The sequence below is a fragment of the Pseudoalteromonas phenolica genome (assembly GCF_001444405.1).
GTDB classification, from domain to species: Bacteria; Pseudomonadota; Gammaproteobacteria; order Enterobacterales; family Alteromonadaceae; genus Pseudoalteromonas; species Pseudoalteromonas phenolica.
This window is the reverse complement of sequence record NZ_CP013187.1, coordinates 2,537,546-2,595,216: the sequence shown is the minus strand read 5'-3', so window position 1 is coordinate 2,595,216 and position 57,671 is coordinate 2,537,546. Positions and strand designations below refer to the sequence as shown.

The window sequence follows — 57,671 nt, the reverse complement described above, 5'->3', positions numbered from 1 at the left end:
AAATTTCAATGATTCTGGCAGCGTTTGCTTCGCAGTCAGATGTTGCATTCCATATTTATGGCTGTAACGAAGATGGAAGAAGACCTGTTGTCGGTTTTATCTTAATGCGAAAGTAACGTATAACCAACGGCTCCAAGCGACAAGAAACCAGCCAGAGCCGGGCGTTATAAGCGGGCGGAGGCATCGTGAAAATTCTCCAATATGGAAATGAATATTTGGATTCTTTATTAGAAGGTAATCCCGAATCATTGGCGTATCTTTTCCATACGAGAATAGTCAAATGGAATGAACCACTTGTTTCCGAAGATGAGTGTACTTATGGTTTATTTAATGATGTAGAAGAATCAATTAAACCTTACATAGCATTTGATCTTATTCCAGCAGCTCTAGATATATTGCATAGCTGTAAGAAACCGAGTGAAATTGATTGCGCGCTGTGGTTGCTACTTGGATTAATTGAATCAACCCAAACAACGGAGATTCCGCCTGCCTTGAAGAGTTCAATTCAGCATATAAATGAATTAGCTAAATCAAGCGGTGAAAGCCAAATAAATACCGTAAAATCAATATCTGAATATTATCGAAATGGCTTATAACAAACGCATCACAAATGACGTCAAACGCCTGGCTGACGCTCATTTTTCGCTAATTTTAGCCAAGTATTATCCGCATTTTATGCGGGTGTGAGGTGCTCGTCATAATGTTCAGTCTCAGATTCAATTTAGCTATTCTAAGTTGTGTTATCTTTGTCATTTTTATTTCTACATATTTTCATTATGATTTCCCGCTGCCACAGTTATTAGCTGGACTTCACGATAATCAAAACGGTCTTATTTTTTCTCGTTCAATTTTAGGTGTAATAGCATCTTCAGTATTTATCTTGTTGGCATCATTATTGGGTACTTTAAGTTGTCTTTTATTAATGCTTTCTTCAAAGTCATCTTATAAAAAGCTATTCTTTCAAAACTTATTTATATTTTTCGCTTTTTTTATTATTGTTGGTGTTATTACAATAATTCAAGGGTTTAGCACCTAACAAGCGCTTTAACCACAAAGGAAGCAAAGCAGCAGGCTTGCGCTCCTTCGTCGCTAATTTTAGCCAAGCATTTCTGCTCCCATTAGTAAGGCGTTAGCTTAAAAGGAGATGTATGGAACATTTACTTAAAGATGAGTTAATGGCTCTGTTTGCCAAATATGACAAGCAAAAATTTGATCAAGTGAATGGTGACTATGATTCTAGTGAATATGAGTCATTCTTGGAGTACCAGTTGCTGGGTGTCTCAAAGTTTATTAAGTCCATTGCTTATAAAATGGAAGAAGTGGAACTTCTTGGAGTTGCAACCAAAATCGAACTTGATATTTTGCATGACATAGAAAAAGAAAATCAAGAACGAGATGAATATTATCAGTTCCAGTCTGATGAGCATGAGTACTATATGCAAGCAAGGAGCTTCTGCATACAACTATTCTATGAGGAATGTCGTTATCATGCTGATATGACAAAGTACCATGACATTGTTGAAGAGAATAGGTTCTCTCTTGAAAAAGCAGGCTTGCTAGACAAGCTAAAGCGATACATAGATGAGAAAAAAGTTCTGGATAAAATTTATAACGAGGTTAAACATTCATTAATGTACTGTACGGAAGGTGATCTTCCGGAAAAAACAGTCGTTGATGAAATGTTCAAAGCGGAGTTACAAGAGATTTATAGAAAAGCTGAAAATCACATTGCTAAACAGCTAAAAAAAGCAACAACAGTTTGAGTAGTTCAGCTAACAAGAGCATGAACGAGGGACGTTTACTCGTGGCTCATTTTTTCATCGAAACGTTGTGATTTGGGTATTTCAAACAGTTTGGGCTATTAAACGCCCGTTATGCTAATGTTATGTGCAAAGGAGTCCGATGCAATTTTCAAAGTTTGAGAGTTCACTATATTTTCAGCTAGCAAAAATAATGGAGTCTGAATGCTCACTTAGAGCATCTGAATATGAAACGGGAATTAGAGCTGGATATTTTGTGGTTGGTTCTGACGACGATCCTATAAACTTAGTCTTTTCCTTTCCCTTGAAGAATGACGATTGCTATTTTACTTTTACAGATGGCGATGTTTCGGAAATAACTAAAGAAATAGCGTCAATACAAGAGTTTAACGAAACTAAAGCTCATCTTTGTGATGGACATACGGTACCAACTAAAAATAAGTACTTTAATGATTCAGGTTGGGTATCACATTTAATAACTATTCCTGCTATTGCCTATGAAGACTTACCAAATACTCTGGAAATCGACGGCAGAACAATAAGGCTTCATTTAGTTATACCGCTTTCCGCGAATGAATATAACGTTAAATTGAAAAATGGTTATGATGAGTTACTTGATTATTTTGAAGAAAACCAAAGAGATATAGTTTGTTTTAATTACGCATAACAAAGTGCCTAAAAGGCGGACATAAAAAGCTTGTCTGTGTTTGTTCCTCGCAAATTGTAGCCAAGCACTTCGTACCGTTTAGCACGGCATTAGAAGGAGTTTAAAATGTCATTTGAACCTGACTACGATAGTTATTCATATGAGGACCTTTTGGATGTTTTTGAAAACATCGATCGAGAAAACTATCCAGAACGATTCAACAAAGTAGCAAGGTTGCTTGGAAAAGACATTAGCTCGGAGGCTTTAGCCGATGAAACTGGTGACGTCGGAGAAGAGAAAACGTCAGCTTGCTCCGAATTAGCTAAAGCAGCAAGAGCAAAATGTATAAATGATTACTTTGATTCGTTGAGCGACTCAGGCTCAGAGCTTAATACTGGGGATTATGATGCAGGGTCATATTCAGATGGTGGCTCCGGTGACTGATTCCTTCTAACAAAGCGCTTTAACCTAAAGACGCAAAACAGCAGGCTTGCGCTCATTCTTCGCTTAGTTTAGCCTGCTATTTTGTGGCGTTTACGGCAAGCGTTGGCAGTATCTATAGATTTGAGTATATGGAAATATTTGTTAAGTACCTTTTAGGTTATTTATTGCTTCGTTCAATCATATTCAATGTGGTTGGTATCCTTCGTAGCCTTTTTGTTTTTACGTGGGTTAAGGTTCCTGTATCTCTGACTTACACAAACATTGAAGAATCTCCCGCAGTAGAAGGTGTAAAGCTTTACGAAGTCGATATTTGGTATTCTTATAGTTACGAAACTGAAAATTTTATATCTAAACAGTTTGCTTTTAACTACTCAAATAGCCCATTACTCTTATTGCATAAAATCACTATGAAGCGCTTGAATAATAGAAAGCAAATTTTTGCTCGTGTTAATCCCAAAAATCCAAATCAAGCCGTACTTTTTTCAGGTGTTAACTTTTTTCACATTGTAAATTTATGCTTGCCAATTATTTCTGGTCCGTATCAATTTGTTGAAGTACAGGCTATAAAAAAATTAGTTAAGGGTTAGTGCTTCGGTCAATAATACTGCTAACAAATTACTCAAGTTCGTATGCTCACTGGGACAATTAATAGGTGGCTTGGCGCTTCGAGCAAGTTTAGCCAGCTGTTAATTGCCCCTTAGAAAAGCGCTAAATTCTTAGAAACACAAAGTCATCGACCAATGTATCGAGTTGAGAATTTCATTCTTGAACTTATTCAGTAATCCTCCAGCTTGGCCGTTTACTTTATCTGAACTAGAAGTGATACTTTTGGAAGGTGCTAGTTTGAATTTTTAGGTTCAAAAAATCTTGGTTATCTTCCTAAATATGGGGTTCATGATGCTTATTATGCTTTGCTCGGGTATGGGGCTACCGTGACCGAAGAGTTAAAACTTCAGGCTTTAATGTGAGGGAACAAGAATTCTACATTTGCTGGTAGAGTTCTATTTATTTTAGATGTTATTGTATTTCCAAATCATTAAAAGATCACCTTCTAACGAAAATGGTTCCAGAGAACATTTATAAGCCCAGAAAAGATTTATGCATAAATTAACAATAACATTATCCAGTTGCTTCTTTTTATTTATTATTTGGATTATCTATTTAGCTAATACTGGGCAACAAAGCATTTTCTTTGATCTTGTACGTTTAATCCCGTATGGAGATAAGGTTGGGCATTTTGGCTTATTTGGTATGCTTACTTTGCTTGCTAATTTTGCGAGTAAATTTAAGGTATTCAAGCTAGGTAAAGTAAATGTATTTTGGGGTACCGCTGCTGTTGTTGTCTTTGTTACCTTAGAAGAATTAAGTCAGCATTTTATGCCAACGAGAACACTAGATATATATGATTACACTGCTGATATGATTGGAATCTTACTATTTACCTGGCTATCCAGCACCTTAGCAAAGATAAATTTAACAAGGCGCTGCAACTGACCTCCAGCAGCTAAGCGCGGCGTTATACAACTATGGATAGCCCTGAATATGCCCAATCCTTTTATTCATGAATCTTTTGAAGCGCCAACGTTTTTTGAAAGTGAATACTTTCATTTTAGAGTTCTAGAAGATTCAGTTGCAGAATTAGACTTTGAAGCTGTGATGTCTAGCCAAAAAAGACTGCAGGGTATTTTTGGCCCCGAGTCTGATTGGCCTAAAATTGATATGACTCTAGAAGAAAACATAAAAAGTTTGAAGATTCATAAACGAGAGTTTGAATTACGAGAGGCATTCGCTTATTCAGTATTTCCGAACTCAAAAGATAAATGTCTTGGTTCTGTTTACATAGATCCAAGCCAATCACGCAACTATGACTGTGAAGTCTATTTGTGGGTTAGGGATGATAGTATTCGCTTGGATGAGACTCTTTACCAAACAGTTTCAAATTGGCTTCAGCAAGATTGGCCGTTTGCTAAAGTCGCATTCCCTGGCAGGTGTATTTCATGGAAAGATTGGGCAAATGCGTTAAAAGTTATATAAGCAGGCATTAAAGGCGAATTTGTAACAGTTAATTCAGTGCCGCTTTGCAGCACATTTAGCTAAACGTTTATCAGCCCATTAATAGGGCATTTCGGTATCTAATCTAGCAAGGAGGTAGAGTATTATTATGGATTACACGTTTCGTAAAGCAGAAGAAAGTGACTTTGATTATTTATTGCAATTACGCCGTTTAACTATGGACGATTATCTATTACAGAACGGCCTCGATATTAGTGATAAAGAGCATACTTTTCGCATCAAATACAACTTTCATGATGCCAAGATCATACTTGTAGATGGCGTTGAGGCGGGTTTATTTAAGGCAAGCTACACAGCCCATAATGCTCAATGGTACATCTATCAAATTCAGATACACCCTGATTACCAAGGCTTAGGTATTGGAAGAAAGTTAATAGTTAATCTGTGTGAACAAGCGCTAAAAGATAATTCATCTGTCGGCTTAAGTGTGTTAAAAAGTAATCCTGCAAAACGACTTTATGACCGACTAGGTTTTACTGTTAGAGATTCAAATAGCAGCGAATTTGAAATGGTATTTAATACCTAACAACCTCTTCAAACGGGACTAATAAAGCTTGGCTCAGTTCCGCTTTTCTACGCATTGTAGTTGAACATTGAAAGCTGTAGAGCATCATTGCAAAATCTTAACTATATGATTATCAATATTTGCCGATTACTAAGCATGTCGTATGATGAGAATGGAATTCTATGAAAATACACAACTCGCTCGGTATTAACTCACCTAATGTTGAAGGTCATTTCGGTAAAAAAAGCGCAAATGAAAGAAACAGTCATTTAGATACTAACCAAAAGGGTCAGGGTATCGAATCAAAGGCTTTAAGTTCAGTTGCTGGTGAATATGGAGCATTTGACCTTTCTGTGATTGAAGAAGTCAAGTATAAAGATCTTTTCAGTGAAAATGGTCATAACTTTTCTGAAATGAGCATTAATGAACTTTATGATCTTGTAAAGAAATTTAACGAACTTGATAGGGAATACTCGCAAGAGTTTACTGATAAAGAAGAGGTTAGATATGGGAAGTCTGGAAACCAGATAATCTCAGAGCAAAGATCTGATATGCTCGATTTAATGATAACACTAGAAATTCTTTCTTATGGTGAAGGGGATGTAGACCCAAATGAAAAGATTAACCTTTTAGAGTACTTTAATGAAAGATCAGATAAATTAGAAAAATCGGCAATAGCTCACCCTGAACGCGATACCTATCAAACTAGGTCGACACATTCGAAAAAGCTAATTGATACTTTTGAGAAATTTACATCTGATGAGAGTTTGAATACCTACAAAGAAAAAGCTTTTTCATTGCTAAATGCACAAAAGAAAGTAGATATTACAATTTAGAAGCGTAATTTCGACTAATTTAGGTCGGCTCTTTCTTGTTATTTCTATCATACCCTGAAGGCAGCTCAGTACTTTCAGAGCGTTTACTTTTCTCTGTGTGAGCCCCATAAAACATGCAAAATAATGACCTTTTAGAATAAGGTAAAATGCTATTTACTCCACAGAGTCTATCTCATAGTTTTGCTCAAGCATTAATTTAATCATAAATTTTCCCAAATTTGAGGTATTAAATTTTTGCGTTACCACGAGCTCTGTGTCCCAATTAGACATAGTTATGGGTAATGGGTAGATATCGCATCCAGCCCTTATAGCTATTTGAGCTAGCGCCTCTGGCACCGTGGCGATAAGGTCTGAGTTAGCAACAACTTCCACTAAAGGCAAAAAGTGTGCACACGTCATGGCAATTGTACGAGTGTGTCCAAGCTTTTTCAGCTCGTTATCAATTACACCCACTTGGTCGGCCTTCAATGTCATTAACACATGATGTTTTTCAGTAAACTCTTTCAGCGATAGTTTGTTATTTAGTTTTGAGTGTTGCGAGCTTGCTATACAAACAAACTTCTCTTTTTTAAGGAGCTTTCGGTTGTAACGTGCTGGTAACTCTTTGAAAGTACCGATTGCTATATCGTAGCTACCATCATCCAGCTTTTCAAAAACATTTGTTTTATCTAATGGCACAAAATTCAGTTTAATTTTAGGTGCCTTTTTTCTAAGAGCTGGCACTAAGATGGGAGCGAGTGTAGCGATTGCCAGATCGGAAGCTGCAATTACTAAATGATCGTTTGCGGTCACTGGATCGAAGCTCTTTGGCTCAATCATTAAAGTTATATGGGCTAAAACCTCTTGTATCTGAGGTGCTAATTCATCAGCTTTTTCTGTGGGAATAACACCACCAGCGCTTCTTTGAAATAAAGGATCGTTAAATTGAGCCCGCAGGCGGCTCAAAGCGTTACTCATCGATGACTGCGCTAAGCCAATGTTATTAGCCGCTTTGGTGACATTGCGAAATTTATATATCGCATGAAATACCTTAAGTAGATTTAAGTCTAAAGAATTAATATTGATCATATCAATGTTGTAAGTCCAAATAATCCATTTCTAATATATAACACGCTTCATTACATTTACAGCATAGCAATTATTGAGGAATTGATATGTCTGACCTATTAACGAAAAACATTAAAGATAAACATATTGTCATTGTTGGTGGTAGCAGTGGCATGGGTAAAGCAAGTGCGCATTTATTGGCAAAGTTAGGCGCTAAAGTCACTATTGCTAGCCGTAATGGTGCAAAGCTCGAAGCTGCGGCTCAAGGCACTGAAATCGACTTTGCTGAGTTAGACACAACAAATGAAGAGAAAGTAAAGCAATGGGCGAAAGCTTTGGGTCAAGTTGATCATTTAGTTATTTCGTCTTCTTCTGTTGCTCATGGCGCTTTTTCTGATTTAGCGACTGATGATTTACGCTCAATGTTAGAGGCTAAATTTATTGGCCCTTATGTTACTGCTCGAGAAGTCTTGCCCTTTTTAAATCCAAATGCGTCCATTACTTTTTTCTCAGGTGTGTTAAGTCGACGCTCATCAATTGGTGCTACAGCATTGGGTGCAGTTAATGCGGCTGTAGAAGCAATCACAAAGGGATTAGCACTAGAGCTTTCAGGCCGAGCTAGAGTGAACTGTATTTCACCTGGCATGGTAGACACCGAAGCCTACGCTCTAATGCCTGAAGCTGACAGAGTACAGATGTTGAACCATGTTGGTGAAAGTCTCCCAGTAGGCCGTGTCGGTCATGCAAATGAAATTGCGCTTGCCGTTGCCTCAATAATCTCAAACGACTTTATGACGGGCACAGTACTAGACGTAGACGGTGGACATCTAGTCCGTAGCTAAAGTGCATATATTCAATAATTTATAGAGGAGTACATAATGGCAGCATTAAGTGAAGATTTACCATTTGTGAAATCAGATGGTCACGACTCAAGAATTACATCTTTGACGACATACAGAACTCTGGGTAATACAGGGTTAAAAGTTTCTCCAATTGCATATGGTGCAGGCACATTTGGAGACGCATGGGGAGAGGCTTGGTCTAGTGGTAAAGAGCAAGCTGAGTCGATATTCCAGCATTATATTAATGCGGGTGGCAACTTTTTCGATACATCAGATATTTATCAAGCAGGCCAGAGTGAGCAGTGGCTTGGTGAATTCATGCAAAATGCCAAGAACCGAGACCGTTTGGTGATTTCAACAAAAGGCACACAAAACCAGTTTGAAAACGATCCAAATGGTGGTGGTAATGGTCGCAAACATATTATTAAAGCCGTGGAAGCGTCGTTAAAACGCTTAAAGACAGACTACATTGATTTATATTTTCTCCATCAGTGGGACATGTTCACGCCCGTAGAAGAAGTCATTTCAACATTTGAAACCTTAATTCAACAAGGCAAGATTAGACACTATGGTTTGTCTAACTTTCCATCTTGGTATACCACTAAATTACAAATGTTAGCACAGCAGAGTTTCCGTAACCCTGTGGCAGCCATTCAAAACCAATACAGTTTAGCGGCTAGACATTCGGACTATGAACATTTGCCGATGTGTGAGCAGTTAAATATTGGCTTTACTGCTTGGAGTCCTCTCGCTAATGGCCTATTAACAGGAAAATATCGTGTTGACGAAGATGGGCAACTTGTTGGCAAAGGCCGTCTTACAGATTCTTGGGCAACGGACCCTAGTGTTGCAAATCTGGCCACAGAGAAGAATATTAAGATCGTAAAAACATTAATCGAAGTCGCCAATGAGCTAGAACAAACACCATCACAGGTCGCGCTTAATTGGATGCTAAAGCATCGAGGTGTTACTTCAGCAATTATCGGTGCTCGTAAGCTTTCTCAACTTGAAGATAATTTAAAAGCACTAGAGTTCGATTTAACTTCCGAACACGTTATCAAACTCGATACTGCCAGTGAACCTGAGCAGCTATCTCCTTACAGCTATCACACAAAAGAAATGCAAGCGCTCATTCACACTGGTACTCAAATTGCCAAGATGTAAATAATACGGAGACATATCATGAAAAAAGTACTCGTCTTAGGTTCTACAGGCTTATTAGGCAGTAAGGTTATCAGCAAATTGGAAGGCAAAGCTCAGATTATTGGTGCTTCACTCAATGATGCTCAATACCTAGTTGATTTATCTAAGCCAGAATCATTAAAAGCTTTGTTTAAAAAAGTGGGTAAAGTCGATGCCATTGTTTGTACAGCTGGAATGGTTAACTTTATCCCATGGTCAAAAGCGTCAGATAGCGATTGGCAGTTTGGTATCGAAAATAAAATGATGGGACAAATTAATACCCTGCGTTTTGGTACTGAATACGTTAATGATGGTGGCGCGATTATTTTGACCACAGGAGTCTTAGCTCAACATCCTTTCCCTAGTAGTTCTATCGTATCAGCGGTTAATGCTGCAGTTGAATCTGCCTTGAAAGCGGCCAGTTTGGAAGTGGAAAATGTGCGTTTTAATGCGGTATCTCCAGGTTGGGTAAAAGAAACAATGGATTCTATGGGCATGGACTCAGAGCAAGGCACACCTGCGGCAGAGATTGCACAAATCTATATTGATTTAATTGAAACAAGCGTCACGGGCGACATTCACGTTGCAGCTAAATAATTGAGTAAAATGTACAACTTCAATGCCTAGTAGATGAAAGCGAGTTAACACTAACCGCTTTCGTCTTTTCTTATGCTTTCATGAGGTGAGTAAAATATGAATTTGAATGACCATGCAGTAGCACCTTATTTAAGAAAGTAAGGCTCACTTAAATCGAGAAAATAAATCGTTGTTTACCCTTGTTGATGTTCTGCTATGAGAATTAGTCATTCATTCGAATGGCCCAATTTGTCAAAGCAAGCATAGTTTTCATAACTCTCTATTCAGTACTTTACCTTAAATATAGTGATCCTTTTAAGTAGGTTCTATTTTCTGAATGATTTTCGAAATATCTTCTGTACTTATAAAGCCAGGTACTGTTTCTCCATTGGCAAATAAAATAGTAGGGGTAGCACTAAAACCAAATTTTTGTGCCAAAGCTTTTTGAATGTTGAGGTTGTTTATGCATTCTGAAGTGGCTTGATTGTTCGTCTCAAAATATCCCCTATGCATTGCAGAGTCCATCGCGGCTTGCGGATTTGTGGCGCAAAGCGCATTTACGGTTTTATTGAATGCTTTGCTACCAGCATTTCCTCTCGGCAACATGACATAATCGACACTGATACCTAGTTGGTTTAAGTCTTTTATTTGAGTGTGGAGTTTTCTGCAAAATGGGCAGTCAATATCGGTAAAAATAGTTATTTGATGTCGTTCTTCTTTTGCTGAGTAAGTGAGTAGTTTCTCTCGAGGAATAGATTTGAATAATGTTTGTCTATGTTGTTGGTTTGCTTGTTCAATTAGGTCTTCGCTTGTAGAGGTGTCGATCACTTTACCCCAAAACAAATGCTGCCCATCTTTGCTAGCAAGTAAGATTTGATTGTCGATTGTGACGCGCTCGAAATAGTCATTAAATGATGTGATTTCAAAGCTTGCCTTAGGACCAAGCAACCGATGTAGTTTTGCACTTAGAACTGAGTTTGAATAACTTGATGATTGATTAGCAAGTACCTCTTCAGATAGGGCGTTAGGGCTGATAAAGGATAAAGTGGCAATTGCTAAGATTGATAATTTATTAAATGCTTTCATTGGCTGCTCACAAGGTTAGATAAGTGAATACCTTTATAAAGTGAGCTGCGCATTTTATGTCAGTATAAATGCCTCTAAGTTTCTATAATTATATATATTAGCTTTATTATCATTAACTTATATCTAGGTTGCGAATTGTCTAAAGCCTATTAATTGGGCTGTATATTCAACATTTTCACACTCTCGTTTTGACGTCACAGAGTCTCTTAGTTCTTTACAAAGTTGCGCATGTTCGCTTTTTTCTATTGTGTTTTCTGAGCTATTTGAAAGTGCCTGTTCACTGTCGATTTGCAGACGTGCTTTTGAGTTAAGTGGTGTATCTTGTTGTTTATTGACTAAGGCTGCGATTTGCTGTTCGAACATGTGTGCACTGCAGCTTGCAAAACCAGCTTCTGCGGACTCTTTGCCTTGAATTGCAAAATCTAGCGCATCATTAAAGTTATTCTGAATTGCGGCGATCCTACTCAACAACGAAAACGCTTGTCCTCGATAATAGCTTTGTGATTCATTTTCCAGCACGAGTTCATGTGCTAATTGCTTAGCATGGGCTAGCTGTTGTTGACTGAATTTTATTTCAGCCAATAGCAGCTTGGCTTCATGAGAATATGGGTTTTCTTTTAGGCTGAATTCCAGCCATTTTTGAGCTGTCGCATAGTCTTGTGAACGATAAGCATCTACTGCATTTGTATAGCTGCTAAAAGTGAGTGGTAAAGCAGGCTCAAACGTATTGTTTTCTTTAATTAATAAGCTTGTTGCAGTGGTACAACTAATGGCTAAGCATGCAGCAATGGCATAGTGTGTCACTTTATTTGACTTTTTTACTGCTAATTTGTCAGTAGGAGCTAGCCAGTAATAGCCGCGGTTTGGCTGAGTGCGAATAAGGTCATTATTGGGCGCAAGCTTGCGTATTTCACTGATCACCTGAAAAAGGCGATAATCTTGGTGTTGTGGAGTGCCCCATAAAGCAGTGTGCAATTCATCTTTGGTGATTAGAGTCTGAGGGTTATTAACAAACAGCTCTATTGCTTGTGCAGTCTTAGGTCGGATATTAATGGGTTTACCTGAGTGGCGTAACTGGTAGCTTTGATCACAAAAGGTGAATTTTAAGAATTTAAAAGTAGCCACGGGTTATCCTTTTTTCGCAAGTGAGATGACCTTTATAATGCTTAATTTATGTGTGAGCAAGTTGGTAGAGCCTCTAAAAGTCATTTGAATTGGGCTTTGCATTTACCATATGTAATTATGCGCAGGCTTTCTTTTATGTATTTCAATTACAATGAAATAAATCTATTGTGTTTTGAGGTTTTCTGTTCAATTTAACGAACCCAACAGTAAGAATAATAACAGCATGAAAGATGTTTTAAATAAAGGGTTAGAAACGCTAAAGTCCGCCTCTGCAAAAATTTCAGATGACATAGCTTCAGGTTTTTCGATAGTTAAAGACAAAATTAATGGTCTGCCGATTTGGGTCTCATTAGAAAGAACAGACAGTGATGTTCATATTGATTACGACGAAAAGCACTATTTTGTTATTCCATTTAAATTGTCAGAGCATCAGTTTGCACTTCACACCATGAGATGCTTACCGAAGGGTGTGCCTGAAGTGAATAATTTACCAAAAAGGCGGGTATTTCACTTTCCAAATGAACATGCAGAGCATCAGTTACGCGAATATATGTTAAGCAGTGTAGGTGATATTGTTCGAGAGCGCAGCTTAGAAACGCCGCATTCCTTAGAGTCTCTTGCAAATGAAATTGATGCGTTAGACAAAAAGCTAACTTATGGCATGTTATTGGTTGGTGGGCTTGCTGCTTTAGTGAATCCACTTGTTGGCGCTGGTATTGCTGCCAAAGCAATGCTACCTAGCGTGACAGGGCTGCTAAGCAAATATGGATTACGTGTAACGGGTGAAAAATTATCGGCTTATCAACTCAATAAAGAGATTGAAGAAGCGCAAAAGAATGTGATTAAACAATTTGAAGAATCGAGTGCAATACAAGTTATTAACCCTATTTTGCAAGAGCTGGAACTTGCGCTTGAGACAACTGAAAGTGAGCATGATCCTCTTTTAGATTTTGATTTATCGACCTTATCGATCCCAGCTTTAAAAAATGAGCATTGGCGTGAGCTCACTCAAGTTGCCATTACGCACGTTTACAAAGAGGTTGTGACGGCACCACATTTACATAAACAAGCAGAGCTTGGACCTGAAGACATAAGATGGTTGAAGCTTATGTTTGAAGCAAGCCAAGATTAAGTAAGTTAGTGTTACAACAGAATATGATTAAGAATATAGATGGCTGATGCAAAGATAGAGATAGTTGAGTTTAGTCCACACTGGTTCGAGATGTTTGAAGCAGAAAAAGCGTTGTTACAATCAGTTATTTCACCTTGGCTACATGGCGCAATAGAGCATGTTGGTAGCACGTCTGTTGAAGGGTTAGCGGCTAAACCCATTATTGATATTATGGTTGGGGTAAAATCCTTAGATGCTTCGCAGCCGGCGATAAAAGAATTAGAGCAATCTGGTTATTGCTATTACCCTTATAAAGCTGATGTGATGCATTGGTTTTGCAAACCTACGCCCGAAGTGCGCACTCATCACTTACATTTGATCCCATTTCAAAGCCCTCTTTGGAAAGAGCGTATTCAATTTCGAGATAGTTTGCGAAATAACCCTGACATCGCAAAAGCCTACCAAGCGTTAAAGTTTAAACTCGCAGAAGCTCACCATGAAGACAGAGAAAGTTACACAAGAGAAAAGTGGCCGTTTATCAAAGAAGTATTGCAAAAATGCACTTAGCAAGCAGCTAAGTGCATTAATGTTTTAAAACTCGTCCCAATAAGGTTTTTCACCAAAAAACTCACTGAGTTCGTCAATAAAGACCCTTACTTTTGAAGAGAGCAGTTTACGGTGCGGATAAACCGCATATAACGCAATGGGCTCAGGTTCATAGTCTTCTAAGAATATTTGCAAATCTCCTTTTCTGAGCGCATGACCTGCAATGAATGTGGGCTGCACCAAATAGCCTTCTCCCGCGATGGCGGCGGCCATCAGCAGCTCACCGTTATTCGAGATAATAGTGGGGTGTTTATTTTGGCTTATTGATTTTAGGGTGTTCAACAGTAGGTTGTCGGTTTTGTCATAACTAGAATAACTGTAATGCAAAAAGTGCTTAGGGTTGAGCTCTCTCGGGTGCGAAGGCGTGCCATTATGTATTAAGTATTCAGGAGAAGCGCATAAGACCAAACGTACAGGCGCGATTTTTTTTGCAACCAAAGAAGAGCTTTGCAATTGACCAATTCGTAGCGCAACGTCAAAACCTTCTTCGATCACATCGACTTTACGGTCGTTAAGCTGAATGTTGAGCTCTATTTCAGGGTACTTTTTTCTAAATACACTGATGAACTTCGATAGATGTAATGTCGAAAATGAAACGGGTGCACTGATATTCAAAGTACCTGTGATCGTTGTTTGCAACTCACCAAATTGTGCTTCTAAGTTATCTACATTTTCTAGTATTTGTTTCGCGTGTTGGCGGCATTTTTCGCCCGCTTCCGTGAGGCTCACTTTACGGGTCGTGCGATTGAACAGGCGGGCATTTAGATGTGTTTCAAGCTGCGAAATATATTTGCTTACCAGTTGATTCGACATTTCTAATTTTTCAGCCGCTTTGGTAAAACTGCCTTCATCAGCAACGCTTAAAAACACTTTGAGCAATTCAATTTTAATCATTACCACAACCCTCAATTAACAACCTACTATCAACGTAATGTTGTAAATAATACAACATAGCTCTACTTAATCATAAAAAATCGTAATAGTAATATAGCGAGCATTGAAAGAGAGGTTTGTTGATTAAGTTAACAAACGAATGAGGTTTTTATGAAAAACACAACACAGAACTATGGCTGGGTGGCGAAAAGTCTGCACTGGGTGTCAGCAGTGGTCGTCATAGGCATGTTTGCGTCCGGCTGGTGGATGGTAGAGCTGAATTATTACAGTGATTGGTACAAAACCGCGCCATTTATTCATAAAAGTGTCGGTGTACTTTTACTGCTATTGACCCTTGCAAGGCTATGTTGGAAGGCAAATAACATGAGTCCAGATGCTGTGGGTAATGCATTTGAGCAATTCATGGCAAAAGCTGCGCATACCGTTTTATACCTGCTGATCGTTGTGATTTGTGTCAGTGGCTACTTAATCTCGACAGCAGATGGTCGCGGTATTGAAGTGTTTAACTGGTTTGTGTTGCCAAGCTTTGGGGAGCTTTTTTCACAACAAGCCGACACTGCAGGGCTCATTCATAAATACAGTGCTTATGGTTTGATGGGGTTAGTTCTATTACACGCATTAGCTGCACTGAAACATCATTTCATAGATAAAGACAATACATTAAAGCGCATGCTTTAAGACGCTTCACAAAGGTAAGTGTTTTAAAAACAAGCAGGCGCATTCATCTTCACTTATTAAATATTTTGGCTTCTAAACAGGAGATTACAATGAAAAAGCTTATTTTAACTGCAGCATTTCTGGGCGCGTTATCAACAACGGCAAGTGCTGCTGAATACGTGATTGATACCAAAGGAGCACATGCCTTTATTAACTTTAAAACATCGCATTTAGGTGTGTCTTGGTTAACGGGTCGTTTTAACACATTTGAAGGTTCTTTTAACTACGATGGTAAAAGTTATGACAACGCACAAATTGAAGTGAATATTGATACTACGAGTATCGATTCAAATCATGCAGAGCGTGATAAGCATCTTCGAGGTGGTGACTTTTTAAATGTTGGGAAATTCCCAACTGCGAAATTTGTAAGCAGCAAAATTATCGATAAAGGTAATGGCAAACTAGAAGTGAAGGGCGCATTCACACTGCATGGAACGACTAAGAATATTGTCATTGATGCGCAAAAAATTGGTGAAGGTAAAGATCCTTGGGGCGGTTACCGAGCTGGTTTCTCAGGTACCACTGAAATTCGTTTAGCAGACTATGGTATGAAAGAAGTGCTAGGTCCAACAACCGTGATGCTCGACTTGCACGTTGAAGGTATTCGAAAGTAAGACGCACTTTACTTTAAATGCTTAGTTATTAATCTCGGTGGTGTGCTATGACGACAAAACACAATGTATTTTTTATCTCTCACGGCGGGGGTCCGATGCCTTTATTGGGTGACGCCAGCCATACAGAAATGGTAAATGCACTAGAGAAATTGGCAAAAAGTATTGAAAAGCCAAGTGCTATTTTGTTGATAAGCGCCCACTGGGAAGAGGCTGTGCCGACAATTACCTCTTCAGAGTTACCAGAGCTCATTTATGACTATTATGGTTTTCCTGAAGCGGCATATAACATTCAGTATCCATGTGCTGGTTCGCCTAAGTTAGCATCTCAAGTGGCAACAGCGTTAGCGCAAGCGGGCATTGAACATCAACTCGATGCGCAGCGCAGCTTTGACCATGGTATGTTTATCCCATTGAAAATCATGTTCCCTGAGGCTGATATACCCTGTGTGCAGCTATCATTGGCGAAAAGTTTAGAGCCGAGCTTACACCTCAATATTGGTAAAGCCATACAGTCACTAGAGTATGACAATTTACTAGTGATTGGTTCTGGGTTCTCTTTTCATAATATGCGTGCTTTTTTTTCGCAAGGTGACAGAGAAGTTGATGAAAAAAATCTGGCATTTGAGACTTGGCTCAGAGACACAGTAAGTAATAAAGCACTTGATGAAAGTATGCGAGCAAGCCAACTCTTAGATTGGGCAAGTGCACCTCATGCAAGTTTTTGTCATCCTCGAGAAGAGCATTTGATGCCATTGCATGTGTGTTATGGGTTAGCTGATAGTGCTGCTGATGAGCAGTTAGACGTTAAAATTTTGAATCGATACTCAACCATGTTTGCATGGTACAAATGAACGCATTACCCGAATTGACTTTATATCGAGTAATGCGTTACCTAGACTTTTGACTAAGCCTTTTGATTAAGCATTAGTGAAAATTGGTATTAATGCCCAAATTGAATTCGTACACCGGCATTGACGGTAAAGCCATCATTTCGAGACCAAATATCGGTTGTCCAGCGTCCACTTGCTGATTGTTCAGGTAAAACCAGCGGGTCGTCTTTTGTTTGACGAACATTCAGCAGGTTCTCAGCATTTACAAACCAGCTTACATTGCCAAATGTAATCTGTCCTAATAGCCCCAAGTGCCAGTAGGCATCACTTTGAGTTCGATATGGGTTGTTTTCGAGTTGTTGCGTGCCAGTGTAGTAAGCTTCAAAACCGAGTAGATGACTACCATGTTCTTCCCACATGATCACTGCGCCCGCAGAATGTCTGGGTGTCAGCGCGATAGGTGAGATTGAACCGGTTGTATCATCTTGTGTACTCGCATCTGTGTATAAATAGCTGGTAGTGAATTTAATATCATGCCAACGGAAACGAAGGAGGAGTTCGGCACCTCTAATTTCACTTTGGCCAGCTGCGTTGACAATGCGTACTGTTTTGTCACAGCCGATACAGTTCATTTCTTCTAATTCAGTGACATTATCTATGTCAGACGCAAACAGTGTCAGGCTTGTTTCAATGCTATCGACGGTATAGCTAAAATCCACAGACGCGGTGGTGGCTGTTTCTTCTTCTAGGTTGTCTAGTGGTGCTAATCGTGACAGACCTGCGTCTTCAATGTCCTCGATGAAAGGTGTTGGCGCATAGTAACCTTTACCGAAAGAGCCACGCACGGACCAATTTTCTGGTTTATATAATGCTGAGACTCTCGGGCTAAATTGAGTACCATATTCGCTGTGCCAATCTGTTCTGGCGCTTAGAGACAACGCCAATTCGTCAGTCGCATCATAATCAAGCTGTGAGAATAAGCCGGGCACTTCGAATTCATAATCGAATTCATAGTACTGTTCTGACTCGAATTGCTCTTGTTGATATGCAAGACCTACGATCCAGGCTGTCTTGTTGGTGAAGCCTGTGACTGAAGATTCAACTAAGTAGCTGTTATGTTTGTCATCTTCTATTACACGTCCATATTGGTGTTCATGCTCTTGTTGCATCAATGAACCACGGACATTTAAGTTCAGAGTATCATTTAAAGGTTGTTCGAATATCAAACCGCCATCGAGACGTAATGAGTCCTGATTTTGCGCAAATGGTTGACCGTCTGGCATAAGTGCTCCTTCAACGGTACCTCCATTTCTGTGCTCTTTCATGGCGCCCATGGTCATATATAAATTAGCGCCATTTTCACCTGACCAATATATTCGTGGTCGCACTGTAGCCCTTTCGTAATAGGCCATATCGAGCCAGCCATCATCGTCTAAGTCTTGTTCTTCTTGATGGTGTGCACCAGCGGTAATTGAAGCGCCCATTGAGTCAGAAACTGGTGCGGCCAAATAAGCGGTGACATCTTGACCATTTTTTGATGTGGCATTCAGTAATACTTCGCCCTCGAATTCATCCGAAGGCGTACGAGAGATCAGGTTAATCACACCACCCAGTGCAGAGCCGCCATACATAGATGAGGCTGAACCTTTGATAATCTCAACACTGGCTAAGTCGGTGGGGGGGATCTGCAGCAATCCGATAGAAGCGGTTTGTCCGCCATACAGTGGCAGGCCATCACTCAGTAACTGAGTATAACGACCATATAAACCTTGTAAGCGAATGTTAGCACTGCCCAGTGCTGGAGAGGTATTTTGTACTCGTACACCACCGGTTTCAGCAACGAGCATAGAAATATTACCAGGGCGCATTAACGCCTTTTCTTGAACTTCTTCACCAATAATGACTTCGGTACGAGTTGCCGACTCTGTAACTATGCGACCTAGTCTTGATGCAGTGACCTGAATTTTTTCTATGGCTTTTTTTTCATGACCATGATGGTCGTGCTCATGTTCTTCATGCTCGCCAGCATATGAAGAAAGGGGGGCAAATAGAAATACAGACAAAGCCAGTTTAGAAAGTTTAAATTGCATTTTTACCTCAAAGTGTACACATGACAGTATGTTCGCTGTCATTGATAAATTGTTTTTTAATTTATTTTGAATAGGAGTGTTTTGGGCGGATCTGCCCTAAGAGGTAAAAATGGGGGGGCGGTATAACGACTCGACAATATTATTTGGCATATTTAAATGCGAGTTCACAATAGACTCTGTAAAACGCATCATTGGCTGAGAGTAGCCAAGGTTACTGACAAAGATAAAGGCAGCACAGGCATTTGCAGGGCAAATACATTCGGATTCGCAGCAGTCTACTTCGCAGCAATCATCTTCAGTATCACTGTTTGAGCTGGAAGATAAATTCGAGACGCTATCAATTGAATTACTTGATTGTGTTTGTGCTGAATGTGTTGATGAGATCTCAAATGAGGGCATAAAGCTATAAGCCGATGCTTGCCCAACAAAGGCAATCAAAATAACAAGTGTCATGAAGACTTTTGAAAGTGGCTTAAACATACAGTTCTCAATTATTAGACAGCGCTACTTTAATTGAATTTAATCTGGATGTGAATATTTAAGCGTTGAAGAATAGGGCACTTATATCGAAAGTAACCCATTAAATAGGGCCCTTATAAAAACTGATAGCCATGCTTGAGTTTTAAAACCCCAAAGTTGAGCGAAAACTATCGCGCTAACTTTGGAGCTTTAAAGTAATAAATTTACTTCACTATGCTCACTAGGCCAGTATTAGAGTCATAGTTTAGTTTAAGGCTGTCGTTGTCATTCAGAGTATAAGTACATACCCCTTTTTTGGCTTTAGATACCTTGAAAGCGCCATCTGCAGTAGAGTGATACCATTTAGTATCGCCATTAGATTTCTTACGACCTGCGCCAGAGCGGTTTAGAGTATATTTATGATCTAGCAAGTTATTCCAAAGTCTGGCACAGCGGTTTGAATTCGGCTTTTTGGTATTTTTGTTGTGCTTGTTTAGCTTATCTTTACTCTCAACTAAATAGCCGCTTTCGTTAAAGTTAAAAGAGCCGTCCTTAAATGAGGTGACGTTTGCAGCCGCACTGCCAATATTTTGCTCTTCCCAAAATGCTTTTGCTGCATCCACTTCTTGTTGAAACTCATCGGCAATAGTAAGCAGTGGGTTGCCGCATTCAGACACATAAGTTAGATCCGCAATATGCTCTGGTCCTTCCATAACAAACTCGGCTTCAGCAGTTTGCGGGTCTATTTTGTAGATTTTGGCGTTTTCACCGCTATTTCTTGCAGAAACATATAGTTGACCATCGTTTGCTGTCGCAATGCCTGATGGCCAATTTAAGTTATGTTCACCAATTTTATCTAGTTGCATGTTGCTTTCATCAAGGATGTAAAGTGACTTGGCATTTAGAACATAGACGGTATTACCATCAATTGAATAAGTAATGTCGCCATGGGCGAAATCATCCCAACTTGCATCGTTTGTTTGCATTTTACCTAGTACAGTTTTGTCACCCGTCTCTAAGTCAAATTGATACATATAAGTTTGGCTGGTGGCGAGTAAAAAACTACCATCAGGTGAAACAACAGAGCGCTTTATTGGATAGCTTGTTGTATCTGCGATTTCAGTCGTCTCGCCAGAAGATAAGTCGTACTGATAAATTTTTGACGCATTCGTTTCTTCACTTAATCGCTGCATCATAATCAATTGAGTGTTTGTTGCTGCCAGGTTGCTAGCAGGAAGAGAAGTACCTGACATTTTGCTATAAGATTTATTTGCTAAATCTATGTGATATAGCGCATTTTTTCCTTGTTCTGCGTATCTATCGACCGCAAATAGCCCTTCTAAACAAGCATCATTTGCACTAACGTAAGAGGAAGATAAAGTGACTGCTAAAGCAATAAGTTTATTGGTGCTGAACAAAGATCTTAAAGTCATAATGATTACCCTGATTAATTCATAATAACTTAAGCAAAAATCGCACCGGAATTTCAATTTTCTATTTTCAATACTTATAGCGGCTTAATCAACTTAGAAACTCCTAAATAACGTGGGTTTGCAAACTGCAATGCAATAGAGCACTAAAAGAGATAACCAACGAAGGCTTTGATGCTTCACTTTAATTATGAAATCCATAATGCAGCAGTCAAGCGACTCTAATTTAGATTGTTTTATAGCGTGTTATCATTTTAGATGTTGCCAATAACACATATTCATTTGGTTATAAGAAGTACACTTGTTGTGCTTATTTATTGTAAAAAGCTGTCTATTTTTTCTTCCTTTTTTAAACGTTCTTCGCTAAGTTGACATAACTTTAACCATAGCGCTTTGTTGCGTTTCGGTTAGTAAATTACTTTTACTTTAAACACATTATCTTTTTAATCGAGGGTAAGTATATGGATAGAGTAGAGAAACTAATGGTTCGAATGGTGTTAAGTGATGTAAGCCAACATTTTCCTGAACCGGTAGATTTACTGTCTGCTGATAGTATCAACACTTATGGTGATGGTTTATACCAAGTACTTAGTGAACTTGAAGCACAACAATTAGTAAAACGATTGGAAAGCGGTCATTTTACTGTGGGTGCTGCTTATAGCCACTTCAAAGGATAAATGCTGTTCAGTTGAACTATCTTTTTAATCTTCGCCAAGGAAGTGTCTGTTATGAGACTAATGGCGTCAATTCATTTAAACTCCTTCCTGTTTTAATCTAACTTCTTAATATTATGCTAAATAAAGGGCTTTTATATTTAACACTTTCTATCTGTGCTATGTCTTTGAGTGCAAATGAATTAAAGCCATTTAAAAGTGATGGATGTAGTTTATTTCCCGACGGTACCTTTAACCAGCAAAAATTATGGTTAGCTTGTTGTGTAGCCCATGACTTTGATTATTGGCAGGGTGGTACAGCAATGCAACGAGAACAATCTGACGCGCGATTAAAGCAATGTGTTAAAGAGGTTGGCGAGCCTATTATCGCTAGCATGATGTTGGCAGGAGTTAGAGTCGGCGGCAGTCCTTATTTACCAACACCTTTTCGCTGGGGCTATGGTTGGCCATATCCGCGAGGGTATAAAGTGTTGTCAGAAAGTGAGCGTCAACAAGTCGAGCATGCAGTTCGAAATGTAAAACTAGAGCAGTATTTTATGCCTAAAACAATAAAGCAGTAAGTTAATCTACTGCTTTATTGTTGCAAGTATCTATTCGACTAGAAAAACTTACTAAATAACAATCTCATACTTAAATTATTATCGCGATCAACTAACGGGCTGTCAGTGATACTGCTGTCATACATGGTGTAATCAATGGCTAGCTGCGTGAAACCGCCAAAGAATATTGGGGTCGACACTGAAAAGCCAATCGATTGGTTTATCGCGCTATCACCTTTATAAAATGCTCTGTTTTGAGTGACTTCGAAGTCTCTTACGCCATAGTAATAATCGACATGATTTTTATCTAAATGATTTATTGATAAATTTGGTTCAAAGAAGACAGGACCAAATCGATACGCTTTTCCAATTTTGGCTTTTACTTCATAGCCGTCAGATTTATTGAAGATATCGTGTAAAAAGCCAATGCTTAATTTCCAGTTATCTCGTTCATATTTAAAATTTGCGCCTAAATCCATTGAAAAGTCTCTTTCTTCCATGCCGATAAAGACATCACTGTCTGATTCGTCAAAGCCTTGAAAGCGAGGAGAGGCTTGCACTTCGAATTCGATATCACCTAACTCTAAAAGTTCGTAACTTACAAAAGGGCCATATACCGATAATTTGTCACCGCGATAACCTAAAATAGGCAAAGGCGTTACTCGATTACCATAACCTTTATAAATCTCTTGGCTTAAGCCAAGACCAATGCCATACAAGTAACCTTTTGGTTCAAGCTGAGCACGTACATCACCTCGTTCATCAGCAGACACATTTGAAGAAAAAATTATGGGCAATGAAGCAAGGGCTAAGGCTTTTGTTATTCTGAGCATTTTTAGGTCCTTTTGTTGTCAGACTATCAGTATGGATTAAAAATCATTTTAGATCAGTGTTATGACATTTTTTATGTTTGTACCTTTTTAGGTTTTATGTATTATCAGATTGGTATTAAGAGTTTATAAGGAAGTAACGTATGCAGTGTTACCAATGTAATGTAAAACTTGAATATGACTTAACCGAAATTCACACAGGTTATGGCTGCTCAGCATGTCATGGAGCTTGATTACCAGCGAAATTCTTAAAAGCAATTGGCACAGTAAAAGAGTTTGATTACATGGCATTTGTTGGTCAAGTAAAAAGCCAAGTGAAAGAAACAACAGAATTAACTTGTCCATCTGGCTGTGGTCAATTGCATCGTCACTTTTTCGAAAATAGTCACTTTAGTTACTGTCATACCTGCTTTGGTGCGTGGTTTAAGCAAGGTGAGTTAAAAGGCTTTTTATATAACTTCAGAGATGCGAAAGATATTCGAGTTCTAGATACCGCAGATAGAATTAATGGTCTCGATATATTGTTTGATATTTTAAAATAAAAGCGTAAAAAAAGGCCGCATAAATCGACCTTAGGTTACTTCTAGGGAGTTAATCAGAAAGCAATTGCGTTTGAGGGTTATTCCATCAACCACATTCTTGCTGTTCGCGCTGGTAGGTAAAACTTATGCCACTGACTCGAAATATTTTGCACATCGTTGCTTAATGTATCTCGGTAGTTACGGTGCCACCATAAATTATCGGCTTGCGTATCTACCCAGATATCTTGGCCAGTGCCACACTTATTGATACCAACCACGCCTTTGTGCTCGCGTTTGAATAATAAAATACAGCTATTGTGGCTTAGCACCTGCATGCTACTGCCTTGGGTGGCATTGTGGAATTTAAGCATGCCTTTAATGTCTTCACGACGATAGAGATCATTCCAGCGGTTATCACCACTTTCGTTATTATCCGAATACACAAGTGGTACACCACCATCTCTGCCCAAAACATATGCGTTCGCAAGTTTTTCATCGGTGGCATCCATAATTTGATATCTAAAGCCATCATTCAATGGGATATCATGAGTAACGCTAAACGTAATGGCTTTGTTACCGGCCAATGCTTGGCCATAGGCTGCAGGGTCAACAAGTTGACTCATTGAACCGCCAAAACTAAATGCGCCTCTGATCTGTGCAAACAGGGGAAAGTCATAAGCTGAGTGGCCTGTTTGTGCCAAGTAAGGCACTAAAAAGTTATCGTAATCACCGCTACCTGAACCACCTGTCGTTATAATTTCACCAAATACATGCGTATCTTTTTTAATGTTGGCATCAAACACGGCATTAATATGGTAGTTGGTCATATGTTTTGCGGCATCAACTCTAAAGCCCGTTACGCCAATTTGTTTTAACGCATTTAAATACGCTTTTTGTTGAGTGATAACCCAATTGTTAGGGTCTAAATCGGGGAGGCCAGGATCGGGGGCAGCGCCACATAGTCGGTTGTATTGTACATCGCCAACGTCATTGTAATTACTGATGCATTTTGGACCACCTTGGTCGTATGTACCGTGAAAATCACCCGCGCCGAATAAACCATCTTTAACATCACCGAATAGTGTAATGTCGTTGTAATAGTTAATATCAGCGGCGTAGTCGGCTAAAATTTCGCTTCCTGGATAGTTAAGATCAGCGCGTTTCCATTGCTCGTTTGCCATATGATTAAAAACTATGTCGGCATATGTCTCTACACCTTGCGCTTTAAGCGCTTGCACCATGGCCTTAAAATCATTGGTATCGCCCAATGGATTATCAATGACACGAAGATCCTGTGGCTGATAACGAGACCACCATGCATCTCCAGTCGATTTATAAGCGGGAGAGACGAGTACTTTTTTATACCCAAGTTCTGCAATCTCTTGAGCCTTGCTCGCAACGTCATCATAGCGCCAGTTAAATGCATGTAAAATAACATCTGCGCTGCTTTGGAAGCTAACAGCACCAAGTAAAAGCGCTGCAATTTTAAGTTGTTTATTTGATTTTATATGTGTTGTCATGTGTTTACCTTTTATCGCATTCCTTGCGTGTTGAAATAGGAAACATAAAACTCACATATAAACTAAGTTAATGAAATGTTATGCATACGTATTCATTAAAAGTCTTTTCTCAATAATTAAAACTTAAGAAGAGTTTGCACAGATTTTATTCAATAAAATCAATGTATATACAAAGTTTAAACTCGTTATTACAAAATGCAGGAGAGGCACACGTAATTGCGCTTTTTTCATGATCAATCCATTGAGAGCCTTTCATAAGTGCAATGTCACCATCTTGTAATTGAGAAATATGATGAGGCAAAGGCGCTTTAATTTCGGGCTTTAATTGGTTTGGCGCTAATGGTAAAAACTTAACTTCATCGGGAGCAATCCACCTCTCACCCAGGCCGCCTAATGTAGAAGCCATTCTTACAAGGTTTTGCGGTTGGTGGAAATGAGGGCTTAAAGAGGTATCGCAGGCAATCAGTCTTAATCCGATTTCTTTAGGCTCGAATAACACCTGAAACATTTCTAGCATGAGTTCAATATGTTGTGCTAGTAACGATGCATGCGTACTACCCTCAAGCTTAAATACAATCTCTTCAAGCAAGTCTTTATTAATCTCGCCCTGATATTGGATCACAGTACCTAAATTTTGCTTGGCAAATAACTGTGCTGCATGTGAAATCGCCCAACTGGATTTATTTGAGAAGCAAGTCAGGGTGACTTCCTTATTGTATATATTGCTTAAAACATTCGCACAGGGGCTTATTTGACAAGTAGCTGTTTTGTTTAGTTTAGAGTATTCAAGTGGGGCCGCAGTGTTATGACGCATGTTAACTTTATTTGATTGATACAATATAACAAAACTAACATTAAATAATTCTCATTTAAAGTTTTAGCAGTTAAAAAATGAGAATTGCTTTTATTAGACAATCGGTCTAATATCATTTCATGATCGAAAAAGCATCAAAACCTCGACGAGGTCGCCCACCTAAAGTGGCGCGTGAAAATCAAGATACAAGAGCCGAGCTAATTCGAGCTGGACTTGAGCAGTTAACAGAATCTGGCTTTGCCGCTTCAGGTATTGAACAAATATTAAAACGAGTGGGTGTACCAAAGGGCTCGTTTTACCATTATTTCAGTAGTAAAGAAGCCTTTGGTTTGGCCGTACTTGAAAGTTATGCAGCGTATTTTTTGAAAAAGCTAAGCAGGCATTTAGCGCAAAGTGATGAAACGCCTCTGTCAAGGCTGAGTAACTTCGTCGAAGATGCTAAGTCAGGTATGCAAAAGCATAATTTTAAACGCGGTTGCTTGGTCGGTAATTTGGGGCAAGAAATTGATTTATTGCCTATAAGTTTCAGAAAAGAGCTGGTGGCAATATTCGAAACTTGGCAATGTGAAGTCGCGGCGTGTTTAGAAGAGGCCAAAAAACAAGGGCAAGTGAGCCAAAACGCAGATTGCGCGCTGCTTGCTGAGTATTTTTGGATTGGTTGGGAAGGCGCTGTAAGCCGTGCTCGTTTAGAGGCTTCGGTCAAACCACTCGATAATTACTTTAAGTGTTTTGTTATGGGGATTTCGTAGTCCTCACATAAGTAAGTTAAGTAAGTTAAGTAAGTTAAGTAAGTCTAAGAAAAATTTTTTTTAATATTATTAGACGATCGGTCTAAATTAGGAGCGAACGATGTTTAAAGGTATTTTGATCAATAAAGATGAACAAGGTTATCAGGCGTCAGTTACTGATATTGATGACAAGGTTTTACCTGACGGTGATGTGACAGTAAGGGTGTCTCATAGTACGTTGAACTACAAAGATGCATTGGCAATAACAGGTAAAGCGCCCGTCGTTCGTACTTTTCCGATGATCCCTGGTATCGATTTAGTTGGTGAGGTTGAGCAGTCTGATTCTGATAAATTCAAAATCGGTGACAAAGTATTATTAAATGGCTTTGGTGTTGGTGAAGCACACTGCGGTGGGTTAGCTGAAAAAGCTCGACTAAAAAGTGAGTGGTTGATCCCTTTGCCTGAGTCTTTATCTGCGAAACAAGCCATGGCAATTGGCACAGCGGGTTATACCGCTATGTTATGTGTTTTGGCACTTGAAAAGCAGGGCATTACGCCTGAAAAAGGCGATATTCTTGTTACGGGAGCAAATGGTGGTGTAGGCAGTTTTGCCATCGCCATATTAGCTAAGTTGGGTTACAAAGTGGTTGCTTCAACGGGTCGCATGGACGAATCAGATTATTTGACCAAATTAGGCGCAAGTGACGTGATTGACCGTAATACATTATCTGAGCCGGGTAGGCCACTTGGTAAAGAGCGATGGGCTGCGGCAATTGATTCTGTGGGAGGTCATACTTTAGCGAATGTATGTGCAGGTATTAAATATGGTGGTGTTGTAGCTGCATGTGGTTTAGCGCAAAGCATGGAGTTTCCAGCAACCGTGGCGCCTTTCATTTTAAGAGGTGTGACGCTTGCAGGTATCGACAGTGTAATGCGCCCGCTTGAAGACAGAATAGAAGCTTGGTCACGTTTAGGCGATATCATTGAACCAGACATGTTTGAGGCCGTTGCGGCTGATATAGGTTTAAACGAAGTCGTTGAAACCGCTTCGAAACTATTAGAAGGCAAAGTGAGAGGGCGTGTTGTGGTGACGCTATAAACTCTTTAGATTATAGTTTTTATAGCTGCAAATGGTGCTGATATTTGCAGCTAATTAACCTGAGTTCTGGTTAATTAACTCCCTATAACGGCATCACAGCACGGTTTCGGCCATTTCTTTTAGCTTGATAGAGACAATTATCAGCGAGCTTAAATGCCGAATCTGAAGATTTCAATTCAGTGATAGTAGCAGGGTTACTGCATCCTAATGAAGCTGTCACATTGATTTGTTTATCTCCAATATCTATTGGGTGTGATGCAACCATGTCGACTAAAGAATTCATGTAGGCATCAAAATGATCTCTTTCTTTTAAGACCATCAGAAACTCTTCGCCACCCCATCGAACAAACAATTCGTCATTGTCTATTTTAGACATCAATACTTGAGCCGTGGCTTTCAAGACCTTATCTCCTTTATCATGCCCGTATAAGTCATTCACCTTTTTGAAATGATCTAGGTCTACAACGACTAATCTATAATGCAGTTGGGAATTTAAAATCCTAGGCGTATCAAGCTCCTGTTGATAATGACGTCTATTAGATGCTTTAGTGAGCGGATCTTTGTAGCTAAGTTGATATAATCTTTGGTTGTCTTCTTTCATCTTATAAAAGTGCCAAATAATCCAAGTCATTGCGAATGCAATTGCAATTAACCATAGCCACAGCATTTTTACTTTTTGGTCGTCAACTTGTTTTGTTAGTAAAGCCAATGTGTTTTGTGATGAAAGTAAATCTCGTTCTTGAGTCACTTTTTGAAGTTGAATGGCATTGCCCAGTAGTCTTAGGTCTTCAAATAAAAAAGCGCGTTCATTTGAATAATACTGCTTATAAAGCTTAAATGCTTTGTCGGTATCACCAGTAAATTCTTTAAGTTGTGCATTTAATAATAAGCTCTTAGTTAGGAATCGCTCGTGTTTAATTTCTTTGAACATCTCTATAGAAATGAGCAACGACTGCTCGGCTTTATCTATATGTTTTAACTGAAATAATGCTTTTGCTTGTTCAAAAGCACAAATAGCATGTTGCTTTTTATATTTATCAATAGACGTATGAGATATACATTGCTTTGCAGTTTCGGCGGCTTTTGTGAATTCTTTTTCAGCGAAATATAAACGAGTTAGATTTTTCAAAGAAACAATGCGTGTGTAATCGTCCCCGCCTTGCTCTAACAGTTGAATGGCACTTTGGTGTTTTTGCCAAGCTAATTGATGTTGCCTTGCTTGTGTATGTGCGAACGACTGGTTAAATAAAATGATAATAAAGAAATTCAAATCTTGAGTCTTTCTTTTTTCGAGCAAAGCTTCGGCTTTATCAAGGTGAGATAAAGCATTCTGCCATTGCTCTAGGTGAACATACAAAAGTCCGAGATTATTGTTATATAGGGATTTTAAGTAGTAATCATCTCGTTTGTTTGCAATAGCTAACCCCTGTATAAAAGCTTGTTGGGCTTTGCTCAATTGATTTGCAGCATTAAAAATAACACCAGCAGTTAGATAAAAGTCATACAATAAAAATTCGATATTATCTTGCTCGGCTATGTCGAGCGCTTTACTGATTAGTGCCATGGCATCATCTAAATTATTTTGTCTTATTTTTGATTTGGCTTCGATGTGAAGCAACCAGGCTTTTAACCACTTAGTGTGATGTTGGTTTGCTAATGACGCTAACTTTTGCTCAGCTTGTTTTTTTAAATCATCATCGAATGAATAAATGGCTATTCTTCGGGCGATCTTTTGTGAGTAAATCTGCTCAATGAATTCTGGTGAAGGCTTGTTTTCTTGCCAGCTTGAAAGAGAGAGTGATGCTTTGGTGGGGTCACTTTTAGCTAGAATATATATGTCTAGTAATGGGTGCTTCTTGTCTATTTTAGCAAGTTGCCTTTCCGGGGACTCGATAACAGAAAATTGCTTGTGATTTTCGGGGGTTGTCTGAGCGAGAAAGAAAACCTCTACGGTTGCATAAAGTAATACGGCGATAAGAGATAAAAACAGAGCAAAAAAATACTTTTTTAACATGCCAAAAATGAATAACTATTTTAATAAAGTATACACCAATCGATAGTTTATCGCTTGCTGAACAAAAAAGAGTTAGTTGAGTATTTTTCAACAATGAGTGAGGTGAAACTAAGATTAAAAATGCATATTTGGTTTATAAATGGTGATTGCATGCTTTCCTATATGCTTACTTTCATACATTGCAACATCAGCGTAAGAAATGAGCTTATTACTTGAAATTTCTTCGTCTTCACTACTCGCAATACCAATACTTACTGTAATTGGAGGGTGTTTTTTAAATTCGAGTAAGTCTAGCTTGTTGATGATCTTCAGGGCAATTTTTTTTAATACATGGTTAGGGTTATTGCCCTCTAATACGATCATAAATTCGTCGCCTCCAAATCTTGCAATAAGATCCTTATCTCTGATTGCAGACGCAATCGCATGGGCAACAGATATTAATACTGAGTCGCCATAATCATGTCCAAATTTGTCATTCAATTCTTTGAAGTTATCAATATCTATGAAGAAAACACTGGTCTTTGTATGATGTCTTTTAGCTTCTTTAAGTTTTTGATTCAGGTAGTCAATTGCAAAAGATCTATTATACAAGCCTGTTAGGGAGTCGTGATTTGCTTGGTGAATGATACTTGCTTGTTTGTGTTTTAATTCAGAAATGTCCCTGACAAACATAATGATTCGTTCATGGTTAGAGTATGAAATTCTTGCCTCAAACCATTTTAGTTGGTGCTGAACTTCTAATTCATACTCTGCTACTGCAATTTGTTTAGACTTTAAGCATTGACGTATAGCTTTCTTAACTTGTCTTGCAACTTTGAACGGGAGAACCTGACACATTGATTTCCCTAAAAACTGATTAGGCGGAAGATACAGGTCGCTGGTGTTACCTGCACGATATTCCAAAATTCTATCACTTTTATCAAGTACAAAAATAAGGTCAGGAATGACGCTAAAAATCTCATCTATTGTGAGAGGCATATCAGGTTTATCTGCTATGTTTTTTTGTCCATCTTCAGTCATTAATCATTACTTCAATAATTCGAACTAACTTAATAATTAAAGCAGAAAATAGCGGCAATGAAGGCTTTTGTGTCTAAGTTACCTAACAATAGTTCACTGTTAATAAAAAAATGGGCTAACAAATATTGTTAGCCCACTGTGGCTGGGGAAGCCGGAGTTGTTAAGTGGTTTTACGATAACTTAATCGATAAAACAGACTGTAAAACACAGGGACTGCTATCAAGGTCAAAATGGTTGCAAATGCTAAACCGCCCATGATGGTCACAGACATATCCGCAAAGAACGCATCGCTCAATAGTGGGGCCATACCTAAAATGGTGGTGATAGCAGCCAGTGCTACAGGGCGTAAACGCGAACTACTTGCTGAAACAATCGCTTCTCTAGGTTCGGTGCCTTCGGCAATTTGCAGGTCAATTTCTTCGAGTAAGACAATGGCATTCTTGATCAACATGCCAAATAGACTTAAAAATCCGAGCAGTGACATAAAGCCAAACGGCATATCAGTGACGAGCAGGCCTGTTACCACACCTACTGCGGCCATTGGCACCACAAGCCAGATAATAAGCGGCTGACGCACTCGACCAAATAGCAAAATAGACACGAGTAACATCACTAAGAAACCTGCTGGCAGACCTGTGCCTAGGGCTTCTTGCGCGTCTCTTGATGATTCGTACTCGCCACCCCATTCAATTTTATAGCCATCAGGTAATGGTAGGGCTTCAATTTGTGGCTTAATGCGGGCAAACGCTTTACCAGCGGTTTCGTTAAAGCCTGGCTCTGCCGAAATGGTAATAGTTCTAACACGATCTCGACGATGAATAAGAGTTTCTTCATTTTCTAATTCAACCCCCTTTGAAACCTGTTTAAAGGGAATATAAGTGCGCTGTGATGAACTCCAAACTTGGCTGTTCTCAATAGCTTCGATATCGTTTTGTTCAACTCCGGCCACTTTGGCTTTGATTGAGTAGCTGTAATCACCATTTTGTAATTTTCCTAACTCAAGTCCATTTGATGCATATTGAATAGCTTGTGCGAAATCGTTACGTGAGACTGCAGCAATACCTGCGCTGACAGAGTCATAATGGGCATTCAGTACAAGACCTTTTTCACGCCAGTTATGACGAATATCGCGAATTTGCCCGTCATTTATCATCAGCAACTCGGCTTGTTCGGCAAGTTCTCGCAGTACCTTGGCATCTGGACCTGAGAATCTAACCGCGAGTTTTGCACTTCCTCCTGGGCCAAATTGCATACGCTCAGTATAAAAATCGGCGTTTAAATCGAGCGCAGGCATACTGCTATTGAGCTTTTGGATCAGACCATCGATTTCATCCCGATTGTGCGTGCGTACCAAGAAGTAGCCATAGCTTTCATTTGGTTGCTGTGGCGCATAGGTTAGGGTGAATCTATCTGCCCCTCGACCAACAAAACTGGTGACAGACTCGACTTCTTCGTGCTCTAAAATCAGTGCTTCGGTAAGCGCAACTTTACGGGTGGTCTCGCGAATATCTTGGCCTTGCGGGCCCCAATAATGCACAAAGAACAATGGCGCATTTGATGGCGGAAAGAAACCTTGTTTGACTAAGCCAAAACTGCCGTATGCCACAACTGTGATTGCGAATAAGCCTGCAACGGTGATCCAGCGGAACTTAAGCGCACCACGAAGTACTTTTTCATAGCCACGGTAAAATGCACTATGCTGTTGTTGGTCAGCTTGGTTTTGTTCAACTTTGTAAAAGTACTTACCAAACAGCGGCACGACGGTGATGGCGAGAACCCAGCTCAGCATTAAAGACACTAAAACAACGGCGAATAAAGAATACAGAAATTCACCTGTTGCATCGTCAGATAAACCAATACCAGAAAAGGCCGCGATCCCTATAATGGTTGCACCCAGCAATGGCCATTGTGTTCTTTTGACGATAAAGCTTGCGGCTTCAGCAGCTTTTTTACCTTGCTTCATGCGCAGCATCATACCTTCGGCAACCACAATGGCATTGTCAACCAGCATACCCATCGCGATAACCATCGCGCCTAACGAAATACGCTCTAACTGTAATCCCATTAACCACATGATTAACACCGTGCCCATGACGGTTACTAATAGCACAGAACCAACCACCACGCCTGAGCGCCAGCCCATAAATAGCATCAAGGTTAATGTTACAACCACAACCGATAGCACCAAGTTATTGATAAAGCCTTTTACTGACTCATCGACAATGGCTGCTTGGTCATAAATAGGCGTGAGGGTGATCCCTGCGGGTAATTTTGTCAGTAATTCATTGGCCTTATCGTTTACACGTTGGCCAACTTCAACAATGTTCACATCATTAATGGCAGAAACAGCCAGAGTAATGGCATCGTGACCTTGATAACGAATAAGCACAGGTTGAATGTCGACTGGCTCAAACTTAAGAGTGGCGATGTCACGAACTTTAATTGACTGATTCGTCCCTGGTACGACTAAGGTGAGATTATAAATTTCTTCAATATGGTCAACCGGGTTCTCAACAACTAAACGAAGTTGACGACCTTCTACTTCAACACGACCGCCGTTAAAGGGCTGCAGGTTTTCTTGCAATAGTCTGGTTAGATCAGGAAAAGAGATCCCTAAGCCAGATAATTGATAGGGGTTGATATAAGCCACTAATTGCTCTTGCTGAACACCGCTCACTTGCACTTTTGCAACGCCTTCAGTTACTAACAGTTCGCGGCGAATAACGCGGGCAAATTCACGTAACTCATGTAGAGAAAAGTCAGGGGCACTGAGTGCGTAATACATGCCGTATACATCACCAAAGTCATCATAAACATTGGGTGCGTGGCTGCCGTTAGGCAATTGTTTTGCTGCATCTCTTAAGCGCTTTCTGAGTTCATCCCATATTTGGGGGAGTACATCAGAATCAAAATGTGATTGCACTTCAACTGAAATTTCAGAAATGCCTGGCTTAGAAATTGAGGTTAACCGCTTTAATTGCGGCATTTGCTGTAATGCGATTTCTAAAGGCTCGGTGATCTCGCGCTCTACTTTCTCGGCACTGGCACCGGGGAACTGCGTGACGACTTGCACTTGTTTAATGGTAAAAGCAGGATCTTCTAAGCGACCAATTTTACCAAGGGCAACGGCACCACCGACTAAAAATACGATCACCAGCAACCAGATGTTGACTGGATTTTTTATGGCATAACGTGCGATATCCATGGTTATAGCTCCGCTTTATACGGTTTTACCGCTAAACCTTCACGCATTTTCGGTGCGCCGGCTGCAACCACTAAATCATCTTTATTTAAACCTTGAGCAATGGCAGCCATATTGTTATCGACTTTAAGTACCTCGACGTTGCGTTTTTGCACGGTTGAATTGGTTTTGTCGTATGCCCAAACATGAAAGCCGTCAGCGTTACTACCTTGCAGTGCATTAAAAGGTATTAACATCACATCATCGTTTGCATTATCTTGTAGGCTGACTTTTACAATGGCGCGAGCACCGGGTGTTAAACTGTTGTCGCTGACCTGTGCAGCAAATACGACTTTGTATGTTTGTGTGATGGGATCAGGCTGCGTGGCATGCTCTATGTAAGTAAGTTCATACTTCTTTTCCGGAGCAGAAATAATATGGGCTTCAGTTTTGACTAAACTACCTTGTTGGTAGCTACTAAGCAGGCGCTCAGGCACATTCACGTTGAAGTAAAATAGCGAAACATCTTGCAACTTGGCGATGATGTCGCCAGCTTTTACATAGTTACCGTTTTCGACTAAGCGTTCAGATACTTGTGCATTAAATGGCGCTGAAAGTGAAGTGTAACTCAAGTCTTGCTCGGCTTTACTCAGGGCGATTTCTGCTAATTCAAAGTTCGTTTTCGCATTGTCTAATTGACTTTGTGAGGCCAAACCATTTTTAGCTGTCGCTTCAATACGTTTTAAATCTCTTGCGGCTTGCTTCAATCGCGTTTGGGCTTCTTGTACTCTTTGTTTGAAAAGAGTTGGGTCGATTTGCGCCAAAATCTCACCTTCATTCGCCACAGATCCAGTTTGCAGCTTGGTATTAATAAGACGACCTGACACTTCAAAACTTAAATCTATGGTTTTAACTGCCGCAACTTCAGCAGGAAAAGTGCGGGTATATTGCTTCGCGTTGGTCATGACAGGTGAAAGTTTTACCGTTTGAACAACTTGCGTGTCTGTTTGCTGCTCGTTTGCAGGCGCGCAAGCGGTGAGGGCAGACGACATAGCGATTGTCATAATAAATGCAGTCGTGACTTTGAGAGTCGTTAGATTAACTAAAGCATTAAGTTTCATACTGTATAGGCTCGCCAATAAGTTAAATTAATTTTCTCGACTTGCTTGTTGCTGGATCTCAAGCTGAAACAGCAAAGTTGCAAGTAAACTGTACGGTGTAGTTTACTGGTGAAATTTGAAAAGTAAACTAATTAGTGTAAAAATAACTCAATCAGATATCTGAGAGTGAGTTATGAGCGAAGTTAAAAAAACACGAAGTGAGCTTAAGCGCGAAGCCATAGTGAATGGCGCAGTTGAAGCGTTTCAAAAATATGGTGTGAGCGATACCAGCATGGATAAAGTGGCCGAAACTGCTGGCGTGTCGAAGCGTACCGTGTACAATCATTTCCAAAATAAAGAAACTTTAGTTACTGAAATAATTAAAGATATTTGGAGTCAAAACTTCGTAAACCACGACTTTCCTTACGATGCGACGACCCCTGTAAAAGCGCAACTTCATGAGCTGGTGGTGAAAGAAATTCAGTTCATGAATGACAAAAAGATGCATGAGCTTATTCGCGTTGCAATGGGGGTGTGTTTATTCAACCCAGACAAATTTGTCGATAACATTGGTGAGTTTTTCGAACAAGAAACGACAACAATCCGATGGTTAAAGTCGGCCATGCAGGATGGCAAGATCAAAGAGGCTGAGCCACGTTTAGCGCATGAGCAGTTGGTGAGCTTATTAAAAGGCCAAGCATTTTGGCCGCAAATTTTGCATCAAGCAGAGTCATTGACTGAGCAAGAGATCACTAAATTGGCTGAAGATACCATCGACTTCTTCTTGGCCTACTATCTTATAAAATAGTTCACATTGTGCTAGCCCTGAAAACAAACTCTCAGGGCTAGCTCATTTTAACGACTCAAAACATCAACAAGGTATTCATTGATGATCACGCTACCATCGATGATTTTGAGCTGCCATGTTTCATTTACAAGCACATTCACATGCTCACCTTGAAGATCTGAGTCTTCATATGACTGAGCGATTAAACGAATTCTGAGTGCGACCTCATACCCCTTATTAGTTTCTGTAATATCTATTTGTTCTACTTTATGGTCGCAGTTAGGCTTAAATGTCTTTCTTGCAATTGCGTACCAATCTCTAAAACCCTCATGACCGATGAACTCGCCTTCAGGCATCACCAGCCTAATTGAGTCTGATAAATGAGATGTGAAATATTCGTTTTGCTCTGGGAGTAAATCAAATGTGCTGAACCACTCAGAGACAAAGCTCGTTATCTTTTGCTCTGTCGATTCTGTCAGGGTACTGATTGCCTTAATCAGTGCTTGGCTATGAGTAATAGCACGGTTTTGAACATCTTCTAATTTGTTATAAACCCCTTCGATATAGACCATACGATGTGTAAAAACGGGTTTAACAAAATTCATTTTGGCCATATATGCCGTTTGCTGAAGCGGCTTTATGAGTTCTTCAATACTGAAATGGTTATAACCAAGAGGCGTATAAGACTCTTCTGGACCGCCAACAGTGAAAGATAAGAGCAGGGCTTTATCTTTTAATTTGTCACCTTGTGCACCATAGGCAAAATTATAGCTAAATACATCATCAAGCCATTTTTTCAGCAGGGCTGGTATCGAGTACCAGTAAAATGGAAATTGTAAAACAATAATGTCAGCATCAATGATCGCATCTTGTTCAGCCTGTACATCAATTTTGTAGTCAGGATATAAAGCATCCAGTCTACGAACAGTTAAATTACTCACAGAGGTTTCTAGTTGCTCTAAAATTACTGTGTTGGTGTAAGACTCTTTCAAGTTCGGATGGCCTGAAATTACAACAACTTTACTCATAATTAAACTCCCAAATCAGGTATATCGAAATTTGTATAAAACCAGTGTAAGCTGAAGCATTGATAAGTATTAGAGGGTTAATAGCTATAAGATTATAAGTTTTTAGCTATTAATTAAGAATTATGAAAGGCGCGACATTTAATCAATTAATGATGTTTCACACGATTGTGAAAGAGGGGAGCATCACTAAAGCAGCACAGAAACTTGAAATTGCTTCGCCATCAGTGAGCAATGCCTTAAAGGCGTTAGAATCTCAAGTTGGGCTCCCCCTGTTTATTCGAACGACCAGAAGAATTGAACTGACTGAAGCAGGCCGACAGTTATTTGAGCAGACAAAAACCTCGGTCGATGACTTACAAAGTGCCTTCGAAAGTGTCTCTGAGTTAGGTAAGGCACCTTCAGGTAAAGTACGTTTAACAACTCCTCGATTTGTATTTGATTATTTACTGCAGCCAATTTACGGTGAGTTTTGTGCGCGTTACCCCGATATTGATTTAGAAATATCAATATCAGATGCCGCAATAGATATTTTAAAAGAAGGGTATGACTTAGGTATTCGGTTTGGTGATAGAGTACAAGAAGGTATGGTTGCTAAGGCGCTGACAGAGCCTATGAAAGAAGCGCTGTTTGTATCTCCAAAGTATATTGAGCAATATGGTTTGCCTCAATCACCCAGCGACTTAAGCAGTCATAAACTGATCCAGTATAGGTTTATTACTTCAAACCAAATTGCGCCCTTGCTGTTGGACGAATCTGGCGTGACAAAAGCCTATGATGTGCCAAATGCGCTTATTGTGAATGATACAAATTTAATGGTTGATGCGGCTTTGCAAGGGTTAGGGATTGGCCGTATTGTTGAACCAGTTATAAAGCCTTATTTTGAAAAGCAAACATTGGTTCCTGTACTTGAAGCCTATTGGTGTCCCTATTCCGCACTTTATTTATACTTTTACAAAAATACTCAAAAGGCGAAACGTATCAGAGTGTTTATAGACTTCTTAATAGAAAAGTTAAGAGAGCAATAGTGCGGTGCTGGTTTGACCGCACTTAACCGGGTTTTAATTTCAGCATGGCTATTTAACTTGAGTAAAGGTTACTTATGCATGCCACGAATAGGGTAGTTATTGTCTGGGTTTCTGATCCACGCTAAGCCATTTACGAGTGCTTGTAGTTCAGGACGCACAAACGGGTTATTTGAAATGTCGACCACTTGAATATGACCTTCAGTGTTTATTACGAACAGGCCAGGTTCTGCAAATGGGTGATCAGTTTCTTGTTCTGAACGCGGATCAGAGATATACAAGCCAAGCGTTTTCATTTGCTCAATGCTCAAGCCATAACTTATGTCATAGCTTATCTCTAATTGCTCATTATGTGCCTCAAGCTGCGCTTTACTATCACCAGAGACGGCAATGATGTCGACGCCAATGTCGGCAAGGGCATCTTTAAACTGCTCTAGCTGGTTGAGATAGCGTGTACATAAAGGGCAATGTTTACCACGATATACCAGCACAAGTTTCCAATCAAAACCGGCCTTTGGCTTTGCAAGATTGACTGACTCGCCACTGAGTAAAGTCGCTGTGATGTCAGGAAAAACAGTGCCAGCATGAAGTTTGGTTGTGTAATCTGAGTTCATTTAATTTCCTTAGGGTGAATTCTAAAAATGTGCGTTTAAATGTGCTTCAAAGCGTTTTAAGTCGTTCTCAATATCGGCGTTTTTCATCACATCAAAGCAGGCAAATGTGGCCATAGGTTGCATATCGAAAAACTTAAAATTCATATGCATAGGTAACATTAAGTCATCAACTGACTTACCTTCAAAAAAGTCATTAGAATCGTTAAATGATTCTTCAGGTGCATTGAATGTCAGCGAAAGCATGTATTTAGTGCCTGTCATTGTGCCGCCTTTGCCATAGTTGGCTTTAGGTGCTTGTTCATTTCGACCGTCACCTAAGCACAGTGCGCCGCCCATACCAGCTGTGTAGACTTCATCCATATACTTTTTGAAAGACCAAGTGACGCCCATCCAATTGACCGGAGTTTGTAAGAATACATAGTCAGCCCATTGGTGATTTTCAAGCTCTTTTTCGACGTCGATGTTGTCTTGCATCGTCACAACGCGAGTTGAATGACCCTTGCTTTGAAAAATGCTGACAGCTTTGTCTACCAAGGTTGCGTTTAACTTACCTTCAGAGAACGGGTAATACTGATGGCCGTTAATGATTAAAATATTGCTCATGGTTTGCTCCAGTGTGTTTGCAATTAACTTGTGGTATATTTTAGGAACCTATTCACCTTAATCAATTAGTATACTTTTAGTAACCTAATAAAAGTGAGCGTCAAAAAATGAAAAGTCGAGTAGAAACAGATAGTAAAGGGCGAAAAAAAGTTTTAGATTCCTGTACTGAACCCTGTGCCATAGAAAAAGGCATGCGTTTAATTGGTGGTAAGTGGAAGGGCTCGATTATTTATCACTTAAAAGATGAGCCTGTGAGATTTAATGATTTGTCGCGTATGTTAGGCGGCGCCACCAAGAAAATGGTCGACCAACGGCTCAAAGAGTTAGAGCAAGAAGGCATGGTGTTGCGTAAAGTCATCAGTGAACGCCCTGTTGCCGTGACCTATGAGCTCACAAAATTTGGGCGCTCAGCCTTGAGTATTTTAGAAGCATTGCGGCAGTGGTCAGAATCGCATGACATTGAATTGAATTAGCGACTAGCTTCTCGAGCTCTTATTTAGGTCAAACTAGAATTAGGTTGCCGCATTTTCGGGATCATAAAGCGCGCTCACTTGTTTTCTTATCCAGCGGTTTAATGGATCTTGGTCTGAACGTTGGTGCCAAGCTGTGATGACATCAAAAGTGGGCAGGTTTAGCTGGCAGTTTAAAACTTTTAAATTATCGTTGGGTAATAGCTTACTCGGTAGCAGTGCTATCACATCTGTTGATGCGATACATTCTGCGGCAGCCGCAAAGAAAGGCACTGTCATGACAATGTTTCTTTTTAAGCCATGAGATTTAAAAAACGTATCTGCTGAGCCAACCAAATTTGCACGTTTTGGTGAAATGATAAGTTGTGGGTGAGAAGCGATTTCTTCCATTGTCCAGCGGTGCTCTGCTTTTGGGTGTGTTTTACTGACAACACATTGGTGTGTTTCGGTATATAAAACGTGTTTAGGATACTTACTAGGCACAAAGCTTGGAAATGACAATACTAGGTCAATTTCAGCACTATCTAGTAACTGACTTAAGTTATCTATTTCAATATCTCGCACAATCACTTTCAAGTTAGGTGCTTGGCTTCTTAGTTTTGCCAGCAGATTGGGTAAGATGACTGATTGAGCATAATCAGTTGCACATATGGTAAATACCTCACTGATTGAGCCGGGGTCAAATTCTTTGGGTGCTACTAGTTTTTCAACTTGAGCAATAATGTTGGCAACGTCATTTTGGAGTGATAATGCGTAGGGGGTTGGGATGAGCCCATTGCTTTTTCTGACAAATAGCCTGTCGTTGAAAGTGTGCCGTAGCTTTTTTAATTGATCGCTCACGGCTTGCTGACTTATGCCCATTTGAGCCGCGACTTTTGAGACATTGTGTTCAATGAGCAAGAAGTGCAACACTCTCAGCTGTTTGATGTCTAGATTTGCTATACCGCTCATGCTTGTATCTCATACGCATTATTCTTGTTTCTAATTGTATCACCTATGTCTTAACATGAAATCATTATTTGAAAAGATAGCATTCGTTAGGTGAGACATGACATTGATTTCGTATGACCCAAGTAATGGCCTTGTATTAGGTGAAGTGTCAGTAGCAGATCAAGATAAGATAAATGCAACGATAGCCCATGCAAAGTTACAACAGTTAAGTTGGCGGCAAACGCCTATACATGAAAGAAGTCGCATTATTAGTCAGGCGTTTAAAGCCTTGATCCCATTTCAAGATGAGCTGGCAGAATTACTCTGCAAAGAGATGGGAAAAAGTCTGGATAGAGGAACTGGCGAGGTACGAGGGGCGCTATTTTCGGGAAGCTATTATGCGGCTGAAGCAGCAAAAGCATTAGCCCCTCAGACTGATGGCAGTGGTGTGCAATATCGACCTCTGGGCGTTTGCGCAGTGATCTCACCTTGGAATTATCCACTAGCAATGGCAGTGAATTTATTCGTACCAGCTCTAGTCGCTGGTAATACGGTGGTGTTTAAGCCCTCAGAAGAAACCCCATTAATTGCAGAGCGTTTTACTCGTCTACTAAATCAATATTTGCCTGAGGGTATTTTAAACATTCTGCATGGCGATGGAGAGGTGGGAAGTACGATAGTTGCTCACGAAAGTATTGATCTCATTGCCTTCACAGGTTCACAAGCCGTTGGTAAGCAGATTATGGCATCAGCTGCGTCTTCACTTAAGCGATTGATCATGGAGCTCGGAGGTAATGATCCCATGATAGTGCTTGAAGATGCCAATATCAAAGCTGCAGCGCAATTTGCTGTTGCGAGCAGTTTTGAAAATGCGGGTCAAATGTGCACATCGACAGAGCGTATCTATGTGGCAGAATCAATCTCAAGTGAATTTATTCAAGAAGTCACTGCGTTGGCTTCGCAATATAGGCTTGGCAGTTGGAATGAAACACATGCTGATATTGGACCGATAATCAATGCCAAGCAAGTTAGAAAGATTCAGTCGCATATTGATGATGCATTAAGAAAAGGCGCGCATTTATTACTCGGCGGCCATGCAATTCAAGAACGATATATCGAACCGACTGTGATCAGCGGGATCACTCATGAAATGGTCATGGAGCAACAAGAGACATTTGGTCCTGTTGTCGCAATATCTACTTTTCAAACAGTGAGAGAGGCGATAGCACGAGCCAATGATTCTACCTATGGCTTAGGGGCCGTGGTGTTTGGTAATCAGGACGCGCAACATGTTGCTGCACAATTAGAAGCGGGCATGATTGGCATTAACAAAGGGCCTGGTGGGAATGGCGATAGCCCTTGGATTGGTGCAAAACAAAGCGGTTTTGGTTTTCATGGCAGTGTGCAAGGGCATCGCCAATTTGCACAGATGACAGTGGTGAGTTAAGTAATGAACTATGATGATTTTTATGTTGTTGCACGAGAACAAGGTGCTGAACGCAGCGATATTCCACTTTGGGCAAATAGAGGGGAAAACCCTGCTCAGTTGGCGCTTACGCATGAAAGACAAGTTGAATTAAACCCAATTGAAGAGGTGCCAGGCGCATTTCAGTTATTGAATGTTTTGTCTCAAGCCGAATGCCAAAGACTTATTGAGATTGCAGAATCGCTGAGTTTCAATCTAGATGCCGCTGTGTCTCTTCCTCGCTCAGTGAGACATAACTCAAGCCTCACTTGGGTCATCGACGAACAAACTGAATCATTAATCTGGGAGCGATGCGCACCTCTATTATCTCAGGGCATTGAAGCCATTTCAGGCCAAGTACCTGTTGGGATCAATGCTAGATGCCGTTTTTATAAATATGGAGAAGGGGACTTCTTTAAACCACATATTGATGGCGCTTGGCCGGGCAGCAAGATCATTAATGAACAAAATATTATGAATGCATACGATGACAGATGGAGTCAGATGACATTTTTGATTTTGTTGTCAGATGACTTTAAAGGCGGTCACACTCAATTTTGGGTGAATGCACAAGATGACTCAAGGCCTGCAAAAAATGGAGAGCCTGCAAAAATCATAAATGTCAGAACACCCGCAGGTGGCGTGTTATGTTTTCCGCATGGCACACACCCTTTACATTGCTTACATAGCTCAGAGGCAATTACTCAAGGCGTAAAATACATTATCCGGACAGACCTGTTATTCCCTGTAGATTAACAGGGCATACCCAAACCACCTCAAGATACGAGATTCAGCGAGAATTGATTGGCTGTCAGACAAGGCATCGATTTGAAGATCTAGTGGTTCTAAATCGAAAATTGATAACGCAGTATGAAAGCCAATCAAACTCGCCCAAGGGAGCGTGCTTTCAGTCCTATTTCATCGTCAAAGAACTTGGAAAGGACTCGTCATTACGCTGCGTCCTTTTCCTTGAACTCGAACAGAAGGCAGTGCTCTGAATCATGTATCTTGAGGTAGTTTGGGTATTAGTACATTCTCCACCAAAGCTCGTCGTCAAGCCGAGCTTTTTTCTTTAATGGTGAATATTAATCTAAGTCTACAGGCAAGGCAGAAGTGTGTTTAACCTGATCGAGTACAAACAGGGTTTGTGCTTCTTTAATTTCAGGAAAGCTTCTTAATTCTTTGAGTATAAAACGAGAGAGCTCTTTATTTGACCGCGCAACGACTTTCATTAAGTGGTCATAGGCACCAGAGAGCGAATAGCATTCTAAAATAAGTGGGTGCTCAATTACAGCCAGTTTGAATTTATCAAATGCCGCTTCATTTTTCTGGTCAATGCTCACCTGCACAAAGGCTAATACCCCAAACCCTGCTTCTTCGGCATCGAGTACGGCACTGTAGCCTTTAATGACGCCTTTCTCTTCAAGTGATTTAGTGCGACGTAAACAAGTCGATTCAGACATATGGGTTTCTTTGGCCAAATCAACCATAGACATGCGGCCGTTACTCTGTAGCTGTGAAAGGATATTTTTGTCTTGCTTCTCAAGCATGGTGGTTTCCGTCATATTTTGCCTTTAAGGTGAAGAATAGCACCAAACTGGATTCAATTTTAGGCTATTTTGACGGCACCCTGCAGACAAAATGGCATAAGCTATTTTTAAACAAAAGCACGTTTAAAGAGAGCATCATGACAGAACAAAAGTTTTATCACGTAGGTGAGAGAAGCACTGAGCAACCTGCAACAACTCAATACCAACCTTCAAAATTTGCTAAAGCAAAGCACCCAGAGCCGTACCGCTTTGAAGTCAATTTAAGTGCAGAAGCAGGCAATATGCAGAGTAAAACTGGTGTGGTTTCGGTGAATATTCCGGGCTTTAGCCCAGTGAAATTATACTGTGACGAACAGCCGCCTGTGGGGGAAGATACTGCGCCGCCGCCACTGGCATTTTTCTCGGCAGGCATTGGTTTTTGCTTGATGACGCATTTAACCGATATTTTGACGGCACGAAAAATTCAAGTAGATAGTTTAAAGCTAGAGCAGCGTATCGTATTTCGTACTAACTTGGGCCACATGCGTGAGCATGGTTATATGACAGATGGCGGCTGTGATGTAGTTGAGACTCATGTGATCATCGAAAGCCCTGAGCCTGAAGAGAAAATCAAAGATCTATTGGATGAAGCTGAAAATGGTTGTATGGCGCACTTTGCGCTTCGCAATCCTATTCCTTGGTCGACACGCTTAGTTTATAACGGTAAAGAGGCGATCAGTCGTTCAGGCGAATAAATCTGGGCATTTATACCAACCCTCTTGATTAAGTGATCTATGGTGAGGCAAGAAAAGCTTATTGATAAAAAAGCAAAAGTTTTGCTGTTTAGTTATTTAGAATGAGAGATTTTTAACGTGGTTAGCGGCAGCTTTAGTCCCTCAAAATGATTAAGTATTATTTAGGATTGGTATTATTTTTATCAGAAAAGAAAAAGCGCACTGTAGAGTAGTGCGCTTAATTTCTGCGAATGGTGAAGGGGTTTACTAAATGCAAGGACTAGTTATTGGTGAATGCAACACCGTTTCGACCCTTCAGTATGTTAAACGCAGCTGCTATTAGAAAAGATCAGTTAATTTAAAAAAATCTTTAAGATTCTTGCTTAGTACTATGCTTTACCATTTTTACAGCTTAGGTGCGACGCGCCCTTGAGTTAACTGCTCAAGCTGCTTTGCGATTTCAAGCACTTTCATATCTTGGTCTAAGTCACCAATAATACTTACAGCAAACGGCATCCCGTCTTTTAATCCCATAGGGACAGTGATGCTTGGTGAGCCTGTTACGGCGGCAAGTGTTGAGCTGCTACCTGTAAATTTGTCTCCATTGATCGGGTCTATTTTCCATGCAGAGCCAACGCTCGGTGCAATGATGGCATCGAGTTTATGTTGTTTGAATATTTCCTTTAATTGTTGCTTAGCGTATTTGTTTATCGCAGCGACAGCTTGTGTGTATTTAGCTTCATCATTCGCTTGAAGTGAGGCAAGTAAGAGCCCTTGTTGTTGATCGTTCAATTTTTTGTTGTATTCAATTAGTTCAGGCAGTGATTTAACACTGACACCATCACCGGTATTTGCTAAATAAGCTGTGACACCATGATTAAACTCGAACAACAGTACATCAAATTCAGCAGGAAATATTTTGTCCATATTGTTGAACTGGATATCGTTAACGATAGTTACACCCGCTGATCCCAAGCGTTTTAAGGTGTCTTCAAATTCAGCTTTATAAGTTTGATTAAACTTGTTTATACCCGGGATAACTCCAATGCGTTTACCTTGCAAGGAATGAGTTGAAGGTGACTCTTTACGAGCATACTCCGAGATTGCTAAATAAGTAAGCTGAGCATCAGTCACAGTTCTTGTAATAGGGCCTGCTGTATCTTGAGAATGCGCAATCGGAATGATCCCTGCTTGGGAGATATGATGAATACTTGGCTTAAAACCAACAACGCCATTGAGCGCGCTTGGGCAGTGAATTGAACCATCGGTTTCTGTACCAATACTGACTAGTGCTAGGTTACTAGAAACTGCTACAGCAGAACCAGAGCTAGAGCCGCAAGGAGTCATGGTCAGATCGTAAGGGTTTTTTACTTGACCACCAACATGGCTATAACCACTCGAGCTAGGTGAAGATTTAAAGTTTGCCCATTCACTTAAATTTGCCTTTCCTAAAATGATTGCACCTTCTGAAAGCAATTTTTCAACAATAGGGGCATTTTTGCTTGGGTAATGATTTTGCAATGCGAGCGCCCCGGCAGTGGTTGCCATTAATTTGGTATCTATGTTGTCTTTAATTAAAACGGGTACACCAAATAAAATGCCTTGTTTACCACTTTCTTTGTAGCGTTTGTCTTTGTTCAAAGCTTGTTGGTAGGCGTCGGGATTGACAGTGATCACTGCGTTTAGTTGAGGATTATGTTTTTGTATGTTGCTTAAGTAATACTGGGTAACTTCAGCAAAAGTAAATTGACCTGCTTTTACCCCTTGATGAAGCTGGTTAATTGTCAACTCAGAAAAGTCTTTTGGTTGTGATAGCGCTGAGGATGAAATTAATAAAGACAGCACGACCATGCAGTTTTTTATCATGAATGTATTCCTTTTAGGTATTTAATCGATGGTATCTGATGGATTTTTAAACTGCAATTATTCAGAAAAATAAAATAGCCTATTAGCTAGTGAGAGCGCCGATTAGTTTGCTTGAAAAATAAATGGCTTTTTTAAAGTTCTCGCTCCCACTTGATAGGCTAAAACCATTCATTCACTTGGTTTCTTTAAAGTAACTTTATCGTTTAAGTTTTAGGCTTTTCATATGTTAAAAACAATATCTACCCGATTTTAAAATAAAGCATTTTGTTTCTTTTAAAGGTAAATCAATTAATTTTGATGTTTATGCATACGTATTCATTGAGATTTTAAACTTATATCTAATTTCACTTGGTTATTTCAAACCCTTAATTAGGTACGTTTTAGATTAATTGTTCTAAACCGATTAAGAATGATATATAGTTTTGCTATTGATTTGGATTCTCATTTGTATTTGAGTGTTCAGATGGGTGCGTTAGGTAATAAGGAACTTGCTTTTAACCCTTATAAAACACTTTGTATTGAGAAACTTGTTCTGCGTTTATTATTTTATCGGACCTACCTAATGAAAAAATCACTTGTTAACTTGGCTGTAGTTGCAAACTTAAGCTTTATTTTATCTGCATGTGGCGGCAGTAGCGGCTCTTCAGGCAATCAAGCCCCTGTATTCAATCAATCAACTTTTACCTATGAATTGTTGGAAGATCAGAGTATGCAGGGTGAAGTAGCCGCCACTGATGCTGATGGCGATCAACTAGCATATAGTGTTGGTAAATCGGCCGATAATGGCGTAATCACTGTTAACAGAGATGGTAGTTTCATTTATACGCCTGTAGCTAATTTTTTTGGTGAAGATACTGCAACGATAGTAGTCTCTGATAGCATCGCCAGTGCAACAATTTCACTCTCATTCCAAGTCACAAATGTGAATGATTTGCCTGTAATCTCTACTAGTCAAGTTGTTGTGAGTAGCACAGGTCAAACAAAAGGTCAGGTAACTGCGCAAGACCTAGATGGTGACACATTGACTTTCAGCATTGTTCAAGCGCCTTCAGTCGGTAAATTATTTTTAGATTCTGAAACAGGACATTTCACTTACGATGCAGAAGCATTAAATGAAGTAAAAGGGAGTTTTATTGTCTCTGTAAGCGATGGTAATGCTGAACCTGTTGAAGCTGAAGTGTCTTTGAGCCCATCGTTTGTCACTAATCAAGATAAGTTAGGTTTTTACTACGCTTCAGATGTGTCACATCTTTCAAAAGCTAAGCAACTTGTAGAATTAAATCAGGCGGATGATCCGGTCGCTATTAAGAATGCATTACTTGCGGAGCAAGCATATGCTGAGATTGCACTTGGGTATGCGCAATCAGGTTTCGCTGATGAAGCGATTAAATTGGTATCAAACCAAATTGCAGGTAGAAAAGTTAAAGCACAAGCCTACAAAGCAATTGCGGTGGCATTTGATAAACAGGGTCAAATAGAACTTGCAAATCAGCAGCGTCAACATGCTACCGTTGAATATAATACTTACTTGGCAGAGCTTGGTTTAGAAAATATAGGGTCATCTGATGCACATTTTTACTTTCAAGTAATCCGAGATTATTTAAATGTCGAGCAAAATGATTTAGCGACAGAACTCCTAAAAAATACTAATTTGTATGCAAATTCACTCATTGCGCTCGATGAAGAGTCAAAGAGTGCACACCGTGCATTTGTAACGGCACATCAAACACACTCTCAAAACATGGTTGAAGACTTTGTTAATGATGAGCCTAACGTAAACTTTGATAAAACATACAATGCGATTAAAGCGTTCTCTGATATTACTTCAACAGTGTCTTATCAAGAAACAAGCCGAGGTATTTATCATCAATATCGAGCAAATTTCTTTAGACAAGCCGCTCAGCTTGCACACATTCTTAGCTTGAAGTCGTCAGGAACAGACAAAGAAAAGGCACTCCAATTAGCCAAATATAATTTAGCTCAAGGTTTAGCGCTTTACTCAGATATTAATTATGACAGTCAATATGCGCTTAAAGCAGAGGAATATGCAGCCAATACGCTTGCTAGGTTTGATACACCTTTACAGCTGTTCAGTGGTCTATTTGAATCACTGTACCCTGAGTATATTGCAGCACATAAATCTGAGGATAATTCGGGTAATGTTGCCTATGAGTTATTAAAGTCTGTAGGTAGCTCGACAGATTTGAGAATGGGCCATCGTCATTTATATGCGCACAAACTTTTGACTGATGCCTTATCAGGTCGCCCAATGACCGAGACTTTGGCAAACATCAGTAGCACCTTTTCCGGTGGTGATGAAGCTGAGATTTTCCATACATTAGTTGAAGCGGGCACGGTTAACTTCGCAGAAAGATATGGCGCTTGGTTGTTACATTATGCCGGTTTAGACGAACAAGCTTTAATTTTATTGTCAGAAGCTGAAAAACTCATCCAAACAGAAGCTTATCTAACAGATGTAAGATTTGTTGTTGACCAAGTGCTCGAAAGTGATGGTTGTATGCGACTTGCTGAACTGAACCATGTATTTGGTGGCAATAGTGAGCAATCAAATTCGGTTGTTACAACGTGCGACACATTGGCGAAAACATATTATCAAGGCAGTGAGACCATTTCTGCAGATAAACAAGTACAGGCTTTTAATGCATTATCAGTTGCTTGGACAAGAGAGCAACAATCAGAAAAAGCATTGGCCGCAAGTACTACCGCGCAAGAAGTGGCGTTAACTTTCAGCGCTGTTGATGACTTCATAGAAGAGCATTTTGCAGTTGCGAATGCGCAAGCATCAAATGGTTTTTTAACGCAAAGTTTGGCAACCATTCAAATAGCATTCAGTAAATTTTCTCAGGCAATGGATGAAACAGTCACCGTAGAAGAAAAGGTCGAACTTATTGAAGATACTTTAAGTCAGCTAGAAAGCCTCACCGAACGTGAAGTCAATATTAAGTATCTCGCGGTTAATAATCTGCAGTTTGGTGTACAGCATCATGCTGGTTTAAATGATGACTATGCGCAAGTTGTTACTGAAACGAAAACGCTCATAGAAGACATGTTAGATGAGCTGGCAAGTGCAACATCAGCGCTTTCAGACAAAGACAAGCAAGATATCTATAAAGATATATCTGTGCAATATGCTGCTATTAATGCATATGACAAAGCAGTTAGTTTGGTACTTGATCCAGTGTATACAGAAGCTGATAAAGAGTTACTGCTATTAGACATTGTTAAGCTTCAAGCAACACAAGATGATTTACCTTCCACCGCGGTTGCTAATGTAGATACAGATAAGGACGGCCTTGTTAACTTCTTTTTACCTGATGCAAGTGAACAGCAAATAACGGCGTCAAATCTGAAAATGGATGAAGACAGCGATAACGATGGGTTGTCAGACCTTGAAGATCTATCACCTTTAAAAGCAGACTAAGAGAAACATAATTCATGAAAACGTCACCGATTTTATATGTTTCTCTCGTATTACTGCCGGGCCTAAGCCTGGCAGACACTGCAACTGAGTTAGCTCCTGAACTAAAAAGCTTTTCAAAAACACTGATAGCTGAATGTGTAGGAAAGACAGCATTAGAGAAAAAAAACAAACAACAGTTACTTGAATGTCTCGAGTCAAAAAAACGAGCGCAAAACATTGAGCGTATTGATGTTAAAGGACAATATATTGGCTTACAGGTGCCTGAAGTTAGCGGAAGATATACGCTTGACCGAGACTTTCTAGAGAAAACACCACATACTGCAGGCGATATTTCTGAGTTACTCGGCTTATTGCCAGGCGTGCTTCTCGGCAGTGATGCGTTTGATGCTGACCAACAAGCAGAGATTGGTGCTAAAAGGGTATCAATTTCAGGTGCTCAGCCATGGCAAACTGGCTTCTTTATTGATGGGGTGAATTTTAATAGCCGCCAAGATCCCAGCGCATATGATAGGAGTAAATCGACACCGAACGATGTACAAGGGGCCGTACAAGCATTTAATGTCAATCAACAAATTGTTGAATCGCTAGAAGTGTATACCAATAATATTCCTGCAAACTATGGTGGCTTTAGTGGCGGTGTAGTAGAGGTAAATACGCGAGAAGCAGAGCAAAATGAACGCCATTTAGGGTTTAGTTACCGTACATCTCAAAGTGATTGGAATCAGTACCACGTTATTATTGACGAAGAAACAGGCCAAGAAGTAGAAGAGCTTCCACTTTCACCTGTTTTTGAAAAAAATGTATATAACTTTGATTTAAGTTTGGGGTTAGGGGAGCACCATAGTTTGCTAGTTGCAACCAGCTTCACTGAAAGTAAGATTTCAGAAGTATCACTTAATCAAACCGCAGTAACGAGCCGAGAGAATACTAATTTTTTAGTAAAACTTACCCAAAAAGACTTATTTTTAGACAAAGTTGATCTGACATTTAATTACTCTCCTTATGAAAGCCAAGACATTATAAAGGATGTCCTAAATAGTGAATTCAACAATGATGGTGGTGGCTACAGTACAACCCTCAAGCTAGAGCAGGATGTAGCTGGTATTGGTCTGTCGAGTAAATTCTCTTATACCTTTAGTGAAAATTCTCGACAAGCACCTGCGCATTTTTATCCTTGGAGAAAAGCAAAAGGTAAGGACTGGGGAGTCGGTGATGCAGCCGAAGACATAAGTCATTCTCGAGAAGGGGGGTATGGCACACTCGATAAAGAACAAGAAACGCTGTTTTGGGAGTTAAATGCTGACTTTGATGAGGTCAGTTTATTTAATATTGGGCACTACTTCAAAGCAGGTATTCAAGTACAAAAAGAAACCCTAAATAGACAACGCTATGATGCAAGTTATAGGTATAACTCGCCAAATGCACAACTGAGTAATTTAAATTGTGCAGGCGCATTATTTGATTGTGTTGAGCTGCAAACCTCAATGTCAATTGAGGAGCTAGAGGCGAAGCTTGGAGAGCCGCTTGATTTATCAAAACCGGAGCATGTTTTACATTATTCGAATATTGTAACCGTGACGCCACAGTTCTTTACTTTACGCACTGTTTATCAAGCTGAGCAAATAGAAGTTGATGTGCAGAACCTCAGTGCCTATTTCACAGATGAATTTGAGTGGCATAATCTCACCTTAAGATTGGGACTAAGATATGATCATGACGACGTATTAGAGCATCACAATCTGGCACCTCGTATCAGCGGTGGGTATCGACTAGGTGAAGACGAGGAAACGATGGTCGTGTTTGGTGCAAACCGATATTACGACAGTAACCTACTCAACTATAAAATTCGAGAGCAGCAACTGCCGAGTATTTTACAACAACGTTATGCCGCTCTAGGTGGTGTGCAAGGTTGGCAAGATCAAAGCACACAAACAGATTACCGCTATCGATATAATGAAGTAGATACTCCATTTAGTGACGAACTAGTATTAGGTTGGAAGCAAGCCACTCAATTTGGTAATTATTCTATTGAATATGTAAAGCGGTGGGGTAAAAAGCAATTATCTAGCACCCAAGCACCACAATATAACTCAGATGATGGCTATTATTATCGCCAACTTTCTAATCTGGGCTACACACAAAATGAGCGAGTCTCACTATCTTGGGCGCTTTACTTGAACGCACATAGCTTCTGGGCAAATTCCACATATCAGTTAGCACAATACTCAAATACAGATTCATATGAAAACGTCGATACAGCGGCTTTGAACGAGCTAGTATTTTTAAGAACAGGTGATGTGAACAGCGGCTATGAATTTACTGAAACAACCAAAAATAATATTGAGCTAAGATCGGAAGAGTTTGGTGAGCCTCTGACAGTTAATTTGGGTTGGACAGCAAAATGGACCCCCACTTTTACAACGAGCTTAAACGCAAGTTACCGTCAAAGTTATCAGGCAATTCTACCTTTAAATACATCGCGCGAAAGTGAACAGCTTTCCAGGGCGTGTCCTCAATGTGCAGCTGACGACAGTTTATTGATTGATGTATATCAAGAGGTGCAATTACCAAGTCGAGTACTCGCTAATTTATCACTTAATTGGGAACCTAAACTTTTAAAAGACCATAACCTCAAATTTGGCTTAGACATTAAAAACCTATTCGATAGCAGAACTTATACAGCTTATGGAGAATCAGTGGGTATCGAGACGGGCCGCTCAATTTGGTTATCAGTTGGGGTGAAATTATAATGATGAAGTTAATATTAACCTTGTTATTGTCTCTAAGTTTGATGGCTCTGAATGCGCAAGCAGAACAAGTTGTAGAAGATTCAAACCGTTTAGAAACCTTAACCCAGCTTTATCAACAACACCCAAGTAAATGGCCTGCAATTGAAACAATGGACGGTAGAAAGGTAAGTGACCTAGCGCCTTTGACAAATTTGAAAGCAGAGCCTAGTAAACAGCAAGTCGAATTGGGAAAACGGTTGTTTAACGATCCGATTCTATCTCGTGATAAAACGGTGAGTTGTGCAAGTTGTCATATGGAAGATAAAGTTTTTGCAGATGGCAGGCCTCAAGGTCAGGGCATTGATAACCTTGTTGGCAACAGAAATACACCAGCCATCATAGGTGTTGATCATTGGCGAAGTTTCTTTTGGGATGGTCGCGCAGACAGTGCTCTAGCACAAGCATTGATGCCGATAGAAAACCCGATTGAAATGGATTTAAAAGTCACTGATGCTTTAAAGCGATTAAATAACGATAAGCAGTATGTTGAATCATTTAAACGAGTATTTGAGACTTCAACGATTGAAGCCAAACATTTAGCGCAAGCATTGGTTGCGTTTGAAAGAACCATTGATAAACCAGACACCCTGTTTCAGCGTTTCATTCATAAGGCGTATTCAGCGCCTAAGCAAGCATTAAGTATGCTTAATGAACGTCAGCTCTCGGGTATGCATTTGTTTAGAACAAAAGCCAAGTGTATGACATGCCATGAAGGACCTTTACTATCTGATAATTTGTTTCATGTTACCGGTTTTCATAACTATGGTAGGCCTTTTCAAGACCTCGGTCGTTATGAACATACAAAAGATATCGCAGATGTTGGCAAATTCAGAACGCCAACTTTATTGGCTATCTCCAAAACCGCACCTTGGATGCACAATGGTTTCTTTACTGAATTTCGACCTATGATAGATCAATATAATCGTGGCGGCTTTAAGCCAAAACCTAGAGGACGTTTCATTGGCGATAAGATGTTTCCTACAACCACAGATTTAATACAACCAACATATATGTCTGCGCAGGAAGTCGATGACTTGGTTGAATTTTTGAAGATTTTATAAAGCGATTAGTATGCTCTGTTAGATTACACTGAATGTTATATGTAATCTAATAGAGCTCATTGTACAAATTAAGCATGCGTTCGAACACCTTCTTTATAATTTAAATACACGCTGAGACTTAATACTTTTAAAGCCTTGCTGTTCATAAAAAAGGTGGCTTTCTAGTCGAGTTTCATTGCACCGAACACGAACTTCCTCAGTGACTTGAGATGTCGCAAACTTAACTAAGCTTTTACCAATGCCCAGACCTCTATACTCAGGATTTACGACCAATCCACCAATTTCATAAAAGTCATTTGATGCCAGTCGGCGTGCATAGAATAGATGTATCCAACCGATTATTTTACCTTTTAGTTCGGCGACAAAAATCTGATCAGCTTCAGACTCCAATAGTGACTGCAACTTTTCTGAGGCCTGATTTCCAGATAATCTTTGATAACCTAGGTGTATAGATACAGAGTTTATCTCTTCGGCATCATCAATTACTGCAAGTCTGAAAATGGCTTTGTTCATATATTAAACTCTTCGCTAAGGTGCTGGCTGCTTTTGGCAAACTCACGGCAAAGTTGATCAGCACGTTTCAATAACGTTGGAATTCGATGTTTACCATGCATATGTAAAATATGCTGTTTTGCAACCTGTGTTGATTCAGTGCTGGTCACATAGAGGGGTTTAATACTTTCTCCTCGATATATCGCATGTTCATCACCAATATCTAAAAAGGGCTTTTTCGCGACTCCTACAACAGACGATTCACCATGAAGGGCATCAAACACATGCTTACCTAAGCCGGGCTTTTGATGAGCATCTAAATATACATACCCGTCAACAACAATGGTATCTGGTTTAAGAGCATGGTCAGACAGCACTTTTAGGATGCAGGGCAACTCTCTTTTGTAAAAAGCACCGGGTTCGTACTCTTCGATTTGGTTTACAACCGTTGTGTATTCTTTGAATGGAGACTCAGCTTGCCAATTATTAAAGGCCACACAAGCTACAAATGCTTTATCGTTAGTGTATTGCACGTCAATGGCGACGATCATCGACTACTCCTAAGTGATCAAAACACTGATTTGGGTATGACCTGATTATTTTCAATAGCTTAATAAGTTAAATGACATTTTTTGAGACTAGGGAATAGAAAAACATGCCAAATTTTTTATTATTTTGAGTAGTTGAATGGGAGCTGGCAAAGTTCCACCATGGTTGGGCTCTCATATCTGACATGATTCGACCCCAAGCTTCATTCTCTAGCTCAAACCCTCGAATTTCGCAAATAGTCTGCTTACAAGTAATAGCATCTAGTGCCACTTTATCGGCTAAGTCATGAGTAACAAAGAAGTCAGAGATATGTTGCTCTGTAACAATAGACCACTCTTGATCTTGTGGCTCTTCATGAAGCTGCCTAAATTTATCAACCATGGAACCTCTTGCTTTGAGAACCACTGAGTCAAAGGGTGCTGATAAGTGTTGGCTCACTTCTTCTTCAGTCGCTTGTGATGGCTGATCCTCTCTAGGCATGTTTGGCTTTGATGCGTTTAAAGATTCCAGCTGAGATTCAGCGTCTGCAAGTTGCCTTTTCACGTCAGCTAGTTCGTTTATAAGGGTCTGCTTATCGTGCGTATGGCTATTTTGAGCTGTTTGATTTTTGTTTGTTAGTCCAGATGAAGGAAGCGAACTTTTGCTTAATTCAGCCGCCGATTGACATTCTTTTTTGTCAAAAGATTCAAGCTTAGTAGGGTTACTCTCAATATTTTGAATGGCATCAAATTGTGCTTCTTTTGCTATTGAAACATCCCCAGCCCCCATGTTCTTACCAATAAAAAACATAATGAGTAAGGAGATCAACCAAAATAATGTTAGCAAGAGTTTGTTCACGGAGAGTCCTGTATTTTTCTTATAATTTGATGTTGCTATCTGATCAAGCGGCTATTTATAACGCACATTAAACTAGCATATTCATTCATGAAAATGCACATTACTTGCTGGTCTTTTGAGTTTTAACTCTAAAATTTAACATTTGCCGTTGCGATATTTGCTCGGCATTTGTAAGCTGTTCAAAACGGACTACTAAGTTGCAAATCATATGTCTAAAGTTAACTGTAAAGAAGTAACCATAATCTGCGAAGATGGGTATAAGCTTGCGGGTTCAATATTTTCGCCTTCAGGTCAAATTAAAGGCGCCGTATTAATTGGGCCTGCAACAGGGATTAAGCGTCAATTCTACAAGCCATTTGCAGAGTTTTTAGCTGAGAATGATTTTGCTGTTCTTAGTTATGATAATCGTGGAATTGGAGGGTCATTGCATGGAGACATTAAAAAGCACTCTGCTAGTTTGCAATGTTGGGGGTTACTTGATCAACCTGCTGCGATTGCTGAACTCATGGCGCAATTCCCAAATACAAGTTATCACTTAGTCGGTCATAGCGCTGGTGGACAGCTATTTGGACTCGCGCACAACGCCAAAGCGTTAACATCCATGTTTAATTTTGCGAGTTCATCAGGGCGATTATTAAATATGAAAATAAGAGATCAATTTAAGTCTCACTTTTTTATGAACCTTTTTATTCCGATCTCTAATAGCGTGTTTGGTCATACTAAATCACATTGGCTAGGCATGGGAGAGCCATTACCAAAAGCAGTGGCAAAGCAATGGCAAACATGGTGTAACGGCGGTGGTTATGTAAAAACAGCATTTGGCAAAACCATTGACAAGCATTATTTCGATGAGCTTACATTTCCTACAATGTGGGTTAACGCTGTGGATGACTTCATTGCAAATGATAAAAATGTGCAAGACATGATGTCTGTGAGCCCAAATATTCAGGCGAAAACACTGACTCTAGACCCCAAAGATCATGGTTTAAAAGAGATTGGACATATGAAATTCTTCAGTCGCAAAGCCAGTGTTTTATGGGATATCCCGTTAGAATGGTTAAATAGCCACGCTTAATGATAGCTAAAACTGACTTATGACCGTAACCCCAGGCGTATTGTTTTTATCTAAGCCAGTAAGTACATCGATTGATTCAGTTAAAGAAATGGTCTTTCCTAATAACTTTTCAGGCTGTAGCTGACCTGAGAGGATCATCGCTAACATTGCGTCATATCTGTGTGCTTGCATGCCATGGCTTCCAATGATTTCGAGTTCGTTAGCAATTACAGCATCCATAGGAATGTTTGGTGTTGAATGTTCAGCTAACAATAAGCCAACCTGTATGTGCTTGCCCAGTTTTCTCAAGCTCTTGATTGAATTTATACAGGTGACAGGATGACCTAACGCGTCAAGAGACACATGAACTCCGCCTTTTGTGAGTGTTTTAATTGCTTCGGGCACGCTAGTCACTTGATTGGCATTAATGGTAGTAACAGCCCCGAGGTTACTTGCTAGCTTAAGCGCGCTGTCATCAATATCAATAGCAATCACATTTGCCCCGATGGCCTTGGCTATCATGATGGCAGATAAGCCAACTCCACCGCAGCCATGAACGGCAACCCATTGACCTGCTGTGATATTTCCTTGGTCAACCACAGCTCTAAACGAAGTCACGAAGCGACAGCCCAAGCTGGCGGCGGTCACAAAGTCCATTTCATCAGGCAGTTTTACTAGGTTGATGTTGGCATGATCAACAGACACATATTCAGCAAAAGACCCCCAATGAGTAAAGCCAGGCTGAGTTTGGCTTCCGCATACTTGATGGTTTCCAGAATGGCAATCAGGGCAACTGCCACAAGCATTTATAAAAGGCACCGTCACTCTATCACCGACTTTAAAGCCTCTGACATCTTTGCCTAAGGCTGCAATTGTGCCTGCAAACTCGTGCCCAGGTACGTGAGGAAGTTCAATACCATCGTCATGGCCCATCCAACCATGCCAGTCGCTGCGACACACGCCTGTCGCTTTAACATTAACGATGACCCCATGAGGTTCTGGAATAGGGTCGCATACATGCATAATTTTAGGTGCTGATTTAAAGTTTTCGTAAACAAGGGCTTTCATGGCGTTTATCCTATCGATGATTGATGCTTTTAATTTACGCTTGCTGGTAGAAATTACCTTGCTATGTTTACTTGAATAAAGGTGCTTTCTGAAATAGTCTTTTTCCTTAAGGTTGTATATTGAAGGATTCTTTTAAATGACTGAGTTAGATAAGACAGATATGCTTATTTTGGCACGTTTACAACGTAATGGCCGTCAGTCTAGTGCCAAGCTTGCAAATGAGTTGGCATTGAGTGAAACCCCATGTTGGCGTCGTATTAAGCGTTTAGAAGAGCAGGGCTACATTGAAGATTACCAAGCAAATTTAAACAGAAAAAAACTGGGGTATGGTGTGATGGCATTTGTGCAATTGACTTACGTCGAGCATGATGAAAAAACCACTCAGGATTTTGTAGCCATGATCAATGATTGTGATAAT

Annotated in this window: 58 protein-coding genes (2 of these 58 running past the window's edge); 34 read left to right on the top strand and 24 right to left on the bottom strand. The window is 39.9% G+C overall.

What is annotated here, in order from left to right; translation table 11 throughout:
* The 10 genes from PP2015_RS11370 to PP2015_RS11320 all read left to right on the top strand — a co-directional run.
* Positions 1-116, top strand: partial view of a hypothetical protein gene (locus PP2015_RS11370; protein ID WP_058030456.1) — the end only. 244 nt of this gene lie to the left of the window's left edge; the window shows 116 of its 360 coding nt (coding positions 245-360); its start codon lies beyond the left edge, outside the window; it ends in the stop codon at positions 114-116.
* A gap of 69 nt (positions 117-185) precedes the next feature.
* Complete coding sequence (locus tag PP2015_RS11365; protein ID WP_058030455.1) at positions 186-596, top strand: hypothetical protein; 411 nt, start codon at positions 186-188, stop codon at positions 594-596.
* Positions 597-1,148: 552 nt separating this feature from the next.
* The gene (locus PP2015_RS11355) at positions 1,149-1,763 is read left to right on the top strand and encodes a hypothetical protein (RefSeq protein WP_058030453.1); all 615 of its coding nucleotides are present in this window, start codon (positions 1,149-1,151) and stop codon (positions 1,761-1,763) included.
* A gap of 139 nt (positions 1,764-1,902) precedes the next feature.
* The gene (locus PP2015_RS11350) at positions 1,903-2,427 is read left to right on the top strand and encodes a suppressor of fused domain protein (protein WP_058030452.1); all 525 of its coding nucleotides are present in this window, start codon (positions 1,903-1,905) and stop codon (positions 2,425-2,427) included.
* Between the two features lie 105 nt (positions 2,428-2,532).
* Positions 2,533-2,850 carry a hypothetical protein gene (locus tag PP2015_RS11345; protein WP_058030451.1) on the top strand — a complete coding sequence of 106 codons (318 nt, stop codon included), beginning with the start codon at positions 2,533-2,535 and terminating at the stop codon, positions 2,848-2,850.
* A gap of 128 nt (positions 2,851-2,978) precedes the next feature.
* A complete protein-coding gene (locus PP2015_RS11340; RefSeq protein WP_058030450.1) occupies positions 2,979-3,437 on the top strand; it encodes a DUF3592 domain-containing protein in 459 nt (152 codons plus the stop codon).
* 511 nt (positions 3,438-3,948) lie between these two features.
* Positions 3,949-4,344 (top strand): VanZ family protein, encoded by a 396-nt coding sequence (locus PP2015_RS11335; RefSeq protein ID WP_058030449.1) that lies wholly within the window; start codon positions 3,949-3,951, stop codon positions 4,342-4,344.
* A gap of 48 nt (positions 4,345-4,392) precedes the next feature.
* Positions 4,393-4,884, top strand: coding sequence for a hypothetical protein (locus PP2015_RS11330; protein WP_058030448.1), 492 nt, complete (start codon positions 4,393-4,395; stop codon positions 4,882-4,884).
* Between the two features lie 127 nt (positions 4,885-5,011).
* Positions 5,012-5,449, top strand: a complete 438-nt coding sequence (locus PP2015_RS11325) for a GNAT family N-acetyltransferase (RefSeq protein ID WP_058030447.1) — start codon at positions 5,012-5,014, stop codon at positions 5,447-5,449.
* Positions 5,450-5,610: 161 nt separating this feature from the next.
* A complete protein-coding gene (locus tag PP2015_RS11320; protein WP_058030446.1) occupies positions 5,611-6,264 on the top strand; it encodes a hypothetical protein in 654 nt (217 codons plus the stop codon).
* Between the two features lie 153 nt (positions 6,265-6,417).
* Here PP2015_RS11320 and PP2015_RS11315 read toward each other — a convergent pair whose 3' ends face one another.
* A complete protein-coding gene (locus PP2015_RS11315; protein WP_058030445.1) occupies positions 6,418-7,332 on the bottom strand; it encodes a LysR family transcriptional regulator in 915 nt (304 codons plus the stop codon).
* Between the two features lie 86 nt (positions 7,333-7,418).
* On the opposite strand from PP2015_RS11315, the gene PP2015_RS11310 reads away from it, so the two are divergent.
* Genes PP2015_RS11310 through PP2015_RS11300 form a run of 3 tightly spaced genes read left to right on the top strand, consistent with a single transcriptional unit; the run spans position 7,419 to position 9,932 of the window.
* Positions 7,419-8,153, top strand: a complete 735-nt coding sequence (locus PP2015_RS11310; RefSeq protein WP_058030444.1) for an SDR family oxidoreductase — start codon at positions 7,419-7,421, stop codon at positions 8,151-8,153.
* A 36-nt stretch (positions 8,154-8,189) separates the two neighbouring features.
* Positions 8,190-9,317, top strand: a complete 1,128-nt coding sequence (locus tag PP2015_RS11305; RefSeq protein ID WP_083496576.1) for an aldo/keto reductase — start codon at positions 8,190-8,192, stop codon at positions 9,315-9,317.
* An 18-nt stretch (positions 9,318-9,335) separates the two neighbouring features.
* Positions 9,336-9,932: a short chain dehydrogenase gene (locus PP2015_RS11300; RefSeq protein WP_058030443.1), complete on the top strand. Its 597-nt coding sequence runs from the start codon at positions 9,336-9,338 to the stop codon at positions 9,930-9,932.
* Positions 9,933-10,226: 294 nt separating this feature from the next.
* Here PP2015_RS11300 and PP2015_RS11295 read toward each other — a convergent pair whose 3' ends face one another.
* Positions 10,227-10,997, bottom strand: coding sequence for a DsbC family protein (locus PP2015_RS11295; protein WP_058030442.1), 771 nt, complete (start codon positions 10,995-10,997; stop codon positions 10,227-10,229).
* Positions 10,998-11,120: 123 nt separating this feature from the next.
* The gene (locus PP2015_RS11290) at positions 11,121-12,122 is read right to left on the bottom strand and encodes a winged helix-turn-helix domain-containing protein (RefSeq protein WP_058030441.1); all 1,002 of its coding nucleotides are present in this window, start codon (positions 12,120-12,122) and stop codon (positions 11,121-11,123) included.
* Positions 12,123-12,345: 223 nt separating this feature from the next.
* Between PP2015_RS11290 and PP2015_RS22075 the strand changes: the two genes are divergently transcribed.
* Together PP2015_RS22075 and PP2015_RS11280 are read left to right on the top strand one after the other, a co-directional pair.
* Positions 12,346-13,254, top strand: a complete 909-nt coding sequence (locus tag PP2015_RS22075; protein ID WP_227009236.1) for a hypothetical protein — start codon at positions 12,346-12,348, stop codon at positions 13,252-13,254.
* Positions 13,255-13,293: 39 nt separating this feature from the next.
* On the top strand, positions 13,294-13,800 hold the full coding sequence (locus PP2015_RS11280) for a GrpB family protein (RefSeq protein WP_083496575.1): 507 nt from the start codon (positions 13,294-13,296) through the stop codon (positions 13,798-13,800).
* A 24-nt stretch (positions 13,801-13,824) separates the two neighbouring features.
* Here the strand turns inward: PP2015_RS11280 and PP2015_RS11275 are convergent, their stop codons facing one another.
* Positions 13,825-14,733, bottom strand: coding sequence for a LysR family transcriptional regulator (locus PP2015_RS11275; RefSeq protein WP_058030440.1), 909 nt, complete (start codon positions 14,731-14,733; stop codon positions 13,825-13,827).
* 150 nt (positions 14,734-14,883) lie between these two features.
* Here PP2015_RS11275 and PP2015_RS11270 point away from each other — a divergent pair, with 150 nt between their 5' ends.
* From PP2015_RS11270 to PP2015_RS11260, 3 genes are all read left to right on the top strand, one after another.
* Complete coding sequence (locus PP2015_RS11270; protein WP_058030439.1) at positions 14,884-15,411, top strand: cytochrome b; 528 nt, start codon at positions 14,884-14,886, stop codon at positions 15,409-15,411.
* 89 nt (positions 15,412-15,500) lie between these two features.
* A complete protein-coding gene (locus PP2015_RS11265) occupies positions 15,501-16,064 on the top strand; it encodes a YceI family protein (RefSeq protein WP_058030438.1) in 564 nt (187 codons plus the stop codon).
* A 47-nt stretch (positions 16,065-16,111) separates the two neighbouring features.
* Positions 16,112-16,915, top strand: coding sequence for a DODA-type extradiol aromatic ring-opening family dioxygenase (locus PP2015_RS11260; RefSeq protein WP_058030437.1), 804 nt, complete (start codon positions 16,112-16,114; stop codon positions 16,913-16,915).
* 89 nt (positions 16,916-17,004) lie between these two features.
* Here PP2015_RS11260 and PP2015_RS11255 read toward each other — a convergent pair whose 3' ends face one another.
* The 3 genes from PP2015_RS11255 to PP2015_RS11245 form a co-directional block, all read right to left on the bottom strand.
* Positions 17,005-18,984, bottom strand: a complete 1,980-nt coding sequence (locus PP2015_RS11255) for a TonB-dependent receptor plug domain-containing protein (protein WP_058030436.1) — start codon at positions 18,982-18,984, stop codon at positions 17,005-17,007.
* 96 nt (positions 18,985-19,080) lie between these two features.
* A complete protein-coding gene (locus PP2015_RS11250) occupies positions 19,081-19,464 on the bottom strand; it encodes a hypothetical protein (protein ID WP_058030435.1) in 384 nt (127 codons plus the stop codon).
* 203 nt (positions 19,465-19,667) lie between these two features.
* Complete coding sequence (locus tag PP2015_RS11245; protein WP_058030434.1) at positions 19,668-20,876, bottom strand: YncE family protein; 1,209 nt, start codon at positions 20,874-20,876, stop codon at positions 19,668-19,670.
* Between the two features lie 458 nt (positions 20,877-21,334).
* Here PP2015_RS11245 and PP2015_RS11240 point away from each other — a divergent pair, with 458 nt between their 5' ends.
* Together PP2015_RS11240 and PP2015_RS11235 are read left to right on the top strand one after the other, a co-directional pair.
* On the top strand, positions 21,335-21,550 hold the full coding sequence (locus PP2015_RS11240; protein ID WP_058030433.1) for a hypothetical protein: 216 nt from the start codon (positions 21,335-21,337) through the stop codon (positions 21,548-21,550).
* A gap of 158 nt (positions 21,551-21,708) precedes the next feature.
* Complete coding sequence (locus tag PP2015_RS11235) at positions 21,709-22,107, top strand: hypothetical protein (RefSeq protein ID WP_227009237.1); 399 nt, start codon at positions 21,709-21,711, stop codon at positions 22,105-22,107.
* 38 nt (positions 22,108-22,145) lie between these two features.
* Here PP2015_RS11235 and PP2015_RS11230 read toward each other — a convergent pair whose 3' ends face one another.
* Positions 22,146-22,919, bottom strand: coding sequence for a MipA/OmpV family protein (locus PP2015_RS11230; RefSeq protein WP_058030431.1), 774 nt, complete (start codon positions 22,917-22,919; stop codon positions 22,146-22,148).
* 281 nt (positions 22,920-23,200) lie between these two features.
* On the opposite strand from PP2015_RS11230, the gene PP2015_RS11225 reads away from it, so the two are divergent.
* The gene (locus PP2015_RS11225; RefSeq protein WP_058030430.1) at positions 23,201-23,458 is read left to right on the top strand and encodes a zf-TFIIB domain-containing protein; all 258 of its coding nucleotides are present in this window, start codon (positions 23,201-23,203) and stop codon (positions 23,456-23,458) included.
* Positions 23,459-23,535: 77 nt separating this feature from the next.
* Here PP2015_RS11225 and PP2015_RS11220 read toward each other — a convergent pair whose 3' ends face one another.
* Together PP2015_RS11220 and PP2015_RS11215 are read right to left on the bottom strand one after the other, a co-directional pair.
* Entirely contained in the window at positions 23,536-24,957 is a 1,422-nt protein-coding gene (locus tag PP2015_RS11220) for an alpha-amylase family protein (protein WP_058030429.1), read from the bottom strand.
* Positions 24,958-25,102: 145 nt separating this feature from the next.
* On the bottom strand, positions 25,103-25,771 hold the full coding sequence (locus tag PP2015_RS11215; RefSeq protein ID WP_058030428.1) for a DUF1826 domain-containing protein: 669 nt from the start codon (positions 25,769-25,771) through the stop codon (positions 25,103-25,105).
* A 119-nt stretch (positions 25,772-25,890) separates the two neighbouring features.
* Here PP2015_RS11215 and acuR point away from each other — a divergent pair, with 119 nt between their 5' ends.
* Both acuR and acuI read left to right on the top strand, forming a co-directional pair.
* The gene (gene acuR, locus PP2015_RS11210; protein ID WP_058030427.1) at positions 25,891-26,520 is read left to right on the top strand and encodes an acrylate utilization transcriptional regulator AcuR; all 630 of its coding nucleotides are present in this window, start codon (positions 25,891-25,893) and stop codon (positions 26,518-26,520) included.
* Positions 26,521-26,620: 100 nt separating this feature from the next.
* Complete coding sequence (acuI, locus tag PP2015_RS11205) at positions 26,621-27,598, top strand: acrylyl-CoA reductase (NADPH) (RefSeq protein ID WP_058030426.1); 978 nt, start codon at positions 26,621-26,623, stop codon at positions 27,596-27,598.
* Between the two features lie 82 nt (positions 27,599-27,680).
* Here acuI and PP2015_RS11200 read toward each other — a convergent pair whose 3' ends face one another.
* The 4 genes from PP2015_RS11200 to PP2015_RS11185 all read right to left on the bottom strand — a co-directional run bounded on the left by PP2015_RS11200 (position 27,681) and on the right by PP2015_RS11185 (position 34,934).
* Entirely contained in the window at positions 27,681-29,612 is a 1,932-nt protein-coding gene (locus tag PP2015_RS11200) for a tetratricopeptide repeat-containing diguanylate cyclase (RefSeq protein ID WP_058030425.1), read from the bottom strand.
* Positions 29,613-29,726: 114 nt separating this feature from the next.
* Entirely contained in the window at positions 29,727-30,632 is a 906-nt protein-coding gene (locus PP2015_RS11195) for a sensor domain-containing diguanylate cyclase (RefSeq protein ID WP_058030424.1), read from the bottom strand.
* Between the two features lie 160 nt (positions 30,633-30,792).
* Positions 30,793-33,837 carry an efflux RND transporter permease subunit gene (locus PP2015_RS11190; RefSeq protein ID WP_058030423.1) on the bottom strand — a complete coding sequence of 1,015 codons (3,045 nt, stop codon included), beginning with the start codon at positions 33,835-33,837 and terminating at the stop codon, positions 30,793-30,795.
* A gap of 2 nt (positions 33,838-33,839) precedes the next feature.
* A complete protein-coding gene (locus PP2015_RS11185) occupies positions 33,840-34,934 on the bottom strand; it encodes an efflux RND transporter periplasmic adaptor subunit (protein WP_058030422.1) in 1,095 nt (364 codons plus the stop codon).
* A 172-nt stretch (positions 34,935-35,106) separates the two neighbouring features.
* Between PP2015_RS11185 and PP2015_RS11180 the strand changes: the two genes are divergently transcribed.
* On the top strand, positions 35,107-35,721 hold the full coding sequence (locus tag PP2015_RS11180) for a TetR/AcrR family transcriptional regulator (RefSeq protein WP_058030421.1): 615 nt from the start codon (positions 35,107-35,109) through the stop codon (positions 35,719-35,721).
* Between the two features lie 47 nt (positions 35,722-35,768).
* On the opposite strand, the gene PP2015_RS11175 is transcribed toward PP2015_RS11180, so the two are convergent.
* The gene (locus tag PP2015_RS11175; protein WP_058030420.1) at positions 35,769-36,728 is read right to left on the bottom strand and encodes an NAD(P)H-dependent oxidoreductase; all 960 of its coding nucleotides are present in this window, start codon (positions 36,726-36,728) and stop codon (positions 35,769-35,771) included.
* A gap of 122 nt (positions 36,729-36,850) precedes the next feature.
* Here PP2015_RS11175 and PP2015_RS11170 point away from each other — a divergent pair, with 122 nt between their 5' ends.
* Positions 36,851-37,753 (top strand): LysR family transcriptional regulator, encoded by a 903-nt coding sequence (locus PP2015_RS11170; protein ID WP_058030419.1) that lies wholly within the window; start codon positions 36,851-36,853, stop codon positions 37,751-37,753.
* Positions 37,754-37,821: 68 nt separating this feature from the next.
* Here PP2015_RS11170 and PP2015_RS11165 read toward each other — a convergent pair whose 3' ends face one another.
* Both PP2015_RS11165 and PP2015_RS11160 read right to left on the bottom strand, forming a co-directional pair.
* Positions 37,822-38,364, bottom strand: a complete 543-nt coding sequence (locus PP2015_RS11165; RefSeq protein WP_058030418.1) for a redoxin domain-containing protein — start codon at positions 38,362-38,364, stop codon at positions 37,822-37,824.
* Positions 38,365-38,385: 21 nt separating this feature from the next.
* Positions 38,386-38,967, bottom strand: coding sequence for an NAD(P)H-dependent oxidoreductase (locus PP2015_RS11160; RefSeq protein ID WP_058030417.1), 582 nt, complete (start codon positions 38,965-38,967; stop codon positions 38,386-38,388).
* 107 nt (positions 38,968-39,074) lie between these two features.
* Here PP2015_RS11160 and PP2015_RS11155 point away from each other — a divergent pair, with 107 nt between their 5' ends.
* Positions 39,075-39,440 (top strand): winged helix-turn-helix transcriptional regulator, encoded by a 366-nt coding sequence (locus PP2015_RS11155; protein WP_058030416.1) that lies wholly within the window; start codon positions 39,075-39,077, stop codon positions 39,438-39,440.
* A gap of 39 nt (positions 39,441-39,479) precedes the next feature.
* Here the strand turns inward: PP2015_RS11155 and PP2015_RS11150 are convergent, their stop codons facing one another.
* Positions 39,480-40,388, bottom strand: a complete 909-nt coding sequence (locus PP2015_RS11150) for a LysR family transcriptional regulator (protein WP_058030415.1) — start codon at positions 40,386-40,388, stop codon at positions 39,480-39,482.
* 97 nt (positions 40,389-40,485) lie between these two features.
* Between PP2015_RS11150 and PP2015_RS22040 the strand changes: the two genes are divergently transcribed.
* Positions 40,486-41,814: an aldehyde dehydrogenase family protein gene (locus PP2015_RS22040; RefSeq protein WP_058030414.1), complete on the top strand. Its 1,329-nt coding sequence runs from the start codon at positions 40,486-40,488 to the stop codon at positions 41,812-41,814.
* A 3-nt stretch (positions 41,815-41,817) separates the two neighbouring features.
* A complete protein-coding gene (locus tag PP2015_RS22035) occupies positions 41,818-42,588 on the top strand; it encodes a 2OG-Fe(II) oxygenase family protein (protein WP_058030413.1) in 771 nt (256 codons plus the stop codon).
* Positions 42,589-42,917: 329 nt separating this feature from the next.
* On the opposite strand, the gene PP2015_RS11135 is transcribed toward PP2015_RS22035, so the two are convergent.
* Complete coding sequence (locus PP2015_RS11135) at positions 42,918-43,397, bottom strand: Lrp/AsnC family transcriptional regulator (protein WP_206646012.1); 480 nt, start codon at positions 43,395-43,397, stop codon at positions 42,918-42,920.
* A gap of 122 nt (positions 43,398-43,519) precedes the next feature.
* Between PP2015_RS11135 and PP2015_RS11130 the strand changes: the two genes are divergently transcribed.
* Positions 43,520-44,116 (top strand): OsmC family protein, encoded by a 597-nt coding sequence (locus PP2015_RS11130; protein WP_058031619.1) that lies wholly within the window; start codon positions 43,520-43,522, stop codon positions 44,114-44,116.
* Positions 44,117-44,500: 384 nt separating this feature from the next.
* On the opposite strand, the gene PP2015_RS11125 is transcribed toward PP2015_RS11130, so the two are convergent.
* On the bottom strand, positions 44,501-45,961 hold the full coding sequence (locus PP2015_RS11125; RefSeq protein WP_058030412.1) for an amidase family protein: 1,461 nt from the start codon (positions 45,959-45,961) through the stop codon (positions 44,501-44,503).
* 562 nt (positions 45,962-46,523) lie between these two features.
* Here PP2015_RS11125 and PP2015_RS11120 point away from each other — a divergent pair.
* The 3 genes from PP2015_RS11120 to PP2015_RS11110 are packed head-to-tail and all read left to right on the top strand — an operon-like array spanning position 46,524 to position 53,253.
* Entirely contained in the window at positions 46,524-49,403 is a 2,880-nt protein-coding gene (locus tag PP2015_RS11120; protein WP_128724154.1) for a cadherin-like domain-containing protein, read from the top strand.
* A 14-nt stretch (positions 49,404-49,417) separates the two neighbouring features.
* Entirely contained in the window at positions 49,418-52,153 is a 2,736-nt protein-coding gene (locus PP2015_RS11115; RefSeq protein WP_058030410.1) for a TonB-dependent receptor plug domain-containing protein, read from the top strand.
* Entirely contained in the window at positions 52,153-53,253 is a 1,101-nt protein-coding gene (locus PP2015_RS11110; protein WP_058030409.1) for a cytochrome-c peroxidase, read from the top strand. The genes PP2015_RS11115 and PP2015_RS11110 overlap by 1 nt, the downstream gene beginning before the upstream one ends.
* Positions 53,254-53,346: 93 nt before the next feature.
* Here the strand turns inward: PP2015_RS11110 and PP2015_RS11105 are convergent, their stop codons facing one another.
* From PP2015_RS11105 to PP2015_RS11095, 3 genes are all read right to left on the bottom strand, one after another.
* Positions 53,347-53,766, bottom strand: a complete 420-nt coding sequence (locus PP2015_RS11105) for a GNAT family N-acetyltransferase (RefSeq protein WP_058030408.1) — start codon at positions 53,764-53,766, stop codon at positions 53,347-53,349.
* Positions 53,763-54,296, bottom strand: coding sequence for an endonuclease V (locus tag PP2015_RS11100; RefSeq protein WP_058030407.1), 534 nt, complete (start codon positions 54,294-54,296; stop codon positions 53,763-53,765). Before PP2015_RS11100 ends, PP2015_RS11105 begins: the two co-directional genes overlap by 4 nt.
* A gap of 67 nt (positions 54,297-54,363) precedes the next feature.
* Positions 54,364-55,131 (bottom strand): hypothetical protein, encoded by a 768-nt coding sequence (locus tag PP2015_RS11095; protein WP_128724152.1) that lies wholly within the window; start codon positions 55,129-55,131, stop codon positions 54,364-54,366.
* 208 nt (positions 55,132-55,339) lie between these two features.
* Here PP2015_RS11095 and PP2015_RS11090 point away from each other — a divergent pair, with 208 nt between their 5' ends.
* Entirely contained in the window at positions 55,340-56,206 is an 867-nt protein-coding gene (locus tag PP2015_RS11090; RefSeq protein WP_058030405.1) for an alpha/beta hydrolase family protein, read from the top strand.
* A 6-nt stretch (positions 56,207-56,212) separates the two neighbouring features.
* On the opposite strand, the gene PP2015_RS11085 is transcribed toward PP2015_RS11090, so the two are convergent.
* Complete coding sequence (locus tag PP2015_RS11085; protein WP_058030404.1) at positions 56,213-57,253, bottom strand: zinc-dependent alcohol dehydrogenase family protein; 1,041 nt, start codon at positions 57,251-57,253, stop codon at positions 56,213-56,215.
* A gap of 136 nt (positions 57,254-57,389) precedes the next feature.
* On the opposite strand from PP2015_RS11085, the gene PP2015_RS11080 reads away from it, so the two are divergent.
* On the top strand, positions 57,390-57,671 hold the 5' portion of the coding sequence (locus PP2015_RS11080) for an Lrp/AsnC family transcriptional regulator (protein ID WP_058030403.1). 180 nt of this gene lie beyond the right edge of the window; the window shows 282 of its 462 coding nt (coding positions 1-282); it begins with the start codon at positions 57,390-57,392; its stop codon lies off the right edge, out of view.

Bases quoted from the DNA above. Each gene is read 5' to 3' on its own strand.
- PP2015_RS11185 (WP_058030422.1), bottom strand. From the start codon at position 34,934: ATGAAACTTAATGCTTTAGTTAATCTAACGACTCTCAAAGTCACGACT.
- PP2015_RS11255 (WP_058030436.1), bottom strand. From the start codon at position 18,984: ATGCAATTTAAACTTTCTAAACTGGCTTTGTCTGTATTTCTATTTGCC.
- PP2015_RS11280 (WP_083496575.1), top strand. From the start codon at position 13,294: ATGGCTGATGCAAAGATAGAGATAGTTGAGTTTAGTCCACACTGGTTC.
- PP2015_RS11315 (WP_058030445.1), bottom strand. From the start codon at position 7,332: ATGATCAATATTAATTCTTTAGACTTAAATCTACTTAAGGTATTTCAT.
- PP2015_RS22040 (WP_058030414.1), top strand. From the start codon at position 40,486: ATGACATTGATTTCGTATGACCCAAGTAATGGCCTTGTATTAGGTGAA.
- PP2015_RS11135 (WP_206646012.1), bottom strand. From the start codon at position 43,397: ATGACGGAAACCACCATGCTTGAGAAGCAAGACAAAAATATCCTTTCA.
- PP2015_RS11190 (WP_058030423.1), bottom strand. From the start codon at position 33,837: ATGGATATCGCACGTTATGCCATAAAAAATCCAGTCAACATCTGGTTG.
- PP2015_RS11125 (WP_058030412.1), bottom strand. From the start codon at position 45,961: ATGATAAAAAACTGCATGGTCGTGCTGTCTTTATTAATTTCATCCTCA.
- PP2015_RS11090 (WP_058030405.1), top strand. From the start codon at position 55,340: ATGTCTAAAGTTAACTGTAAAGAAGTAACCATAATCTGCGAAGATGGG.
- PP2015_RS22075 (WP_227009236.1), top strand. From the start codon at position 12,346: ATGAAAGATGTTTTAAATAAAGGGTTAGAAACGCTAAAGTCCGCCTCT.
- PP2015_RS11270 (WP_058030439.1), top strand. From the start codon at position 14,884: ATGAAAAACACAACACAGAACTATGGCTGGGTGGCGAAAAGTCTGCAC.
- acuI (WP_058030426.1), top strand. From the start codon at position 26,621: ATGTTTAAAGGTATTTTGATCAATAAAGATGAACAAGGTTATCAGGCG.
- PP2015_RS11230 (WP_058030431.1), bottom strand. From the start codon at position 22,919: ATGCTCAGAATAACAAAAGCCTTAGCCCTTGCTTCATTGCCCATAATT.
- PP2015_RS11220 (WP_058030429.1), bottom strand. From the start codon at position 24,957: ATGACAACACATATAAAATCAAATAAACAACTTAAAATTGCAGCGCTT.
- PP2015_RS11265 (WP_058030438.1), top strand. From the start codon at position 15,501: ATGAAAAAGCTTATTTTAACTGCAGCATTTCTGGGCGCGTTATCAACA.
- acuR (WP_058030427.1), top strand. From the start codon at position 25,891: ATGATCGAAAAAGCATCAAAACCTCGACGAGGTCGCCCACCTAAAGTG.
- PP2015_RS11130 (WP_058031619.1), top strand. From the start codon at position 43,520: ATGACAGAACAAAAGTTTTATCACGTAGGTGAGAGAAGCACTGAGCAA.
- PP2015_RS11345 (WP_058030451.1), top strand. From the start codon at position 2,533: ATGTCATTTGAACCTGACTACGATAGTTATTCATATGAGGACCTTTTG.
- PP2015_RS11085 (WP_058030404.1), bottom strand. From the start codon at position 57,253: ATGAAAGCCCTTGTTTACGAAAACTTTAAATCAGCACCTAAAATTATG.
- PP2015_RS11350 (WP_058030452.1), top strand. From the start codon at position 1,903: ATGCAATTTTCAAAGTTTGAGAGTTCACTATATTTTCAGCTAGCAAAA.
- PP2015_RS11305 (WP_083496576.1), top strand. From the start codon at position 8,190: ATGGCAGCATTAAGTGAAGATTTACCATTTGTGAAATCAGATGGTCAC.
- PP2015_RS11310 (WP_058030444.1), top strand. From the start codon at position 7,419: ATGTCTGACCTATTAACGAAAAACATTAAAGATAAACATATTGTCATT.
- PP2015_RS11325 (WP_058030447.1), top strand. From the start codon at position 5,012: ATGGATTACACGTTTCGTAAAGCAGAAGAAAGTGACTTTGATTATTTA.
- PP2015_RS11105 (WP_058030408.1), bottom strand. From the start codon at position 53,766: ATGAACAAAGCCATTTTCAGACTTGCAGTAATTGATGATGCCGAAGAG.
- PP2015_RS11195 (WP_058030424.1), bottom strand. From the start codon at position 30,632: ATGACTGAAGATGGACAAAAAAACATAGCAGATAAACCTGATATGCCT.
- PP2015_RS11235 (WP_227009237.1), top strand. From the start codon at position 21,709: ATGTCTTTGAGTGCAAATGAATTAAAGCCATTTAAAAGTGATGGATGT.
- PP2015_RS11240 (WP_058030433.1), top strand. From the start codon at position 21,335: ATGGATAGAGTAGAGAAACTAATGGTTCGAATGGTGTTAAGTGATGTA.
- PP2015_RS11180 (WP_058030421.1), top strand. From the start codon at position 35,107: ATGAGCGAAGTTAAAAAAACACGAAGTGAGCTTAAGCGCGAAGCCATA.
- PP2015_RS11275 (WP_058030440.1), bottom strand. From the start codon at position 14,733: ATGATTAAAATTGAATTGCTCAAAGTGTTTTTAAGCGTTGCTGATGAA.
- PP2015_RS11100 (WP_058030407.1), bottom strand. From the start codon at position 54,296: ATGATCGTCGCCATTGACGTGCAATACACTAACGATAAAGCATTTGTA.
- PP2015_RS11320 (WP_058030446.1), top strand. From the start codon at position 5,611: ATGAAAATACACAACTCGCTCGGTATTAACTCACCTAATGTTGAAGGT.
- PP2015_RS11165 (WP_058030418.1), bottom strand. From the start codon at position 38,364: ATGAACTCAGATTACACAACCAAACTTCATGCTGGCACTGTTTTTCCT.
- PP2015_RS11225 (WP_058030430.1), top strand. From the start codon at position 23,201: ATGGCATTTGTTGGTCAAGTAAAAAGCCAAGTGAAAGAAACAACAGAA.
- PP2015_RS11335 (WP_058030449.1), top strand. From the start codon at position 3,949: ATGCATAAATTAACAATAACATTATCCAGTTGCTTCTTTTTATTTATT.
- PP2015_RS11245 (WP_058030434.1), bottom strand. From the start codon at position 20,876: ATGACTTTAAGATCTTTGTTCAGCACCAATAAACTTATTGCTTTAGCA.
- PP2015_RS11110 (WP_058030409.1), top strand. From the start codon at position 52,153: ATGATGAAGTTAATATTAACCTTGTTATTGTCTCTAAGTTTGATGGCT.
- PP2015_RS11355 (WP_058030453.1), top strand. From the start codon at position 1,149: ATGGAACATTTACTTAAAGATGAGTTAATGGCTCTGTTTGCCAAATAT.
- PP2015_RS11115 (WP_058030410.1), top strand. From the start codon at position 49,418: ATGAAAACGTCACCGATTTTATATGTTTCTCTCGTATTACTGCCGGGC.
- PP2015_RS11295 (WP_058030442.1), bottom strand. From the start codon at position 10,997: ATGAAAGCATTTAATAAATTATCAATCTTAGCAATTGCCACTTTATCC.
- PP2015_RS11155 (WP_058030416.1), top strand. From the start codon at position 39,075: ATGAAAAGTCGAGTAGAAACAGATAGTAAAGGGCGAAAAAAAGTTTTA.
- PP2015_RS11160 (WP_058030417.1), bottom strand. From the start codon at position 38,967: ATGAGCAATATTTTAATCATTAACGGCCATCAGTATTACCCGTTCTCT.
- PP2015_RS11120 (WP_128724154.1), top strand. From the start codon at position 46,524: ATGAAAAAATCACTTGTTAACTTGGCTGTAGTTGCAAACTTAAGCTTT.
- PP2015_RS11150 (WP_058030415.1), bottom strand. From the start codon at position 40,388: ATGAGCGGTATAGCAAATCTAGACATCAAACAGCTGAGAGTGTTGCAC.
- PP2015_RS11340 (WP_058030450.1), top strand. From the start codon at position 2,979: ATGGAAATATTTGTTAAGTACCTTTTAGGTTATTTATTGCTTCGTTCA.
- PP2015_RS11215 (WP_058030428.1), bottom strand. From the start codon at position 25,771: ATGCGTCATAACACTGCGGCCCCACTTGAATACTCTAAACTAAACAAA.
- PP2015_RS11300 (WP_058030443.1), top strand. From the start codon at position 9,336: ATGAAAAAAGTACTCGTCTTAGGTTCTACAGGCTTATTAGGCAGTAAG.
- PP2015_RS11175 (WP_058030420.1), bottom strand. From the start codon at position 36,728: ATGAGTAAAGTTGTTGTAATTTCAGGCCATCCGAACTTGAAAGAGTCT.
- PP2015_RS22035 (WP_058030413.1), top strand. From the start codon at position 41,818: ATGAACTATGATGATTTTTATGTTGTTGCACGAGAACAAGGTGCTGAA.
- PP2015_RS11200 (WP_058030425.1), bottom strand. From the start codon at position 29,612: ATGTTAAAAAAGTATTTTTTTGCTCTGTTTTTATCTCTTATCGCCGTA.
- PP2015_RS11260 (WP_058030437.1), top strand. From the start codon at position 16,112: ATGACGACAAAACACAATGTATTTTTTATCTCTCACGGCGGGGGTCCG.
- PP2015_RS11330 (WP_058030448.1), top strand. From the start codon at position 4,393: ATGCCCAATCCTTTTATTCATGAATCTTTTGAAGCGCCAACGTTTTTT.
- PP2015_RS11250 (WP_058030435.1), bottom strand. From the start codon at position 19,464: ATGTTTAAGCCACTTTCAAAAGTCTTCATGACACTTGTTATTTTGATT.
- PP2015_RS11170 (WP_058030419.1), top strand. From the start codon at position 36,851: ATGAAAGGCGCGACATTTAATCAATTAATGATGTTTCACACGATTGTG.